At 59.7% G+C, this 51,605-nt stretch carries 70 protein-coding genes (1 of these 70 running past the window's edge); 34 read left to right on the forward strand and 36 right to left on the reverse strand.

The window, feature by feature from the left end:
* From OBACDRAFT_RS21355 to OBACDRAFT_RS21385, 7 genes are all read left to right on the forward strand, one after another.
* A partial coding sequence (locus OBACDRAFT_RS21355) for a DUF3418 domain-containing protein (RefSeq protein ID WP_043588944.1) occupies positions 1-422 on the forward strand: 422 nt, incomplete at its 5' end.
* 246 nt (positions 423-668) lie between these two features.
* Positions 669-3,590, forward strand: a complete 2,922-nt coding sequence (locus OBACDRAFT_RS21360; protein ID WP_081722253.1) for a tetratricopeptide repeat protein — start codon at positions 669-671, stop codon at positions 3,588-3,590.
* Between the two features lie 48 nt (positions 3,591-3,638).
* The gene (locus OBACDRAFT_RS21365; protein ID WP_052362352.1) at positions 3,639-4,499 is read left to right on the forward strand and encodes a tetratricopeptide repeat protein; all 861 of its coding nucleotides are present in this window, start codon (positions 3,639-3,641) and stop codon (positions 4,497-4,499) included.
* Between the two features lie 371 nt (positions 4,500-4,870).
* Positions 4,871-5,701, forward strand: a complete 831-nt coding sequence (locus OBACDRAFT_RS21370) for a MotA/TolQ/ExbB proton channel family protein (RefSeq protein WP_043588945.1) — start codon at positions 4,871-4,873, stop codon at positions 5,699-5,701.
* Between the two features lie 44 nt (positions 5,702-5,745).
* Positions 5,746-6,168: an ExbD/TolR family protein gene (locus tag OBACDRAFT_RS21375; protein WP_043588946.1), complete on the forward strand. Its 423-nt coding sequence runs from the start codon at positions 5,746-5,748 to the stop codon at positions 6,166-6,168.
* A 28-nt stretch (positions 6,169-6,196) separates the two neighbouring features.
* Positions 6,197-6,640: an ExbD/TolR family protein gene (locus OBACDRAFT_RS21380; RefSeq protein ID WP_043588947.1), complete on the forward strand. Its 444-nt coding sequence runs from the start codon at positions 6,197-6,199 to the stop codon at positions 6,638-6,640.
* Positions 6,641-6,649: 9 nt separating this feature from the next.
* The gene (locus OBACDRAFT_RS21385) at positions 6,650-8,128 is read left to right on the forward strand and encodes a hypothetical protein (protein WP_043588948.1); all 1,479 of its coding nucleotides are present in this window, start codon (positions 6,650-6,652) and stop codon (positions 8,126-8,128) included.
* Between the two features lie 488 nt (positions 8,129-8,616).
* Here the strand turns inward: OBACDRAFT_RS21385 and OBACDRAFT_RS21390 are convergent, their stop codons facing one another.
* The 14 genes from OBACDRAFT_RS21390 to OBACDRAFT_RS27070 form a co-directional block, all read right to left on the reverse strand.
* Positions 8,617-10,152 (reverse strand): phage portal protein family protein, encoded by a 1,536-nt coding sequence (locus OBACDRAFT_RS21390; RefSeq protein WP_043588949.1) that lies wholly within the window; start codon positions 10,150-10,152, stop codon positions 8,617-8,619.
* 18 nt (positions 10,153-10,170) lie between these two features.
* Positions 10,171-10,914 carry a hypothetical protein gene (locus OBACDRAFT_RS21395; RefSeq protein ID WP_043588950.1) on the reverse strand — a complete coding sequence of 248 codons (744 nt, stop codon included), beginning with the start codon at positions 10,912-10,914 and terminating at the stop codon, positions 10,171-10,173.
* Entirely contained in the window at positions 10,911-11,129 is a 219-nt protein-coding gene (locus OBACDRAFT_RS21400) for a hypothetical protein (protein ID WP_043588951.1), read from the reverse strand. The genes OBACDRAFT_RS21395 and OBACDRAFT_RS21400 overlap by 4 nt, the downstream gene beginning before the upstream one ends.
* Positions 11,126-12,058 carry a hypothetical protein gene (locus tag OBACDRAFT_RS21405; protein ID WP_157837235.1) on the reverse strand — a complete coding sequence of 311 codons (933 nt, stop codon included), beginning with the start codon at positions 12,056-12,058 and terminating at the stop codon, positions 11,126-11,128. Before OBACDRAFT_RS21405 ends, OBACDRAFT_RS21400 begins: the two co-directional genes overlap by 4 nt.
* Entirely contained in the window at positions 12,051-12,746 is a 696-nt protein-coding gene (locus tag OBACDRAFT_RS21410) for a hypothetical protein (protein ID WP_043588953.1), read from the reverse strand. Before OBACDRAFT_RS21410 ends, OBACDRAFT_RS21405 begins: the two co-directional genes overlap by 8 nt.
* Positions 12,743-13,018, reverse strand: a complete 276-nt coding sequence (locus OBACDRAFT_RS21415; protein WP_043588954.1) for a hypothetical protein — start codon at positions 13,016-13,018, stop codon at positions 12,743-12,745. Before OBACDRAFT_RS21415 ends, OBACDRAFT_RS21410 begins: the two co-directional genes overlap by 4 nt.
* 118 nt (positions 13,019-13,136) lie before the next feature.
* Complete coding sequence (locus OBACDRAFT_RS21420; protein WP_043585305.1) at positions 13,137-13,337, reverse strand: Pam3-gp28 family putative phage holin; 201 nt, start codon at positions 13,335-13,337, stop codon at positions 13,137-13,139.
* A 118-nt stretch (positions 13,338-13,455) separates the two neighbouring features.
* Complete coding sequence (locus tag OBACDRAFT_RS21425; RefSeq protein ID WP_043588955.1) at positions 13,456-13,725, reverse strand: hypothetical protein; 270 nt, start codon at positions 13,723-13,725, stop codon at positions 13,456-13,458.
* Positions 13,726-13,741: 16 nt separating this feature from the next.
* Positions 13,742-14,131: a hypothetical protein gene (locus tag OBACDRAFT_RS21430; RefSeq protein WP_043588956.1), complete on the reverse strand. Its 390-nt coding sequence runs from the start codon at positions 14,129-14,131 to the stop codon at positions 13,742-13,744.
* A 78-nt stretch (positions 14,132-14,209) separates the two neighbouring features.
* Entirely contained in the window at positions 14,210-15,118 is a 909-nt protein-coding gene (gene tcmP, locus OBACDRAFT_RS21435; RefSeq protein ID WP_052362353.1) for a three-Cys-motif partner protein TcmP, read from the reverse strand.
* Positions 15,115-15,957: a DUF5131 family protein gene (locus OBACDRAFT_RS21440; protein WP_043589040.1), complete on the reverse strand. Its 843-nt coding sequence runs from the start codon at positions 15,955-15,957 to the stop codon at positions 15,115-15,117. Before OBACDRAFT_RS21440 ends, tcmP begins: the two co-directional genes overlap by 4 nt.
* A 106-nt stretch (positions 15,958-16,063) precedes the next feature.
* Positions 16,064-16,825: a hypothetical protein gene (locus OBACDRAFT_RS21445; RefSeq protein WP_043588957.1), complete on the reverse strand. Its 762-nt coding sequence runs from the start codon at positions 16,823-16,825 to the stop codon at positions 16,064-16,066.
* Between the two features lie 50 nt (positions 16,826-16,875).
* The gene (locus OBACDRAFT_RS21450) at positions 16,876-17,142 is read right to left on the reverse strand and encodes a DUF4177 domain-containing protein (protein ID WP_043588958.1); all 267 of its coding nucleotides are present in this window, start codon (positions 17,140-17,142) and stop codon (positions 16,876-16,878) included.
* 32 nt (positions 17,143-17,174) lie between these two features.
* Positions 17,175-17,822, reverse strand: a complete 648-nt coding sequence (locus OBACDRAFT_RS27070) for a LexA family protein (RefSeq protein WP_081722254.1) — start codon at positions 17,820-17,822, stop codon at positions 17,175-17,177.
* Between the two features lie 291 nt (positions 17,823-18,113).
* Between OBACDRAFT_RS27070 and OBACDRAFT_RS21465 the strand changes: the two genes are divergently transcribed.
* From OBACDRAFT_RS21465 to OBACDRAFT_RS21540, 16 genes are all read left to right on the forward strand, one after another.
* Positions 18,114-18,335: a hypothetical protein gene (locus OBACDRAFT_RS21465; protein WP_198529964.1), complete on the forward strand. Its 222-nt coding sequence runs from the start codon at positions 18,114-18,116 to the stop codon at positions 18,333-18,335.
* Between the two features lie 2 nt (positions 18,336-18,337).
* On the forward strand, positions 18,338-18,676 hold the full coding sequence (locus OBACDRAFT_RS21470; protein ID WP_157837236.1) for a hypothetical protein: 339 nt from the start codon (positions 18,338-18,340) through the stop codon (positions 18,674-18,676).
* Between the two features lie 8 nt (positions 18,677-18,684).
* Positions 18,685-19,590: a ParB N-terminal domain-containing protein gene (locus tag OBACDRAFT_RS21475; protein WP_043588962.1), complete on the forward strand. Its 906-nt coding sequence runs from the start codon at positions 18,685-18,687 to the stop codon at positions 19,588-19,590.
* 32 nt (positions 19,591-19,622) lie between these two features.
* Complete coding sequence (locus OBACDRAFT_RS21480) at positions 19,623-21,590, forward strand: helix-turn-helix domain-containing protein (protein WP_043588963.1); 1,968 nt, start codon at positions 19,623-19,625, stop codon at positions 21,588-21,590.
* A 25-nt stretch (positions 21,591-21,615) separates the two neighbouring features.
* Positions 21,616-22,530: an AAA family ATPase gene (locus OBACDRAFT_RS21485; RefSeq protein ID WP_043588964.1), complete on the forward strand. Its 915-nt coding sequence runs from the start codon at positions 21,616-21,618 to the stop codon at positions 22,528-22,530.
* A gap of 2 nt (positions 22,531-22,532) precedes the next feature.
* Positions 22,533-23,051, forward strand: coding sequence for a hypothetical protein (locus OBACDRAFT_RS21490; RefSeq protein WP_043588965.1), 519 nt, complete (start codon positions 22,533-22,535; stop codon positions 23,049-23,051).
* Positions 22,936-23,214, forward strand: a complete 279-nt coding sequence (locus OBACDRAFT_RS28695) for a hypothetical protein (protein ID WP_157837237.1) — start codon at positions 22,936-22,938, stop codon at positions 23,212-23,214. The genes OBACDRAFT_RS21490 and OBACDRAFT_RS28695 overlap by 116 nt, the downstream gene beginning before the upstream one ends.
* A gap of 175 nt (positions 23,215-23,389) precedes the next feature.
* On the forward strand, positions 23,390-23,836 hold the full coding sequence (locus tag OBACDRAFT_RS21495) for a hypothetical protein (RefSeq protein WP_043588966.1): 447 nt from the start codon (positions 23,390-23,392) through the stop codon (positions 23,834-23,836).
* 78 nt (positions 23,837-23,914) lie between these two features.
* On the forward strand, positions 23,915-24,472 hold the full coding sequence (locus OBACDRAFT_RS21500) for a host-nuclease inhibitor Gam family protein (protein WP_043588967.1): 558 nt from the start codon (positions 23,915-23,917) through the stop codon (positions 24,470-24,472).
* 31 nt (positions 24,473-24,503) lie between these two features.
* Positions 24,504-25,046, forward strand: coding sequence for a hypothetical protein (locus tag OBACDRAFT_RS21505; protein ID WP_043588968.1), 543 nt, complete (start codon positions 24,504-24,506; stop codon positions 25,044-25,046).
* A gap of 87 nt (positions 25,047-25,133) precedes the next feature.
* A complete protein-coding gene (locus tag OBACDRAFT_RS21510; protein ID WP_043588969.1) occupies positions 25,134-25,487 on the forward strand; it encodes a hypothetical protein in 354 nt (117 codons plus the stop codon).
* A gap of 22 nt (positions 25,488-25,509) precedes the next feature.
* Complete coding sequence (locus OBACDRAFT_RS21515) at positions 25,510-25,965, forward strand: hypothetical protein (RefSeq protein ID WP_043588970.1); 456 nt, start codon at positions 25,510-25,512, stop codon at positions 25,963-25,965.
* A gap of 936 nt (positions 25,966-26,901) precedes the next feature.
* Positions 26,902-27,201, forward strand: coding sequence for a hypothetical protein (locus tag OBACDRAFT_RS21530; RefSeq protein ID WP_157837239.1), 300 nt, complete (start codon positions 26,902-26,904; stop codon positions 27,199-27,201).
* 14 nt (positions 27,202-27,215) lie between these two features.
* Positions 27,216-27,602 (forward strand): hypothetical protein, encoded by a 387-nt coding sequence (locus tag OBACDRAFT_RS28700; protein WP_157837240.1) that lies wholly within the window; start codon positions 27,216-27,218, stop codon positions 27,600-27,602.
* Between the two features lie 280 nt (positions 27,603-27,882).
* The gene (locus OBACDRAFT_RS21535) at positions 27,883-29,457 is read left to right on the forward strand and encodes a phage head morphogenesis protein (protein WP_043588973.1); all 1,575 of its coding nucleotides are present in this window, start codon (positions 27,883-27,885) and stop codon (positions 29,455-29,457) included.
* A 2-nt stretch (positions 29,458-29,459) separates the two neighbouring features.
* Complete coding sequence (locus tag OBACDRAFT_RS21540; protein WP_157837241.1) at positions 29,460-29,642, forward strand: UBA domain-containing protein; 183 nt, start codon at positions 29,460-29,462, stop codon at positions 29,640-29,642.
* Here OBACDRAFT_RS21540 and OBACDRAFT_RS28705 read toward each other — a convergent pair.
* Positions 29,614-30,321 (reverse strand): hypothetical protein, encoded by a 708-nt coding sequence (locus OBACDRAFT_RS28705; protein ID WP_157837242.1) that lies wholly within the window; start codon positions 30,319-30,321, stop codon positions 29,614-29,616. The genes OBACDRAFT_RS21540 and OBACDRAFT_RS28705 overlap by 29 nt on opposite strands.
* 126 nt (positions 30,322-30,447) lie before the next feature.
* Here OBACDRAFT_RS28705 and OBACDRAFT_RS21550 point away from each other — a divergent pair, with 126 nt between their 5' ends.
* The 9 genes from OBACDRAFT_RS21550 (at position 30,448) to OBACDRAFT_RS21590 (ending at position 36,263) form a co-directional block, all read left to right on the forward strand.
* Complete coding sequence (locus OBACDRAFT_RS21550) at positions 30,448-30,726, forward strand: hypothetical protein (RefSeq protein ID WP_043588976.1); 279 nt, start codon at positions 30,448-30,450, stop codon at positions 30,724-30,726.
* A gap of 6 nt (positions 30,727-30,732) precedes the next feature.
* Complete coding sequence (locus OBACDRAFT_RS25920) at positions 30,733-31,215, forward strand: phage virion morphogenesis family protein (protein ID WP_052362355.1); 483 nt, start codon at positions 30,733-30,735, stop codon at positions 31,213-31,215.
* Positions 31,216-31,275: 60 nt separating this feature from the next.
* Positions 31,276-32,535 (forward strand): phage protease, encoded by a 1,260-nt coding sequence (locus OBACDRAFT_RS21560; protein WP_081722256.1) that lies wholly within the window; start codon positions 31,276-31,278, stop codon positions 32,533-32,535.
* A gap of 109 nt (positions 32,536-32,644) precedes the next feature.
* Positions 32,645-33,055, forward strand: a complete 411-nt coding sequence (locus OBACDRAFT_RS21565) for a hypothetical protein (protein WP_043588978.1) — start codon at positions 32,645-32,647, stop codon at positions 33,053-33,055.
* 117 nt (positions 33,056-33,172) lie between these two features.
* Positions 33,173-34,075 (forward strand): Mu-like prophage major head subunit gpT family protein, encoded by a 903-nt coding sequence (locus OBACDRAFT_RS21570; RefSeq protein ID WP_043588979.1) that lies wholly within the window; start codon positions 33,173-33,175, stop codon positions 34,073-34,075.
* Between the two features lie 133 nt (positions 34,076-34,208).
* Entirely contained in the window at positions 34,209-34,637 is a 429-nt protein-coding gene (locus OBACDRAFT_RS21575) for a phage protein Gp36 family protein (protein ID WP_157837243.1), read from the forward strand.
* A gap of 40 nt (positions 34,638-34,677) precedes the next feature.
* Positions 34,678-35,190, forward strand: coding sequence for a hypothetical protein (locus OBACDRAFT_RS21580; RefSeq protein WP_043588981.1), 513 nt, complete (start codon positions 34,678-34,680; stop codon positions 35,188-35,190).
* Between the two features lie 114 nt (positions 35,191-35,304).
* A complete protein-coding gene (locus OBACDRAFT_RS21585) occupies positions 35,305-35,661 on the forward strand; it encodes a hypothetical protein (RefSeq protein ID WP_043588982.1) in 357 nt (118 codons plus the stop codon).
* 5 nt (positions 35,662-35,666) lie between these two features.
* Positions 35,667-36,263, forward strand: coding sequence for a hypothetical protein (locus OBACDRAFT_RS21590; RefSeq protein WP_043588983.1), 597 nt, complete (start codon positions 35,667-35,669; stop codon positions 36,261-36,263).
* 181 nt (positions 36,264-36,444) lie between these two features.
* Here the strand turns inward: OBACDRAFT_RS21590 and OBACDRAFT_RS27075 are convergent.
* From OBACDRAFT_RS27075 to OBACDRAFT_RS21625, 7 genes are all read right to left on the reverse strand, one after another.
* A protein-coding gene (locus OBACDRAFT_RS27075) for an IS5 family transposase (RefSeq protein ID WP_088179262.1) occupies positions 36,445-37,208 on the reverse strand; the annotation gives its coding sequence in 2 pieces (ribosomal slippage) (positions 36,445-36,836 and positions 36,836-37,208; 765 coding nt in all).
* 66 nt (positions 37,209-37,274) lie between these two features.
* On the reverse strand, positions 37,275-38,603 hold the full coding sequence (locus tag OBACDRAFT_RS21605; RefSeq protein ID WP_043588984.1) for an IS5-like element ISOpb2 family transposase: 1,329 nt from the start codon (positions 38,601-38,603) through the stop codon (positions 37,275-37,277).
* A gap of 368 nt (positions 38,604-38,971) precedes the next feature.
* A complete protein-coding gene (gene thrS, locus OBACDRAFT_RS21610) occupies positions 38,972-40,912 on the reverse strand; it encodes a threonine--tRNA ligase (protein ID WP_043588985.1) in 1,941 nt (646 codons plus the stop codon).
* Positions 40,913-40,999: 87 nt separating this feature from the next.
* Positions 41,000-42,418 carry a cysteine--tRNA ligase gene (gene cysS, locus OBACDRAFT_RS21615; protein WP_043589044.1) on the reverse strand — a complete coding sequence of 473 codons (1,419 nt, stop codon included), beginning with the start codon at positions 42,416-42,418 and terminating at the stop codon, positions 41,000-41,002.
* 388 nt (positions 42,419-42,806) lie between these two features.
* A complete protein-coding gene (locus OBACDRAFT_RS27085) occupies positions 42,807-43,211 on the reverse strand; it encodes a hypothetical protein (protein WP_081722258.1) in 405 nt (134 codons plus the stop codon).
* A gap of 1 nt (position 43,212) precedes the next feature.
* Positions 43,213-43,491: a hypothetical protein gene (locus tag OBACDRAFT_RS21620; protein ID WP_043588986.1), complete on the reverse strand. Its 279-nt coding sequence runs from the start codon at positions 43,489-43,491 to the stop codon at positions 43,213-43,215.
* Between the two features lie 115 nt (positions 43,492-43,606).
* On the reverse strand, positions 43,607-44,098 hold the full coding sequence (locus tag OBACDRAFT_RS21625) for a hypothetical protein (RefSeq protein WP_043588987.1): 492 nt from the start codon (positions 44,096-44,098) through the stop codon (positions 43,607-43,609).
* Between the two features lie 70 nt (positions 44,099-44,168).
* On the opposite strand from OBACDRAFT_RS21625, the gene OBACDRAFT_RS21630 reads away from it, so the two are divergent.
* Positions 44,169-44,654: a hypothetical protein gene (locus OBACDRAFT_RS21630; RefSeq protein WP_157837244.1), complete on the forward strand. Its 486-nt coding sequence runs from the start codon at positions 44,169-44,171 to the stop codon at positions 44,652-44,654.
* A gap of 16 nt (positions 44,655-44,670) precedes the next feature.
* Entirely contained in the window at positions 44,671-45,030 is a 360-nt protein-coding gene (locus OBACDRAFT_RS21635) for a hypothetical protein (protein WP_043588989.1), read from the forward strand.
* A gap of 211 nt (positions 45,031-45,241) precedes the next feature.
* Here OBACDRAFT_RS21635 and OBACDRAFT_RS21640 read toward each other — a convergent pair whose 3' ends face one another.
* From OBACDRAFT_RS21640 to OBACDRAFT_RS21700, 14 genes are all read right to left on the reverse strand, one after another.
* Entirely contained in the window at positions 45,242-45,586 is a 345-nt protein-coding gene (locus OBACDRAFT_RS21640; RefSeq protein ID WP_043588990.1) for a type II toxin-antitoxin system PemK/MazF family toxin, read from the reverse strand.
* A complete protein-coding gene (locus OBACDRAFT_RS30935; RefSeq protein ID WP_269799091.1) occupies positions 45,583-45,708 on the reverse strand; it encodes a hypothetical protein in 126 nt (41 codons plus the stop codon). Before OBACDRAFT_RS30935 ends, OBACDRAFT_RS21640 begins: the two co-directional genes overlap by 4 nt.
* Positions 45,709-45,854: 146 nt before the next feature.
* Positions 45,855-46,091, reverse strand: coding sequence for a hypothetical protein (locus OBACDRAFT_RS21645; RefSeq protein ID WP_125113632.1), 237 nt, complete (start codon positions 46,089-46,091; stop codon positions 45,855-45,857).
* 76 nt (positions 46,092-46,167) lie between these two features.
* Positions 46,168-46,362, reverse strand: coding sequence for a hypothetical protein (locus tag OBACDRAFT_RS21650; RefSeq protein WP_043582311.1), 195 nt, complete (start codon positions 46,360-46,362; stop codon positions 46,168-46,170).
* Complete coding sequence (locus tag OBACDRAFT_RS21655; protein WP_043588992.1) at positions 46,310-46,555, reverse strand: hypothetical protein; 246 nt, start codon at positions 46,553-46,555, stop codon at positions 46,310-46,312. Before OBACDRAFT_RS21655 ends, OBACDRAFT_RS21650 begins: the two co-directional genes overlap by 53 nt.
* Before the next feature lie 2 nt (positions 46,556-46,557).
* Positions 46,558-46,971, reverse strand: a complete 414-nt coding sequence (locus tag OBACDRAFT_RS21660) for a hypothetical protein (RefSeq protein WP_043588993.1) — start codon at positions 46,969-46,971, stop codon at positions 46,558-46,560.
* Positions 46,972-46,995: 24 nt separating this feature from the next.
* Positions 46,996-48,120 carry a hypothetical protein gene (locus OBACDRAFT_RS21665; RefSeq protein ID WP_043588994.1) on the reverse strand — a complete coding sequence of 375 codons (1,125 nt, stop codon included), beginning with the start codon at positions 48,118-48,120 and terminating at the stop codon, positions 46,996-46,998.
* Positions 48,117-48,755, reverse strand: a complete 639-nt coding sequence (locus tag OBACDRAFT_RS21670; protein WP_043588995.1) for a hypothetical protein — start codon at positions 48,753-48,755, stop codon at positions 48,117-48,119. The genes OBACDRAFT_RS21665 and OBACDRAFT_RS21670 overlap by 4 nt, the downstream gene beginning before the upstream one ends.
* 4 nt (positions 48,756-48,759) lie before the next feature.
* A complete protein-coding gene (locus OBACDRAFT_RS21675; protein WP_043588996.1) occupies positions 48,760-49,119 on the reverse strand; it encodes a hypothetical protein in 360 nt (119 codons plus the stop codon).
* Positions 49,120-49,125: 6 nt separating this feature from the next.
* Positions 49,126-49,614, reverse strand: a complete 489-nt coding sequence (locus OBACDRAFT_RS25925; protein ID WP_052362356.1) for a DUF1353 domain-containing protein — start codon at positions 49,612-49,614, stop codon at positions 49,126-49,128.
* Positions 49,611-50,081, reverse strand: a complete 471-nt coding sequence (locus OBACDRAFT_RS21685) for a hypothetical protein (RefSeq protein WP_043588997.1) — start codon at positions 50,079-50,081, stop codon at positions 49,611-49,613. The genes OBACDRAFT_RS25925 and OBACDRAFT_RS21685 overlap by 4 nt, the downstream gene beginning before the upstream one ends.
* A gap of 69 nt (positions 50,082-50,150) precedes the next feature.
* On the reverse strand, positions 50,151-50,852 hold the full coding sequence (locus OBACDRAFT_RS21690; RefSeq protein WP_043588998.1) for a hypothetical protein: 702 nt from the start codon (positions 50,850-50,852) through the stop codon (positions 50,151-50,153).
* Between the two features lie 61 nt (positions 50,853-50,913).
* Positions 50,914-51,492, reverse strand: a complete 579-nt coding sequence (locus OBACDRAFT_RS21695) for a hypothetical protein (protein ID WP_052362357.1) — start codon at positions 51,490-51,492, stop codon at positions 50,914-50,916.
* A protein-coding gene (locus OBACDRAFT_RS21700; RefSeq protein WP_043588999.1) for a hypothetical protein crosses the window boundary here: on the reverse strand, positions 51,489-51,605 show its end. 264 nt of this gene lie beyond the right edge of the window; only the last 117 of its 381 coding nucleotides appear in the window; the start codon falls outside the window, past its right edge; its stop codon occupies positions 51,489-51,491. The genes OBACDRAFT_RS21695 and OBACDRAFT_RS21700 overlap by 4 nt, the downstream gene beginning before the upstream one ends.

Here is a 51,605-nt window from a genome sequence, read left to right on the forward strand (position 1 = left end):
CACTCCCCCGCTACCTGCGGGCAATGAAACTACGCGCCGACCGCTGGCGCCAAAACCAGGCAAAGGACGCCGACCGCGCCCGCAACCTCGCCCCCTACGAAGCCCAGCTCACCCGCGACCCATCCCCCCTCCCTCCCGCCGCGCGCGACACCCTGCGCTGGCTCGTCGAAGAACTGCGAGTGAGCCTGTTCGCGCAAGAACTCGGCACCACCGAACCCATTTCTCCCGTAAAACTCGACCGGCTGATTGCCGCATGGCGGCGCGGCGGTGCGAACGGCGCGGGCGATGCGGGCGGCAGGGCAGGGGAGCCGGCCCCCATCGTGGCCTCCCCGATCACGAAACCGGAGGAAAAAAAAGCGCCGCCGCTCAAAAGCTTTGGGGCGCTGGACGGCCTGTTCGGCGGTGTGCGAAAGGCGCGCTGATACCAAAGATTCATTATTAGATGCTCCAACGCCCCATTTGTAGCTCCCCGAACTCCATCCGGAACTCCCAAAACTCCATTGGGGGCCCCCAATACGCCGTTTGGGCGTCCCAACACGGCATCAAGTTCTGCTTCAGATGGTTTCAGGAAACCATCTGAAGCAGAAAAAAAACATTCTGCTGCAATTTTTTGCCGCTCCGGCATTGACGTGCCCAGTTAAAATCCAACGCTCCCCAACTCCCCCCTCATGCTTGCCTGTCCCCGCTTCAACAACACCCACCGGCCCGCCCGCACCCGTCGCGTAGCTGTCGCGCTTACGACCACGCTCCTCCTGCTCGCCCCCGCCTTCCTACTTGCCCCCCCCTCCACCTTCGCCCAAGCCAAACCCGCCGCCCCCGTCATCCCCCAAATCCCCTTCCCCCAGATTCTCGCCGAAGCCGAGAACAACATCACCCAACGCCGCCCCGCCGACGCTGCCGCGCTCCTTGACCGCGTCCTCAGCCGCGTGGCCGAAGGCGAAAAACTCCCCCAAGGCGCCGACATCAACCGCATCCGCCTCACCGCCGCCACCACCCACTTCCAATCGCAAAACTTCCCCCGCGCCATCGCCATCGCCCAACAACTCGCCGACCCCAAAAACCGCGACGCCACCGACTCCCAACGCGCCGAGGCCCGCATGATCCACGGCCTCAGCCTCGCCCTCCAACAAAAATACGCCGACGCCATCCCCATCTTCCGCGCCGCCGAGCAATCCATTGCCCACCGCGACAAAGCCCTCCTCTACGGAGCCATGTCCGCCCAGCAAGCCAGCCAGCTCGAGACCGCCGCCGCCACCTACACCCGCCTCCTCACCACCGCTGCGCACGACCGCGACTGGGCCGACGCCGCCCTCTCCCTCATCTCCATCCGCATCCAGCAGAAAAAACTCCCCGACGCCCGCAACGGCCTCGACCTCCTTCGCAAAGACCTCCCCCTCGTCGATAACCTCGCCGGCCTCAACATCCTCAGCCTCCAACTCGGCGACGCCCTCCTCGCTGCCGGCGACCCCGCCGGAGCGCTCACCGCCTACCGCACCGTCCTCGACAAAGCCGAACTCCTCCGCCAGCAGTCCCACCGCACCCGCCGCCTCGAAACCGGCATCGAACGCGCCAAACTCCTCACCACCGCCGACGCCTCCACCCTCGACGCCCTCCGCCGCGCCCAAGCCCGCCTCGACCAAATCAAGACTGCAGCCGCCGAAATCGAAAAACTCAAAAACTACGACGCCACCCTCCTCTTCCGCCTCGGCACCGCCTTCCAGCAACGCGGCGGCGCTTGGGAAGCAGCCATCGTTTTTGAAGAAATCATTACCCGCCACCCCACTGCCCCCGAACGCGAAAACGCCTACTACGGCCTCGTCCGCGCCTACTCCGACGCCGGACGCTTCGACAAAACCTCCGCCGCCGCCGGACGCTTCATCAACGCCTACCCCAACAGCCAGTTCGCCCCCCAGGCCCTCTACCTCGCCGCCATGGCCGCCGGGCAACGCAAACTCCTCGCCACCCAACTCGAATTCCTCGGCATCGCCACCAAACGCTTCTCCCAATCCGAACTCGCCGAGCCCATGACCATGATGAAGGCCAACGCCCTCTTCAGCTCCGGCCTTTACGCCGAGGCCGGTCAAACCTGCCGCGAATACCTCGCCACCTACACCGGCTCCCAAGCCAAATTCCGCGAAGACGCCACCTACCTCGGCGCCATGGCCACTCTCGCCGAAGGCCGCATCACCGACGCCGCCGGCCAGATCGAAACCTACCTCAAAACCTACCCCGCCGGACGCTTTGCCTCCGACGCCGCCTACCGCCTCGCCGCCACCGACTACGCCCGCCAGAACAACGACGCCGCCCTCAAACGCACCCAAGACTGGCTCGCCACCGCCGAACCCGGCAACCCCCAGCGCGGCGAAGTCGCCTCCCTCCAAGGCGACATCCTTGCCACCCTCGGACGCACCCCCGAAGCCATCACCGCCTACCGCACCGCCCTCGAATACTCCCTCTCCGACGACCAACTCGGCTACATCCTCGACGAACTCACCCGCCTCTACCAAAGCACCCGCGACTTTGAATCCGCCATTGCCCTCTGGGAAAACTTCGCCCGCGAGCACCCCGACCACCCCCTCACCATCAACGCCGCCTACTGGATCGCCCGCCTCAACACCCGCCTTGGCCGCACCGACGCCGCCCTCACCCGCGTCTCCGAAATCGCCGCCCGCTACATCACCGAACCCGACCGCGACTCCGTTGAACGCCTCCTCGTCGAACTCTCCGCCCTCATCGCCCGCCCCCCCCGCGCCATCCGCGGCCAGCCCAAACCCACCGTCCCCACGCTCGACCAACTCTTTGCCCGCGTTGACAAAGAACTCCTCGTCAACGGCTCCGTCCGTCAAAACCCCACCGCGCAGGCCCGCGCCCTCTTCGTCCAGTCCGAGATTGCCAACTTCCGCAAAAACCCCGCCCGCTCCGCTGAAATCCTCGACCGCCTTGCCGCCCTCTATCCCATCGACACCCTCCCCCCCGGCATCCTCGGCAAACTCGGCGACCACATGCTCGCCAAAACCCCGCCCGCCCCCGACCTCGCCCGCGCCTGTTACACCCGCATCGTCACCGCCTACCCCAAGTCCATATTTGCCGACTTCGGCTACGCCGGCCTCGGCCAGCTTGCCCTCCGCGACGGCAACGGCGAAGACGCCCTCCAGCAATTCAACAACGCCATCGACCTCGCCGGAGCCCGCTTCAAACTCCTTGACGCCACCCTTGGCCGCGCCCGCGCCCTCCTCCTTCTCAACCGCCTCGACGACGCCAAAGACCTCTACGAACAAGTCGCCGGCAACCGCACTTGGCGCGGCGAAGCCACCGCCGAGAGCGTCTATTCCCTCGGCCAGATATTCCTCAAACGAGGCACCCCCGAAGACCTCGCCCAAGCGCAGGCCCGCTTCCAGCGCGTTTACATCTCCTACAAAAAATGGACTCCCTGGGTCGCCAAATCCTACCTCGGCAGTGCCGACGCCTTTGAAAAACTCGGCCAAAAGCAGGAAGCCATCAACACCCTCCGCGAAATGCTCCGGCAGGAACGCCTTGCCTCCCTCCCCGAAACCGCCACCGCCCGCCAACGCCTCGCCGTCCTCGAATAAAAAAAAGCTGAAAAGCTAAAAAGCTAAAATAAGGCGACCCAAAGCACCATGAAACACCTTCGCTCCGCTCTCCCCCCCCCCCGCTCCTTTTTCAGCTTTTTAGTTTTTAGCTTTTCAGCTTTTTTTATTCACGCCCAAACCTACATCCTCGACAACGGAGCCGCCGTCCCCGCCGCTGCGGTCAAAGTTTCCGGCGCCGACCTCGTGCAAGCCCTTGCTGACGGCGCAGCCGAACGCCGATTCCCCATCGCCAACATCGCCCGGCTCGATTTTCCCGAACCACCCGAACTCGCTGAAACCGCCGCTCTCATCACCAGCGGACAATCCGCACAAGCCCTCTACAAAATAGAACCCGTTTACCGCCAGTTTGCCCCCTTCTCCAAACTCCCCGGCTCCTATTGGAGCGAAGCAGCCATCCTGCGCCTCCGCGCCCTCCTCCTCCCCCCCAACACCAAAGCCGATCCCAAGGCCGCCGAGGAAGCCCCTGCGCGCATCCGTGCCGCCGCCCGCGAAATAATGAGCACCTCCACCGACCCGGAAGCCATTGGAGAAGCCAGACTCGCCCTTGCCGAACTCGACATCCGCTCCGGACGTCCCGAGATGGCCGTCGCCATGCTCAACGAAATCGTTCGTGACGCCCCCGGCACTGTCAAAGCCCGCGCCTGGCTCCTTCGCGGCGACCTCGCCATGAAACGCAATGCCTACGAAGAAGCCCTCGACGCCTACCTGCGCATCCCTGCCCTCTTTGGCACGCTCGACGATCTCATGCCCGCCGCCCTCCTTGGCAGTGCCCGCGCCTACAAAGGCTACGGCGACAAAGACCGCGCCGAACGCGCCTACCTCGACCTCCTCGACAACTACAAAACCACCCCGCAAGCCACCGCCGCCAAAGCCGAATCCGGACTATAAAAAATTAATAATTAAAAATTACAGACCTACGCATATGTCCTCCTCAACCAATTCCAATGGCCCCCCCCCCCCCTGTTCCCCAGCAACAATCAACACCGTCACTCCCCGTCCGCTTCAGGGAACTTCTAAAAATTACACAGAGGACACAGAGGAGGCACAGAGTTTGGGGAGGCCTGTCCGGTGGAAGGACATTTTCCTCGCGAATGAATGTCTCTGTAATTCATTTATTATAAATAAAATAATATTTCTTACGGAAAAAAGAGCAAAGTCGTTTTGTCCTCCCTAAACTCTGTGCCTTCTCTGTGATCTCTGTGTAATTTCTGATTTTTAGAACCACCCTTAATTATTAATTCTTAATTCTTAATTTCATCATGAACCTCCCCCGCCACATCGCCACCGCCCTCGCGGCGCTGGCCCCGATTACCGCCCTCGCGCAACAAACCGCCAACGGCGCCGCTGCCGAGACGACCGTCAAGACCAAGTCCCTCCTCGCCGAACTCAGCGCCCCCTCCATCATCCCGCTCTGGTTCTGCTCCGCGGTCATCGTTTACCTCGTGATCGACCTCTATCTCAAGACGGCGCACAAACAATGCATCCGCCCCGCCGCCGTTGCCACCCTTCGGCAGCAATTCCGCGACGGAGCCTACCAGGACGCCTTCACCTGGACTGAACAACACCCCTCGCCCCTCGCCAACGTCATCCACGCCGGCCTCCGCCACTCGCCCAACGGCAAACAAGCCGCCGAGGACGCCATGGCCATTGCCATCGTCGGCGAAAACACCAGTTACCAAAACCGCATCGCCTACCTCTCCGTCATCGGCGTCATCGCCCCTATGATCGGACTCACCGGCACGGTGATCGGCATGATCTCGGCCTTCGCCTCCATGAGCCAGGCCGGAGCCGCCGACCCCTCCAAACTCTCCGGGGCCATCGGACACGTGCTTCACGCCACGGCCTCCGGACTGGCGGTGGCGATTCCCGCCTTCGTATTCTATTATCTGATACGCAACCGCGTCACGCGCGTCATCCACGAACTCTCCATCGCCGCGACCGACCTTTTTAGAAAATTCCCCTACGAGCACCTCGAACACGTCGAGTTTACCGGCGGCGAAACCTACGCCGGCCTCCCCAACTGGCTCCGTCCCCAAACCGAACAGCGCGAGCAACCCGCCGCCGAAGCCGCCCCCGACACCGCCAGCTAATCCTCCTCCGAACCCTGAACACCCAACCCTAACCCACTACCACCATGGCCAGCAGTGCAGGCGGCGAAGGCGAGCCCGAATTCCAGATCGCCCCCATGCTCGACGTCATGCTCGTGCTGCTCATCTTCTTCATGAGCATCACGGCGACGGCGGTGAGTCGATACGACCCTGCGATTCAGGTTCCCGTTGCGCCCGACGCCAACAAGAAGGAGGACTCCCAAAGCGAACTCGTATTCAACATCGCGTGGAAGCCTGACGCGCACGCCGCGCAAATCACCTACGAAGAAGAGCCGGTTAATTTCGAGGCGGTCATTCCCCGCCTTGCCCGGCACCTCAAGGCCGATCCCAAGGTCCGCGTCCTCATCCGAGCCGACAACGAAACCCCCGTCAGTTACATCAACCAAGTCATCGAAGCCGCCGCCAAAGCCGGCATCGTGGACATCACTTTCGCCACCATGAACCGATGAAAAAAAGCTAAACAGCTTTTTCCCTTCCATGCGCCTTCCCGCCCACACCGCCAATCCCGACGTTGGCTTCCAGATCGCCCCCATGCTCGACGTGATGCTCGTGCTGCTTATCTTCTTTATGGCGCTGGCCGCGCAAATCCGCATCGAACACATCCTCCAGACCAAACTCCCCGGCGTGGCCGTGGCGAGCGGAACCGCCGAGTTTGTTGACGAGCAAATCCTCATCATAGACGAAGCCGGCGAAGTCACCCTCAACGACGAAACCTACGACAACGCAGCCAGCCACGAAATGCCCCAACTCACCGGCACCCTCATGCGCCTCAAAGAATCGAGCGACGCCGCCAAGAGCAAAGTCGTCGTCACCCTCGTCAGCCACCCCGAGTCCCCCTACTACCGCACCATCGACGTCCTCAACGCCCTCGCCGTCGCCGGCATCACCAACGTCACCTTCACCGCCGACGCGGAACTGTAACCAAATCCCATGAGCGTCCCCCCTCGTGCCAAAAAAACACTCATCGAACGCGTCACCAGCAGCGTCCCCCTGCTTGTTACCGTCATCATCCACGTCATCCTGATCCTTATCGCGGGCGCATTTGTCGTGCAGGAGCAAATCCTCAAGCCGAAGAAAAAATTCGAGGCCGCCGCCGCCACCGAGTCCACCGCGCAAAAACAAATCGAACACCGCCTTCAGGTCGCCCGCAAAAGCAGCGCCACCGCCAGCAGCAGCACTCCCATCTCGGCCAACCGCATCTATTCCAGTGCCGAAGGCGCGCTCCAACTCCCCGAGATGCCCGACCTGCCCAGCATGGGCGCGGGCGGTTTTGGGGGCTTCGGCTCCGGTGTGGACATCGGTGCCGGCACGGGTGGCGGCATGGGCGGCGTCGGCAACACCAGCCTCGGCGGACGCGGCTTCATGTCCCTCTCCTTCCTCGGCATGACCAGCCAGAACGTCAGCAAAATCGTCTTCGTTCTCGATATTGGCACCGAGCTCATGGACATCCGCAAAGGCGGCTTCCCTGCATTCCAAATCATCCGCGAGCAGATCATGCAACTCGTCAACAGCCTCCCCCCCTCCGCCGAGTTTGGCGTCGTCCTCTTCGAGACCGGCGCCTACGGCAGTCGCGGACGCGTGGCCGCCTATCGCGGCGAACTCATGGCCGCCAACGTTGCCAACAAAGAAGACTTTTTCCGCTGGCTGACCCCCATCAACACTGACGCCAAACGCACCGGCATCCAATCCGTCCCCCGCAGTTCCTTCTTCAAACCCAAGCCCCTCCCCCCCAACGCCGGCATCGACCCCCTCTTCAAAGCTCCCGACTGGGCCTACGCCCTGCACATGGCCCTCGAAATGCAGCCTGACACCGTTTACATCATCACCGGCAGCCAAGGCACCACATGGCGACGCGCCACCGACGCCGAACTCGCCAAGCGCAAACGCGCCTACGACGAAAAAGTGGACGACCTCAGAAAACGCGGCATCCCCGACATCAAAGCCGCCATGGAGGCCCGCCGCGCCGCCTACGCCAAAGCCCGCCGCGAACTCGATGCCATCAACGAAAAACTTAAGGCCCAAGGCAAACAACCCCTTGTGGCCCGCGTCCCCGAACGCATCTTCCAAAAAGACTTCCAGGCCGAACTCACCAAACTCGGTTACAGCATCAAACTCGACGGCACTGGCTGGACCGACAAAGACGGCAAAACCATTGGCTGGGTCGGTTACGTTGAGCACGCCAACGAACCTTTTTCGGAGAACTACAATTACATTTCCCGACTCCAGGCCGCGCTTGTGCCCAAGCGGGCCACCATCAACGTATTTCTCTTTGTCGGACCCAACGAGCAACCCAAGGAACCGATGGAGAACCTCGGCAAAGTAGCGAGCCGCAACAACGGTCGTTTCGAACTCCTTACGACCAAGCGCCTCGAAGAACTCAAGCGCCGCGCCGCCGAAGCCAACAAATAGAGCAGGGGGGGCACGCTTTCTTCATTGGACGCCTCACTGGGTGAGTTCGAGTATTTTGGGTTCAATCTGTCGCAAAATTCAAATCTCACGCGGAGTCGCGGAGTCGCGGGGGCGCGGAGGGATCGGATTTAGAGCGTTTTCAGTTGAGTTGTAGCCATCGTCTTCCCGGTAGGGAGGCCTCTCCGAGGCCTCCGAAACCACGCTCCAAGCACCTACGAGTTTCGCATTCTCGGCGGAGGCCTCGGAGAGGCCTCCCTACCAGGTATTGAATGGCTATAGTTTAAATGAAACGGCTCTAAATTACATAATTACAATTATATGAATAAATTATGGATTTGTTCAACAGCACCGAGCAGAATGTTTGAAATAGTGCGATCTGGCCTGATTTGGTGCGATTTGCCCGCTGGGAGACGGCTCCAAAAGCGAGCGGGGCGGTGAATGTTTGAAACACCAGCCCCGCGTGACGTGTGCGAAATGTTTGAAACGGGTCAGCGTGCCCGACTGGCGACGCCGTTGGCGGTGATCGCCATCATCGCCTCTTCCATCACGCGAGCCGAACGCGATGGATCGAACTTCGCCGCACAGAACGCTTGCACGCCATCGATGGCCTCGGCAGGCGTCCGGGCGTTCATGATGATGTCGCGGATGGGTGCCAGGTCTCCCCGGAGTGTTTTTGCCCACTCGGGCGCCGCAGTCTGGGCGATCGCATTGGTTGGGTCGATCAGAGGCGCTCCTGGCGACGCGAAGGCAACGAAGGGACCAGGGGCGGGGGCAGACGGCATGCGCTCGATCGGGAGGCCGATGCGTTCACTGATGGTTTCCAAGCCGGAATCCGCGATCCGAAGCCCGCCGGCGGCAAGCGAACTGATAAGCGAGCCCGTGGCCTCGGTTTCATCCGCCTCCAGCGATCCCCATACGGCCAGTGGCGCCCGGCCTCGGTAGCCATTGATGCGGAGGTATTGCGTGAAGAGTTGATGTCGCAGGGTGGCGGCCAGACGGCGGGCGTCGGACTGGCGCTTGTCCTGGCGTTTGCTGGCCTGGGCATCGGAGGTGCCGGAGTTCATGCCGGTGGCCTGCGCATCGGAACTGAGGGTTTCACCCAGGATCAGCTTTGATTTCTCGCGGTTGCACAGTTCGAGGAATGTCTGGTAGGCGGCGCCACTGTCGTTGGCGGCGGCCTGCTTGATTTCGACCTCGGTTTCCTTGCTAATGACGAGACCACCCATTTTCTGAGAAAACTGAAACGCCGACAACAGCACTGCGCGGGAATCATCATCGGCCTGGTCATACTTGCCGACGAGGAAAGGGCCGCCGTAGCGATCAAGAAAGCGCGCCCACCAGTCACGATCCATCATGGAAAGCAACCACCAGAACACGATCGAACGCATGGGACCGCCCCAGTTGTCGGGTAGTGAAAGTAGATGTCCCCGATGGATGATGTAGCGGCCTTCCTCGGGCTTTTGTCCTCCGGGGCCGACTGGCCAGCCTTCTGTGTTGGTGGGCAAAATCTCCAACTCCCCCGACGTGTAGGAAAGCAACTGGTAAGGAACGGACGTGAGTTCGGCCAACTCGTAACGCAGGCCCGGCTTCGAACTGAGGCGGAAGGTTTTTTCCAGAAGCGAAACCGGCCAGAGCACGGAATCCAACAAATGGGCGCAGGCGTTCTCCCATTTTGGATAATCGGCGATCATTGCTTCGATGACGGCGGCGGCGATGACATCATCGGGATTCTTTTTATCCCACGGCTGGATGCTGAGGGTGTCGCTGGTGACGGCCTCTTTGCGATCGGCGAAGCGGCCCTGGAGGTGAGAATCGGATGCGATGATTTCCTGATAGAGCTGAAACAGCCGCGTCACGTCACCGCCCTCGGCGGCCCGGAAGGTGTCATGCACATCGTCCACGGTCAGCGTGGACGCGATTGAAGTGGGGATGGCGCGGTTGTTGAACAGCGTCACCCGGCGGAGAGGGAGCAGCGAAGCGAGGTAACGGCTAATGGCCTGAGCGCGTTCTTTGAGTGTAAGCATGATGTGTGTGTCCTCTGGTTAGATGGGACGGATGATGCCGCCCCGTTTTTGAAATTTTTTCGCCCATGGATTGCGGACGCCGGCGCGCACCGCGCCGCGGTTGACGCCGAGGGTGCCGGTTGGAGCGCCATGCGCATCCGCCCGGCCGGATTTCGACATGAGGGCATGCAGGGCGAGTTTGCCGCCGTCCCACACGTCGCCGTGTCCGCCGTCCTCCGCGATTGCCGCCACGAAACTGCCGCGATCCCGCGACACGAGGCGGATGTCAGTCTTGATCCATTCGCATGGCGGGAGCGCAAGGTATCCGTCCTCGATTGTATTGGTAAATAAATTACCAAGATAGGACTTCATCGTCATGCTCTCGCCCATGTGCTCGATCGTCTCGCTGGCGACGACAAGTTCCACCGGGACGAGTCCGGCAAACTCACGTCGCAGTTGCGCGGCGAAGAAGCGTTCGCTGGTCGCGTCGATGCAGAGCCGCCTTGCCCGCAGGCCATGCGGGAGTCCGGTCAAAATCGTGCGAAGGATTGCCTTGGTGACGGCGGGATCAGCCGTTTTCCACCGCAACACGAGCCGCATGTAGTAGCTCAGCGCCACTTGCTGGCAGACGGACAACGAACTGGGGTTGCTCTTGTCCTTGGTCGTGGTGGCGATGTCCAAGCCCAGACCGATGCGCGGATGTTCCGGCGAAAAACAGCTCTGCCAATCCACCGGAAGAATGTCGGCGACGTTGACGGTTTTAACTCGGCGGGACGGCTTCATGCGAGGGGCGGACGATGGGGGTTGGCTTTGTTGACCCAGGCTTTGCGGCAACGCATCCGGCGATAGCGTTGGCGTTTGAACAGTAGGTTGAGCACGTCGAAACGGGCACGATCCAGCTTGTCCATCCACGCCACCCAGCCGTGATCTTCGTCGGGAGGTGCGGACTTGAGCAGGTGGCAGTAACGGACAACTGCGCGATCGAGTTTCGTGATCATTCCACTACTGCCTCCGTGATGTTGGCTCCGACGCAGGTGCCCTTGCCGAGCGCCATGGCGCGACCAATGGCCATTAGGCTGACGGCGGCCGTGCCACCCGCGATGAACTTCAGGCCGTAGTTGCGATCCCAGGCCGTCTTGTCGAAGGCCAGCGCCCGGTGTTGTTCAGGCGTGATCTTCTCGCCCGTGTCGGGATGGTGCATTAACACACCAGCAAGCGCGGCATCCCAAGCATCCACCCGGTGGATCATCAGACCGTAGTCTGATTTGTAAAAATTGCCCGCCGCGTTGGGAGTGAACTCCGTGCCCTCCGGCGGCAAAAGCATCTCGTAGGAATAGTGCTTGTCGTCGGGCGGCGGCGTGGTGGCGAGGCGGAGACGGAATTGCGGGTTCGACTCCATGAACGGCTCGATCGCTTCGAGGACTTCCTGACAATTCGGCCACCGTCCAAACTCGTCGCCGATGATGTGTCCTGTCCAGCCGACCGCCGTGTTTGGATTCGGCGCGATCACACGCGTGCGACTGCACGTCGTGCGATCATGCCACAACTTCGCCTCCAGTTTGGAATGCTCGAACAGATCGCAGAAACCGTCGAAGTCGATGTCGTCGGCGTTGGTCTCCAGCTTCAGTGCATTCGCTGCCGCTACCGCCTTGAGCTTCGCCAGATGATCGCGCCACGACTGCGCCTCCTTCACGATAATTTCCGTGCCCAGTGCAATGGCCGCCGAAATGATCGACGTGAGCACACCCGGCGTCTCCATCATCCAATCCAGCGCCTCGTTGCTCAACAAATAGCTCTTCCCTCCCTGCCTTCGCCACACGTAACCGAGACGGCGCAGTGGATGTCGAAACCCAGCCCTCTGGTACGCACGAAACGGCACCACACCAGTCTGGGGGGGAGAGGGGGGGCTTGTTTTAGCCTTACCCATTACTTGCCTCCTCCACCGGACCAAACATGTGCAAGCGCAATTGTTCCACCTTCACCGCCGGCTTCGCCTTGCCTTCGGCGATTTCCGCCGCCTTCCGGTCGGAATAAAATTTCAAAAACATCTCCGCCGTCGCCCGCTGCACCTTGATTTCCTCCAATGCCAGCTTGCGATCATTCTGCGCCAGTCGCCGCTCATTTTGCTCGATTGTCCGCTCCGACATCCGCGCCTTCTTTGCGTCCGCCTGACTCTTTTGCAGCCGGGCGAGCGCATCCACAAGGCCGAGGTAGGTGCCCGGTTTTTTCGACAACAGTTTTTTCTGTGCCTCCACATCCAAGCTTTCGAAAATCATGAGGAGTTGGCCGCCGGCGATGGCCGTGGCGCCCTCCGTAGTGCTTCCGCCGCTACGCTCCGCGAGGGCCAGCGAGTAGTCCGCGAGCCCCTTGGTGCGGTCGAGTTGTTCGCGTCGCTCGCGCCATTCCTTGTAGCCGCCTTGCCGCCACTCGCTGAGATTTTGTGCGGAGATGGGTTCCTCGCCAAAATACTCGTCCAACACCGACAATACCTCCGGCAGCGTGTGCAGCCAGGCGATGATGCGCGGGCCTGGCTCGCCATCGTCCAGACGACGATTGACCTCGTTGCGGATAACGAGGGGCAGACGGGCGATCTTACCGGTGCGGGCGGTGGTCATTGTTTGTTGCGTTCTTCCGCCAAGGCGGCGGCGAGTGCCCAAACTTCGCGCTCGCGCGCGGCGTAGCGCTCGCCCGAGTGCCAGAGTTCATCCACTTGCGGTGTGTATAGACCTTCCGCTGTCTGGATTGGCCTTCCGGCGCGGAGATGCAAGATGGGCGGCTGATAGAGCGTCCGCTGCGACGCGGCGCTTGACGAGCAGCCGCTCATGCAGGCGATCGGCACGCTCGTGATCAGCAGCAGCAGTGCTGCGGCGTAGAGTTGTGATTTCATTTTCGAGGGCTTCGCATTCTCTCTCGATGCGGTCAGGGTAGCGCAGCGCATAGATATAAAGCGCGGCCGCAGCCGCGCGAAAAAACCATTCGAGCGCACCCCACATCGTTGCCGGTGGTTAGTTGTCGGTGGTGGTGTCGCTGACTTTTTCGCCGCTCTTTTTGCGAGCGACGATAACCCAGATGACACCGACGAGAGTGGCGGCCGCGCCGGCGCCCGTGACGATTTCCGTGCTGGTAGCCAGCCCGGAGCTGGTGAGAAAGCCGCCCCCGAAAGTGAGGACTTGCTGAATGAGTTTGATGATCGTGTCTTTGCTCATGGTATTGTATTTTTACTTACGTTGGGAACCGCCGGGGACGCACCGTTCCCCGGCGGGTTATGTTTTCTGACGATCCCGCGTGGCACTGCGGTGCGCACGGCGTCACGCGGAAGAGGAGTCATGGGCAGGCCGCCACGCCGGCGGCCGTGGCCTGGTAGTGGAGGACGCCGGTCACCGGATCGGGGATGGAGGTGATGAGGCCGCGGCGGAAAAGAGCGTCGATTTCCTTGTTGGCATCCTCCGCACTTGGTTCGAAATCCAAAACCTTGCTGCGGATCACGCGGCGCGTCAGTGCCTCGGCGGGGAGTGCCACCGTGCGGGCGGCGGTCAGTTCGGAGAGGAGCGCGGTGCGCAGATCGTTGCGCTGGCTGGTGGTGATCAGGCTCATGGTTCGGGTGGGTGGGTCAGGTGCGTTGGTTGCGTTCGATGGCGCCCTCAATGCGGCCCAAGGCGCGCTCCATCGTCTGGAAGTTGCGGTTGAAGGAGGACTGCACGGCTTCGATCCGTTTATACACGCCGTTGATCAGGTCGTCGGTCTGCTTGCGTTGCTCCGCCGCCTCCCTGTCCTGTTTTTCCACCAGTGCGGCGTGCTGTTCTTTCAGCGCCTTCAAGTCGGCTTCGATCCGGCTCAGGTCGGCATCCACCGGCGGACGCCGGCGGAAATATGCCCAGACGGACAAGGCCAGCGCCGCGATCGACAGCGACGAGATGAGCCCCGTTTGAAACTCAGATGTGAGCGGCGTGGGCTGGCTGGAGGCAAACAGGGCAAGGCTGGAAAAGTCGGCGGGCGGCATGCCCGCGCATTCTGCCCAAAACAAAGCCCCACGGCTAAAGGCCGTGGGGCCGGTGGGGAGGATGACGCGGGAGAATGTCTAAGTCCAAACGGGGTCTTGAGACGGAAAAGAAAGAGCAAGTGTTTTCACCCAATCGCATTCCTCCTGTGTCACCAATGTCCCCAACGCTTCGGTTCCATTGTAAGCGCGACTCATGAGTTGTGGGGCTGCATCATGGTCCGTCCCATGGATCATGTAGAACATCACCTTGGAACTCTTTGCATCTTCGTAGATGGGATAATAATTGGCATGTTTGTAGCCTAGTTCCTGTTTGAATCGTTCAACCAACATCCACGGACGATCTTTGCGCTTTGCCTGCACAAAAGGACGCCAATCTTCCAACCCCGTCCACCTCTTCAGAACAACATCAGGATTCTTTAGATTTTTGGTGCAACGTTCAAACCACCATGATGGGAGAAAGTAAAAAATCTCAACTTTGTGACCAGCTTGTTTATGCTGGGCAACCGCCTGCACCGTCGCCCAGTCGCATTCCGTAGTGCGTTGATCGAGAAGGCAGAACGTTGCCATTTTTTCCTTGGTCGGATTTGCCGCCAAATAACGCGGCAGTTCCGTGTTGCTGTCACCAGCGACAATATCAACAGGACGGTTGTCGCCTTTCGCCTCTGCCTCTTTTAGCTCACGGAGACAGGCAAGTCCTTTTTGGCCAATCTCACAGAGGGTGAATTTTCGGAACCATTTTGGTGTCATTTCCAGCACTTGCTTGGCAGCCCACGATGATTCCCTATTCTCATTTTGGGGGCCGGCAAATGCATCAATGTAGTATCCGTGATGTGTGATCATCACGAATAGCTTCAGGTAACGCTGAATCAACTGCGCCTTGCTTGCCGTCCAAACTCGCCTTTGCAGTGTGCTTACCCAGACGGGAAGAGGGCGAGTCGGGTATTTGTTAATATCAAAGAGGCACCCATCTGCATCTGGATCGGTCATGCCATGGCAGGAAGCCCATCATAGACCTCACCGTCAAGCAAACGACCAGCATCTTTCTTCCCTAACGGTGCCATGGGTATGGCGGTTCCGTCATGAGATTTCACGGCAACCACCCCCTTGATGCTCTCTTCGATAATTTCAATTGGTGCCCAGTGCCCCCACTGTTTGAAATGGAAAGCTATATCGTATTCCTCAGCGGCATCACGCAGCCCCCGTGCCCAATCAGGGTGCATGGGACGTGATTTGGCCCCACTTTCTCCACCAGCAATGATCCAAGAAATAGGAGAGGATTTATTTCCCTTTACCCACTTGGAAATGTCAACCGGACCCAAAAGAGGCTCACAGCTAAGAAAGCGCACTTTGGCTGGGTTTTCCAAAAGATGAGGGATGCGCAAGTCAGCGTAGCGTTGATTTTCTACGGTTGTTCCAAGCCAGACATTGTCTGGCCAGAGATCGCCCCACGGGGCGAGACGCTTAACAAGCTGGGGACGTTTGGTGAGAAGAAGCCAGTCGAGCATTGGGGTCTCAGCTATGAGTCCCCACAGTCGCTCACGACTGCTATCTAGATCCCGGCGATTTTCAAAAACGTCGGCCATTGATGCACAAAACACCCGCGCCCGCTCATTGGCAACAACGGCATCCGCATGCCACCGTAACGGTTCCTTCCAGTGGTTGTCGGAGAAAAAGCGGCGGGCCGCCTTGGCCCCCCAAACATCCTCGCCCACTCGCTTCGCCCATGACTCGGCATAGCAATGATCGCATGCGGGAGACACCTTGGCGCATCCCCACCAAGGGTTAAATGTATGATGAGTCCACTCGATCTGTGAGTTCTTGCCCATGATCAAAACAATATCGTGCGCATCCAACCCAAGGCGCAATCACGTTAGTTGAAATCCTGCGCGCAAAAAGCTTCACTGTAGGACGCATGACGCAGTCTGTGTCGAGTTATCTCCCGGAATCGCTGGTCCTTGCCGCCCTCAACCGCAACACCGCCTTCTGCTCGCTCGTCGTGTAGCGGGGGATCGTCATCCCGGCGCCAAGCGTGTTGGTGTAGGAATAGATGCCATCGGGCCACAGCAACTTATTGACGGATTGCCCGTCCACGAGACCGGATGTGTCGCACTCAACAAAAATACGGTCAACCCAACGGCTCTCTCGCATTGTTTCGGTTTCGGTCCATGTGTAGGTAACCATTTTGTGAGAATCCAACCCAATGCCCTTACCCTTGGCGGACTGTATCGCCTGCGTTGTCTTGGGTGGACCATAATAAACAACCCCCTTGGCCAGAATGCCGCCCGGCACCACCTGCAACACCTCAAGCGTTCCGGCATGGGCAAGCTTTCGGCATTCCTCTAAATCCGCCTTGGCTTGTTCCTTTTCTCGGGAAGCTCGGACCCTCGCCTGCGTTTCCTTCTCATGTGTTTTTGCTACCTCCGGATCGTAGCCGTATTGCTTTTGGAGAGCGTCGGGCATCAGGTGCCACTCCACCGTGGTCACCCCTCCCTCGTGTTTCACCACGGCGGCGGCAGGCGTGCTCGTGATGATCCGGGCGGACTTGAGCACACGACCATCCAAGAGGGTGATGTCGGGGCGCTCACTGGCGGCGGGGACGACAGCCGGGGTGGCGGGGGAGGGTTCGGTAGCGATGGCTACGCCGACAGTGGCAACGCATGCCATGCCGAGAGTCAGGAGGCGAAGAGAGTTCATGACGATTAGCTGGAGAGGGAATGGCTTCTGGTAGAAAAAAGCGGGCTGGATCAGGCGGCAGGCTCCTGACCGCTGATGCGCACGAGCTGACGCAGTAGCTCCAACTGCTGTTCTGCATGGGTATCCGTGTCGCGTTCAAAAATCATGTAGTGCACCTCCCGGCGAAAGAGGAGCATCGAGCGGCGCGTTTCGTGGATGGTGCGGGCTAGTTTGAACCCCGCTTTAGCGGCGTCATCCAGCTTTCGCTGGAGCTTGCTCTGACTAAGGTTACCGGTGAAAAAACCGGTCGTGAGTTCTGAAACGGCGTATTCTTTCATGGTGGTAGTGGGTTGAAGGAAATGACTAGGGATTAGCGCCAGTGCAGCCGTTGCGAGGAATGCACCGGCCAAATCCAGTGAAAATCTTCCGGTGTGTAGGTGAGAGGCTGATACACGGGATTGATCGAGGTCAGGACGATGGTTCGTTTTTCCGGCCCGGAAGCGTTGAGGATTTTGAGAACCACACCGTCATTTTTCAGCTTGGCGACCACCGGACAATGATTGCGCGGTTCCACCTCCGGCATGACCACCACCACGTCGCCAGGACGAAAGTCCGGCAGCATCGAATCGCCTTCGACGGTGATGGCGAAAGCGTGAGGAGTGGCGCAGGAGGTGTAGATGGTGTTCTGCCAGTCCCGCGGGATTTCCTCGTAAGATACGGCCTCGCCAGCGTGTGCCCAAGAAATGACAGGAATCTCGCGCGGGGCGAGGTCTCGTAAGGGGTGCCCCACCCCATAGGGTGCGGGGTTTTCTCGTAACTCACCTCTGTTTGTGAACTCTAGTTCTCTTTTTAGAGTCTCCAATTTCAGATGAATGTTCGCTGAAATGGGGCGATCATTGGACTCCAGTTTTCCGATCCATTCACGAGTGTAGCCAAGTCTCTGCCCAAGCTCCTCTTGGGTAAGCCCTGCTGACTCACGCCATTCCTTGAGTTGTTTGCCTGAAATGGGGGAGTTCACGCGAAAAAGTGAAGTTTTGTTCTCATTGGATCTTGACGCGAACTTTTATTCGCTTCTCTATTGACGGACGTAAACCAAAGTTCACACGCCGCCCCCGCTCAATGCAAGCCTCAACTCGTCATGATCCGGTCGTTCTGAAGATCGCTCTTCTGAAAGCGCGAGACCGCTTTCCGACTGTGGCGGCACTTGCCCGCTACATCAATCGTCCACGTCCGACGGTCAGCGCGGCTATCAATCGCGGTCAGCATCCTCGGGTGCTCAGTCAGATCAGGGAGGTGTTGCGTGGATAACATGGATACCATGGCCCTGCGCCGCGTTGCCCGCATTGCGTGGGAAAATCGTGAGCGGCTGGAACTCAATCCAAACGACACCGAACAAGTGCTGATCGCTTGGATGGCCGTCGGCACGAACGACGAAGCGGAAGCCGCTTCTGCCCTGCTTGCCGCTATCCGCGAGGCCGACCGCAAGCAGGCCACTTTCGACCGTCTCCTTCAACGCACCCCCGCCGCCTGATCATGGATACGACGACACCTGCAACCACGTATCGCCCGATGCCGATGCCGGCGGATTTTTGCACGGAGGCCGAAATAGCCCTGCACCGGGAGTGGATGGCCCTGCCCGGAACGACCCGCATGGAAGCCGAGCTGGTCGAACTGAAACGCCAACTCCGGGCCAAACACGCGGAGATTCGCAAGGCCAAGGCGGCCACATCCCGCGCCGCGGATCGTTTCATCGCCACGCCGGGCGGAGCCCGGTGGTGGAAAGCCTGGTTGGCTGCCAGCCGCGAGAACTGCCTCTGCCGCACCGCCCATGCGGGCGAGACGCCCGCGCCACGCCAACCCGCCGCCGCCTAACCTTTCCCATGTCCGAACACACCTCCACACACACCACCACGCTCACGCCCGACGAAGTGTTCTTCGCCGATCCCGCCACGCTCGCCGTGCATCCGCTCCTAGCCGTCATGCCGCCAGTCACCCGCGAGGATGCCGAGACCGAGGGGTTTATTGAAACCGTCCGCCAGTCCGGCCGTATCGATATCGCCATTATTCTGGATGAGGAAGGCCGCATCATGGACGGCCGCCGCCGTCGCCTTGCCGCTGCCACGCTCGGCCTTCCTCTCCCCGCCGTTCGCCGTCCGTCCTCCGAGGCCGCCACCATCGTCCTCAACGCCCTCGCCGGACGCCGCAACCTCACCAAAGGCGCTCTCGCCTACCTCTCCCTCCCGCTCCTCCAGCCAGCGATTGAGGAAGCCCGCCGCCGCTGGGTCGCAGCTCTTCAAACCGGGACAGCAGGGACCAAATCCAACTCAGTTGGATTTGGTCAGAAGACCCTCGCCCAGATCGCCGCCGACCTCGGTTTCAGTGACGAGCTTTTGCGACAGGCGACCAAAGTCCGCGACCTGCTCAACGATCCCACTGTTTACACATGGGGCGAGGCCGCGCAGGAGGCCACGCGCCGGGGCTGGTTCGAGCCCAAGCTCTTCGCCGGCGAGATCGGCCTCGGCGGCATCATCCAAGCCATCGCCGGCAAGACCGCCACTGACGGACAAGCCCGCGTTGTGCCCCCCGTCGCCGAGCTTTTCCAACGCGATTTCAGCAGTGTCGGCAAACGCTTCACCGCCAAATGGGAAACCCTCTCGCCCGAAGAGCGCCGCCCCGTCGTCAAGGCCGTCGCCGACGAAGTCACCACCTGGCCCGAGGACGTGCAACGAGCCCTCCTCACCAGCCTCAAGTCCGCCCTCAAGGCCGGACCCGAACCCAAGTTCTAACCCACTGATTTCAGCTTTCAGCTTTTTCCAAAATGCCCACCGATTTTCAGGTCAACGAGGAAGCCCGCCGCATCGAAGCCGTGAAGACGATTCTCGTGTTCACGGGGCAGGGTTTTTCGCAGAACGCCGCCGCCGCGCAGGCCGGGCTTTCCCCGGCCAAGGCGTCGCGCCTCATGAGCCTGTATCAGATCGGTGGATTCGCCGCCCTGCGCCCCCGCACCACCAACAGCGGACGACGCCCCCTCGTCACCCTCAGCGAGGTGGAGAAAGCCGCCATCCAGCGCCTCACTCTCATGAGCGATCCCCACGACCCCCAAAAAACTCGCACCGTCGGCGTCTCCTTCGCCCTGCGCACCTACGCCCGTTCCGAAACCTGCCGCCCCGAACTCGCCGACGTGATCCTCAAACCACGCACCAGCAAACACACCCTCACCCGCACCCTCAAACGCCTCGCCCGCCCCACCCAGTCCAGCCGCCTCCTCAACGCCGGCCCCGACACCTTCAATCTCCACGGCATCTGCACCCCACGCGATCTCACCTACATCGACTTCGACGGGCAGGAAAAACCCATTCACCCCGGCCTCGTCTTCGAGGCCGACGACATGACCAGCAACGAACCCTGCTGCGTCGAATGGGACGACCCCGCCGACCCCTGCGCCGCCCGCTACGGCGTGCGCCTCGTGCGCCCCCAAGTCCTCTTCTGGCTCGATGTCGGCACCGGCCGCTACGTCGGCTACTCCACCATCCTCCGTTACAACGACGCCTACCGCGCCAAAGATATATTGTGGTCCCTCTCCCACATCTTCCACTCCGTCGGTGCCCCCCGCTTCCTCCGCTTCGAATACGGCACATGGGACGCCCACCTCATCAACGCCATCCAAAGCGTCCACCACATCTGCCAAATCCAGCGCGCCACGTCCGCAAAAACCAAATACATCGAAAACCGCTTCAACATGCTCCAAAAATTCCTCGCGCTCGGCGGGGTGAGCATGGGCCGCCACCGCGGCGTCAAAGAACGTGAAACCAAAGACTGGATCGCCTGCCGCGCCGGCTCCCGCGACCCCCGCCCCCTCTTCCCCACGCTCGCCCAGTGGACCGCCCGCGTGGACGCCGCCCTCGTCGCCTTCAACGCCGAACCCGTCGAAGGCGAAATCTACGGCCCCGCCAACGCCCGCCGCTTCCACAACCGCCGCGCCTGGATACCCGACGAAATCTGGCACCAGCACATGGAGACCGCGCCCATGAGGAAGCCGACGCTGGAAGAAAGCTACCGCTTCCTCCCCGAACAAGCCCCCGTCACCATTCGCGGTGCCCACGTCCGCATCAAAAGCGCCGAGCACGACGCCACCTTCTACTTCTACTCCGATCACTTCGCCCGCCTCGGCGACGGCTATCAAGTCACCGTCTGCTGTGACCCCTCCCAGCCCCACCTCGGCGCCGCCATTTTGAACCGCGAGACCGGCGCCCGCGCCGCCATCGACCCCGCCTCCCCCGTCGGTCTGGCCAGGCCCTACCGCGAAGCCCAGCTCATCTGCATCGCGGAGGCCGTCGATCGCGTCCCCCAATTCTCCGCCACCAGCCAGTGGGACGACCGCGCCAGCTTCGAGCGCCGCCGCCGCTACCGCGAACAATGCCGCCTCCAATACCGCGCCATCATGCCCTTCGGACGCGGCCCCCAGTCCGCCGCCACCGAACACCGCGACGGCCGCGGCAACGTCGCCACCCTCGCTGTCAACGCCCACCGCCTCTCCGATCCCACCACTTCGACGTTGGATGTTGAACGTTCGACGTTGGACGTTCGGCGCGAAGCGCCGCGTCCCCTCTCGCCCGCCATCGCCGAGCGCGCCCGCGGGCAGGACACCCGCGCCCTCGTCCGCGAAGCCGCCGGCCGCCTCACACCGGCCGACCTCACCGCCGCCACGGAGGATGACGACATCATCACCGAAGCCCCGCCCGCCGCCTTTTCCGCCGACGAAATCGCCAGCCTTCTCAGCCAGTAACCACCACCCGACAACCCACGCCGCCATGATCGCCATCAACATCCAACGCCCAACATCCAACACCCAACGTCCAATAAAAAAAGTATCCTCCCCTTCGGAGTTGGATGTTGGACGTTCGACGTTGGACGTTCGGCGCGAAGCGCCGCGCACGGCCTCCGGCCGCGCCTCCGCCGCCCGCGAAACCTTTGTCGAGACGCCCGCCACCCGCCTCATCTGGGCCGGCCTCGATTACGCCGTGCGCAACAACTCCATCGCCCTCATCGAAGGCGACACCGGCCACGGCAAAACCCTCGCCACCGAAGCCTGGAGCCTCGCCCGCCCCCACCTCGCCGTCATCCTCATCGAAGCCCCCTCCATTGGCGGCGTCAGGCTGTTCCTCTCCGAAATCTGCCGCGCCATCGGCGAGACCGGCAACCTCTCGCTGGCCGAAATGCGCCGCGTCATCCGCGACTGGTTCGCCGAATCCGACAACCGGATACTCATCATCGACCAGGCCCACGACCTCCTCCCCCGCAGCCGCGGAGCCAAGGCCGACAAAATCGACTTCCTGCGCGAACTCCACGATTTTGCCGAGTGCCCCATCGGCCTGCTCTGCACCGTCAAACTTGTGCGGGAAATGTCCCGCAGCGCCTACAACTTCGAGCAAATCATGGGCCGCGTCGGGATGCCCGTAAAACTCCCCGCCGAACTCGGCGAGGAGCACTACCGCCCCCTCATCGTCCCCTGGTTCCCGCGCCCCGGCCCCAAGCTCCTCGCCGCCTGCGGCCAGGTGGCCAACGATAAACTGCCCCGCCAGAAAGGCCGCCTCCGCCTCCTCTCGCAAATCTGCCGCCTGGCCAACCGCGTGGCCGCGAAAAAAGGCGAAACCCTCGCCGAGCACCACTTCTTCAAAGCCCTCGCCCTGCGCGACCAGATGATGGGCAACCCCGCGCACGTCTGATCATGCCCACCGCCGCCGACATCACCAACCTTGCCGCCCTCGTGCGCGAACTCTCCGTGCACCAGCAAGCCCTTGCCCTCAGCGACGCCGCCCTCGTGCGCCGATACCCCGATCTTGGCAGCCCCCGCACCTGGCGCGGACGCCTCATGGCCCAGGCATGGGGCGAACTGGATGTGGATGCCTGGATCGTGCGCCTGCGCTCCATCACCGACGCCATCGACACCGAACCCGCCACTCCCGTTCACCGACCGCAAGACCCCTGCTGGCTCGTCAAACGCCACCTCGCCGAGTCCGAACGCGGCCTCGCCGAACGCCACTACGACGTAGCCCTCGCCCACCTCGCCGCCGCCCGCCGCGAAACCGACGCACTCCTCGCCGAGCACGAACATCCCGCCTCCACCATCAATGAAAAAGACAAAAAAACTGAACCTCGCACCGGCCCAAATCGCCGAACTGCGCGCCCGCCTCTGCGCCCACCTGTCCTACCTCGGACGCTTCACCGACCAGCTCACCATCATTGAGCAAATCCAGCATTGCCCAGGCAAACACGATGCCGCCGCCAGCGACATCGAAACGGCGATCCTCACCCTGCACCGCGAAGCCATCGACCTCGCCGTCGAAGCCGACGAACTCGCCGAAGTCATCGGCCAACTCACCGACAAAATCGAAGCCCCCCGCGCATGAACACCCCGCGCCTCACCTTCTGGCTCGTCGTCGCCAACGCCTTCGCCGCCGGCTTCTGCGCCGCGACCCTCACCGTCCTCCTCATCACAACCTGATCTCACGCGGAGACGCAGAGGCGCAGAGAAAACCATTCTGAAAATTCTGTTAATTCCGTCCAAAAACAAAACCACCCGCCATGTCCAAAATCGAAATATCCACCGTCGCGAAAATCATCACGACGATCATCCCGGAACCGGCCATCACCAAGCCGATCCTTGAGGCCATCAACGAAGCCGCCGCCGCCAAAGCCGATAACGAGGAAACGCCGCCGCCGGTCAAAAAACAATGGTGCATCCTCATCTCCGATCCCGAGGGCACGCTCCCCGAAAACGATCTCGTTGGTTGGGTTCTGCAAATCCCGGAAAACGAGAGCGTCCTCACCACGCAGGAGCGCATTCACCGCGCCGCCTACGAGTTCAACACCACCAAAAAAGGCCGCATGTTGCCCGCCGAGAAGATGGGCGACGCCATCGAAAACATCCCGGCCAAGCACTTCAAAGAACAGCAAGTCTGGATCAAGTCTAAGACCCCCGTGCTCATGCTCCGCACCGACAACAAAATCCCGATGGAGAAAAAGGAATAATTCACGCGGAGCCGCGGAGAGCGCAGAGAAAAACCATTCTGAAAATTCTAAAAAATCTGTCCAAACCCACCACCCACCATGCCAACAATCGCACAATCCCCCACTCCCCTCGAATTGATCGACGTTCACGCCAAAGCCTACGCCGAGGCCCGCCGCGTGCTCGCCGAGCGCACCGCCGCCCTGGAAGATGAAGTCCGCGACGCGCACCGTCGCAAGCGCCCCGGCATCAAGACTGCTCTCGCCATCGCGCAGGATACCCAGGCCAACCTCTCCGCCGCCATCCAGTCCCACCCGGAGCTTTTTGAGAGACCGCGCACCATGACGCTCCACGGCGTCAAAATCGGCTTCCAGAAAGGCAAGGGAAAGCTCACTTGGGACGATGAGGAATCCGTCGTCGTCCGCATTGAAAAAATGTTCGGGCTCGATGCCGACGCCTACCTTGTCATCAAGAAAAAACCCTCCGCCACCGCGTTGGGAAACCTCGAAACCCGCGAACTCGCCAAGCTCGGCGTCACCGTCGAAACCACCGGCGACCAAGTCTTCATCAAGACCAGTGACAGCGCCGTCGATAAGCTCGTCAAAAAGCTTCTCAAGGAAGGAGCGGTTGAGGAAGCGGAAGAGTCCGGCAGCTCATAGCTCCAAGCTCACAGCTCCAAGCTCTACTCACATGCAATACTTCACCAACGATCAAAAAGCCCAGGTCGCCATGCTCGCCAAACGCGCCTACGACGCCTGGGAGATGCGCGAAGCCCACGAGTGCATCAACGATCACCTCAGCCGCACCGCCTGCTTTGAACAATGGCGTCACCAGGAAACAGGCAAAGTCACCGGTGGCATCACCTCGCTGCGCCGGTGTGTCAGCGAACTCCACTTCCTCCCCCTCATTGCCCACTTCAACAACCTGCTTGGCGAAGGCGGCATGGCCCTGCGCACCCTCCTCCGCCATGCCGAGGCCGGCCGCATCACGGTGTTTTACAAACTCCAGCAAGCCCTCGCCGAACGCGGCCTCAGCGAAGGTTACGCTGCCGCCATCTGCCGCCGTCAGTATAAATGCGACCTCGGCGACGCCGAGGAAAAGCAACTCTGGCACCTGTTTTTCACCATCAAAAACCGCCGCAAGGCCGTCGCAAAACCCGCGCGCAAGGCCCCGCGTTACGTCCGGGAAAACCTCGGCACACTCACCACGACCGACGACGGCAACCCGTTTTGAACCACTAATACACACTGATGAACACTAATAAAATCCGGTCCGAATTAGTGACCATTAGTGATCATTAGTGGTTAAAAAATCCGAAACATGAATACACGAAAAACCAGAAAACCCCGCCCGGCGAAACCCGCGCCCCTCGGCTATATCATCCTCACTGCTGCCGGACTGCCGGCAGACAGCACCATCACCAACGTCCCCAATGGCAGCATCCGCATGTTCCCCTCCCGCCGCGCCGCCGCCAGTCTGGCCGCCAAGACGCAATGGGTGATCGGGGAAATGCAAGGCAGTCTTCTGGAAGCGTGGGGCGCGCCAAAGCTCGCCATGATCCCCTTCCGCGTCGTCCCCGTGTTCGGCAAAAAACGCCGCCCACCCGTCACCCGTCGTCCCAACACCACGCTCCCCCCCCCCTCCTCCCACACACACACCATTCTTAATTTTTAATTCTTAATTCTTAATTTCCATCATGTCCGCGCCCTCGCTGCCCATCCAACTGCCCGTTTCGCCCGCCCTCTCGGTGCCCGCCCTGCGCCCCCTGGAACGCGTGCAGGTGGCGCCGGGCCATTTTGTGGACATGCACCCGTCCGAGGAAAACCCGCCCCGCCACACCCTCACCGAACTCATCCCCGTCGGCGGCGGACTCTACCGGCAAGTCACCCGTCTGATGCCCGCCTGGCTCCCCTTCAACGAAGAAACCCTGCGCAAAGTCGGCATCAGCATTTCCAAAAGCACCCTGCACCGCCTCGGGCGCGCCAACCTCATCCGCGTCCGCCAGACCAGCCCCTCGTGTTACGAATTTCACTACGACTCCTGGCTCCAGCACTGCGCCGCAGTCGAGGCCGACCCCGAATTTTGGGAAAAGGAAGTCGAAACCACCGCCGGCAAACGCACCCGATTCCAACTCTACCGCGAAGCACTCTGACCGCGCCATGCGCGAAAATCCCAATGGAGAAAATGACCATTCCAACACCAGACACTCTCCTTTGCTCCGCCTTGCCAAATAACCCCCTTTGCCGACTTTTGCCGAGGGGTTTTTCCAAGTGATGAAACCTACCGGGCAACTTTTATCAGACGATCACGAAAACGAAGCTCGTGGAGAAGGTATCTGCGACTTTTGTGGCGAACACGCACCTGCTCTCTGGGTCTTTAATTGCGGCCCTGTCGCCGGAGCCTGTTATTGCCGAAAATGTGCCCCCTTGTCCGAAACGGATGCGAACACCGAGCGCACTGACGCCGGAGGCGTTCAGTGACGCGGCTGGTTAGCCTGTATCCAATTATGAAATACGCAAAATCACAAAACGGCCTCATCCACCTAACCAACGAGTGCAATTCCGAATATACGCTCTGTGGAGATGCGTGGAATATCGATTCTGAAGAGGACGGCGTCGAAGAAGGGTTGGCTTGGGTCGATTGGCCAAGAGGCCCTGTCACATGCCCGAATTGTGCGGGTGTCATCCTGTCTTGTCGCCGCGTTCGAGTAGCTGTGGCTAACACCGAGACGAGGGAACGCCGATGAACAACGACACGACATCATCAACGGGAACGTCATCGGCGTTCCCTCGGGCGACTGGTTCGGCAGCGGCCGCAAAAATGCGGACACTCCGCCAATGCCTCGGCTTCACTCAGGCCGCGTTCGCGGCTCGCGCTGGAGTCAGTCGCGAATCCGTCGCCGCCTACGAATGCGGAAATCTCGCATGGCCGGCCTCGGCGATCTCACTCTTGGCTGCGGATAGTGACCTTCGCGCCCGACTCGCGGCGAAACTCGGCGAGCTAGCAGAGATCGCACGGGGTTTCGAGCTGCCGAACCCGAAAGCGCCCGATCCGAAGGATTCGGGCAGGTGAATTGTTAGCCTTTATCATGAAATTAGAACTACCAAAAATAACTCTTGAGCAGCGAGAGATGAGCCCGCTGCTCAACATCCTAGGCGAAGCATTCCGCACCGATAATGCTGATGGAGCCGTAACCGGCCCCGGCGAGCCGGGGCCTGCAAGGGCAGTCCGCGACGGAGCGGTGTTTCGGCATTACGAAGCCTTGTGTGGAGATTTGCGTGCCCGCGTCGAAGCCATCGCGCAAGAGGCTTTTGTCGCAGGGGCAAATTACGCCAAGGCTAACACCACCGGCCCGGTGGGCGAAGCCTCACCGGAGACACATGGTTAGACCGTCTTTATTTTATGAATACAAAAAAACTATCAACGCCCATAAGGAAATGCCTCTTCATTCGTGAGAACGGGTTCTACATGCTGGAAATCCCCGAAGGAACAATCGCGGACAATGCCGAGGCCAACCCCGGCACTCTGCGCGTAGAGGATGCGATAACAGGCGAGGTGCTTTGGTCTAACGTCCGAGATGAGCCATGCGAGATGGCGAGTAACGAAAATCAAAAATGCTTTACGAATACCTGCGTAGCAACAATCGCATTGGCTCTGGCGTCTTGTTCGGTGGTTTGTTTTTCTTTTCTTATTACCAGCGACTTTCGCTTGCCGATTTGCTTCTTTTTCAGGCTGACGGTTTTTTGCGGTGCCTCTCAGTTTTTTCAGGCTGACGGTTTTAGTTTTTAATATATCGCCTCCCCCCCCCCCTCTTACCGAACGTCAAAGATGAGCCGCGTGGCTGCAAACAAAAAAGGGGAATCGCTTTCTCAAAAATATCACGAACAACGTGGCGCCAGCCACGTTGGCTCCAGCGCCTTGTTCGGCAGTTTGTCTTCTTTTCTTTTTCAGGCTGACGGGGAGGGGAGGGATAATAATATACTACAACTCCGCCACCTGATCTTCTTTTCCGTGCCTCTCAGCTTTGCCGAACACGTAATTCTCCGAACCCGCCTTCGTATATCCACCCATGCCCAGCATCCTTCTCAAACCCGTTCCGCACACCGAGGCCGTTGCTTGGCTCAAGGGCAAACCTTCGATTGCCTCCAGTGTCTTTGGGAAACTCATCCCGGAGATCAGGGCGCGGGTGTTTGCCGTGTCGGGCATTGAGTCGGCAAAAGTGCTGCAATCGCTCCGTGACCGCATCGCCGATCTCCCGCTCGGCGGAGATTGGGACGCGATCAAACGCGACCTCGTCAACGACATCTCCCCGTTCGTCGCGGAGGGTGACGACGCCGAGGCCGCCGCGGAGCGAAAGGCGGAGCTGCTGTTGCGCACGCACGGCTACCAATCCTACGCCGCCGCCCAGTATCAGGTCATGGACCGCCAGCGCGACGTGTTCCCCTACTGGCGCTACAACTCCGCGCAGGATGCCCACGTCCGCGACAGCCACCGCGCCCTCGACGGCGTCGTGTTGCCCCACGACGATCCCTTTTGGACCACCCATTGGCCTCCTTGGGATTATGGGTGCCGCTGCACCACTGTCGGCCTCAGCCGCTCCGACGTGGAAGACATTGCCGCCGAAGATCAGAAAAAACCGGCGGATCAACGCTCCATCCTCTCCCCCGACCAGCGCCGCATCATGTCCACCAGTGGATACCTGGTGCGCGGCCCCACGACTAATATAGATGTGCGCAGCCCGCGGGATCGCGGACGCCCCGACGCTTACTCCTGGCAACCCGGCGAACTCCGCCTCCCCGTAGCCGACCTGCGCAAACGCTACGAAGCCCCCGTCTGGTCCGCCTTCGAATCCTTCGCCCGCAAGCAATCGCTGGATGACGGCCGCACGCTCTGGGGCTGGCTCGAAGGCGACGACACGGGATCGACAACAAAACCCGCCACGCCCTCGCCGACGCCCGCATTGCCGGAGGAGAAGCCGCTCCGTCTCACCCTGCCCGAGCCGGAGCCCGCGCCGGCGAAGCCACGACAAGCGCCGGTCAGCCAGGCGTTGCAGGTAAAGGCCCGCGGCCCCGTCCGCAAAGCCGTGAAGCGCGCCCTCGAACTGGTGGACAAAGCGCACGATGACGGCGCGCTGCCGCCGCTCCCGGTCACGGGCAGCGCCGGCCATCCCGGTGCCTACGGCGCCTATCGCCATGCCATGGGCGGCGCGCCGGTTAACATCGGTGTATCCGAAAAGTCTCCGCACAAGCTCAACACCATGACACACGAGCTGGGGCATTTTCTGGACCATCAGGCACTCGGCGAGGCCGGTCGCTTCGCCTCGCAGGAAAGCCCGCTGCTGGAAGGCTGGCGGCGTGTAGTAGCCGACAGCGGCCCGATCCGGCGCATCCAGGAAAAGATGGAGACGATCACCCACTCGGGCGTGCGGCAGCACCTGGATTATCTGCTGCGCGGACGGGAAATCTGGGCGCGGGCCTATGCCCAGTACGTGGCCACGCGCACCGGGGATGCCGAAATGCTGGCGGAGCTGGACTCCATGCGCAGCAAACCCGGTTACGGCGAATATGTGACCTGGACCGCAGAGGAGTTTGCACCGATCGCCGAAGAGATTGATGATGTATTCCGCCAGAAAGGATGGATCTGATCATGGAAACCACACCTCCCGAAAGCCCGACACCCGACGAAACTGCCGCCGAACGCGAGGAGACCATCCTCGCCCTCATGTCGGAACTGGGCTGCTCCCGCGAATCGGCGGAGGCGCTGGCGGGGATGCACGGCGATGTGGTGGAAGCAGATGAGGTCAGATCACATCTGAACGAGGACAGCTAGAACACCGGGGTTCCTGATTCCGGGTTATTTCGCGGATTTTGATCTGGTCCGCCAAGGGGGCGTTCGGGTTAGAATTATCCCAGTGGATTTCGAAAACTTGAGGAGGGTCTGATGCATAACCCTCGGCTTGAGCTTGGAGTGTATACCGCAAGCAATCGCCAGGTTTTACTCTGCCACAGAAATTACGATCGAGCTTGTGAACACACGGAGAAATTTCCTCTCGGTGTCGCCGGCTTCTTCCGGTTGGATCATCATAATATACCGCCATCTCGAAAAACTCTTCGTATGGAACATCTATTACATTGTTGGAATTTACCCATTTGAACCGCAATGGAAATGGGAGCGACAGTCTTCTAAAATCTCCTTCTCTGGTATGCTTGGCGATCTCAACCAAGACCACTCGGCAGTTTTTTGGTGTTCTCCATTTGGTCAAATTCTGAACCTTTGCATGTATCCAATAGTCTTCTGTGTCATAGTCATTTTCAGCGATGCGGCCGGGGGGATGAATGAATGTTCCGATAGGATTATTCAGTTCGATTCGCAGTTTGATCGGTAACAACCTTGCTCGCAGCCAATCACCGAACAATGCGACTATGACAGCGAAGAAGGTTCCCAATGCTGCTGCCAAAGTGCCGACCGTGTTCCCAACTTCCAGAATAGATGTAGATTTGGTGCCCATAGGTATGGTGGTTCCTTTATATCGCGGTGTTCTCCACTCGCCCAGTCAATCAAGTAACCGCGCCATCCTCCCCACACCCCCCCGCCCGGCTTCGCCGCCGACGGGGGTTTTTTGTTTAATCGCGGCATGGACCGCGCTCTCGAATGCCATCGCCGCAACCAGAAAAATCACTTTCGCCGCAGCGCCCTCCGCCGGATCGGGCTGACCGTCACCGCCGGCGATTACCTGCGGATCGCGATGCGGATCAGGGAAAACAAGTCGGGCGTCGTTTTCCTCGGCCACGGCCGGCCCGGCTCCACGCTCTGGCGGGTGAAGTGGCGCGGCGCTTACCTCACCGTCGTCTGGGGTCACCGCACCGATCGCCCCGTCACCACCTGGCGCTTCCGCGGGAAGCGCCGCCGGTAACCGGCTATGCAAATCCGCGACACCATTTCCCCCTCCCTGGCCAAGCTCGCCGCCGGCATTGAGAATAAAAAGCCCATCCTCGAAGCGATGGGGACGCAACTGGCATCCCTCACCCAACGCGCCTTCAACGAACCCGACCTGCGCCCCGCTCCCTGGCCGGCGAAGCGCGACGGCTCCCCCGCCACCCTCCGCAAAAACCAGGTCCTCGTCCGCTCCATCCGCATCACCGACCTCACCAACGATTCCGTCACCGTCAGCACCGACCGCCTCTATGCCGCCATTCACCAGTTCGGCGGCGAAATCCGCGCCAAAGGCAAAGCCCTCCGATTCCAGCTTGGAGGCAAGACGATCTTCGCCAAAAAAGTCAAAATCCCCCCCCGCCCCTTTTTCCCGATCATCAACGGACAATTCACCGATCAAGCCCGCGACAAAATCCGCCGCGTCGGTGAAGAGAAAATCGCCGCCCTCACCAAGCCCCCCGGTTCCTGATCGCCCGAAGTGGCGCGGGCTTTTGTTGCCAATCCCAATCGCCCGCTGTAGGGGCGTCGCTTGCGACGCCCGCAATCCGATGTAGCGCAGGCGTCCCGCCTGCAATCCAGCCTGCCGCGCGAAGCGCCGCACTCCATAAAAGTCACCGCGCTTCGCGCTATAGACAAGATGGCAGGCGGGACGCCTGCGCTACGTCAGAATGCGGGCGGGACGCCCGCCCGTTGGATGTTCAGCGTTGGATGTTCGACGTTGGATGTTCGCACCGCAACGCGGTGCGCGTCACCTTCCCCACACGCGCCACCCGCCTTAGTCATCCCTCCCCACATCGGGCACACTGACGGCGTGATTATCGCCTTCCGCTCACCCGTTCCGCTGCCCGCCGGCAACCCACCTCCGGCGCGCCTCTGCGTTCTCCCCTGGGGCCGCAACGAAGGTGTGCAGGCGTCACCCATCTGTAACGAAACCACGGCCGCGCTCCTGCCGCAAAACCAGCGTATCGCCAACTTCGATACCGCTATTCTCGACTTCAACCACAACACCCTCCCCGGCACCGAAGCCTACAAGTCCGACAAGGAACCCCGCAAGATCGCCGCCAAGGGCAAAGTCGAACTGATCCCCGGCGAAGGACTGTATTTCTCCGCCCTCGACTGGACCCCCGAAGGCAAGGACGCCTGGACCGGCGGCCACTTCCCCGACCTCTCCCCCGCCGTCAAAATGAACGACGCCGGCGAAGTCATCTTCATCCACAGCGCCGGCCTCTGCCAGCAAGGCAGCATCACCGGGCTGCACGCATTTTCCGTCGGCGGCCTGCCGGCGATGAAAGCCAGCACCGCCACACCACCAACCACACCACCCATGGACTACAAAAAACTCCTCTGCATCACCTACGGTCTCGACCCGGAAAAAGCCACCGACGCCGAAATCGAAGCCGCCGCCGCCGCGTTCGCCAAAAAGAACGCCGAGACGCCCGCCAAGCCGGAAACACCGTCGGCCGATCCCGCCGCCACCGCCGCCATCACGGCCCTCACCGCCAGCGTCAAAGCCATCAATGACCGCATGGAAACGCAGGACCGCCAGATCATCATCAACCAGGCGCTCGCCCAGGGAAAAGTCATCCCCAACGGCGTTGAAAAACTCCCCCTTGAGCAGTTCAAGACTGTCGTGGACGCCCTCCCCGCCGACCAGGTGCCGATGGACAAACGCACACCCGAAGGCGTCAAAGCATTCACCTCGCCCGGTCTCGGCAACGACGCCGAACAAGCCGCCATCAACCGCCAGCTCGGCCTCTCCCCCGAGACCTTCGCCAAGCACAACAAGTAAAACCGGCTGACGCCGGAAATCCTAAACAACGGAAAAATCCTAAATCCCAAACAGTCACCGCGGCTCCGCCGCCCTGTATCCAATTCTCAACTCTTAATTCGTAATCAAAATGCCAGCCGCCACCTCTGCCATCAACACTGACTTCCGCCTCGGCGACGAGTTCGCCTATCCGGTTGCCGCCGCCACCAAGATCTGGCTCGGCACCCTCGTCGCTCTCGACGCCACCGGCCGCGCCGTTCCCGCCGCCAACACCGCCGCCCTCAAAGTCGCCGGCGTCTCCCAGCAGGACATCGACAACTCCGACGGCGCCGCCGGCGACCAGCTCGTCAACCTCCGCCGTGGCGTCCACAAATTCGCCAACAGCGCCACGGCTCCGCTCACCGTCGCCGACCTCCTCACCGTCGCCCTGGTGGAGGACGACTGCACCGTCACGAAGACGGCCACCAACAACATCAAGGCCGGCCGCGTGCTGGCGATCGACGCCGACGGCGGCATCTGGATCGACACCCGCGACACCTGAAAAAACTGAAAGCTAAAAACTAAAAGCTAAAATAAAACCAACCCGTATCCAAACATCAACGACAGCCGAAATCTGATTTTAGCTTTTTAGCGTTTCAGCTTTCAGCCTTTTCCAAAAATGATCATCACCTCTGCCACTCTCGCCAAAATCAACAAAGGCTTCCGTTCTCTCTATCTGGAAGCCTTTCAGGGCGGCGCTCCCCGCGTCGCCAGCTACGCCATGCGCGCCACCTCGCAATCCGCCGAGGAAGTTTACGGCTGGCTCGGCTCCGTGCCCGGTATGCGCGAACTCATCGGCGAAGTCGTCATCCGCAACCTCATCGAGCACGCCTACAGCATCCCGAACAAGGAATTTGAAAGCACCATCGCCGTGAAGCGTTCCGCCATCGAGCGCGACAAACTCGGCGTTTACACTCCCCTCTTCCAGGCCATGGGCACCGCCGCCCGCCAGCACCCTGACGAACTCCTGGCCAACACCATCCTCGGCGGCTTCGAAAAACCCTGCTACACTGGCAAACCCTTCTTCGCCGCCAATCACGAGCCCCAGAAAGGCAAAACCAAGTTCAGCAACGTCGGCACCAAAAAGCTCTCCGCTGTCAACTTCCGCACCGCCCGCGAGAACATCAAAAGTCGTCTCAATGCCGACGGCCGTCCCATGAACCTCGGCCTCGACCTCGTGCTCGTCGTCTCCCCGAAAAACGAAGCCCTCGGCCGCGAAATCCTCGTCGCTGAGCTGGTGGGTGGCGGCAACACCAACGTCGATAAAGGCACGGCCCGCCTCGAAGTCTGGCCTCAACTCGCCGGCACGCCCGATGCCTGGTTCCTCTTCGAAGTCGGCTACCCGGTAAAACCCTTCATCCACCAGGTGGAAGTGGAGACCGAGTTCCAGAGCTTGGACAACCCGGCCGACTCCCACGTCCTCCTGAAGAAGGAATACCTGCACCAGTCCTACGGCCGCTATAACACCGGCTACGGCCTGCCCGAACTCGTCTACGGCTCCGACGGCTCTGCCGCCGCTTAACCCGGCTTCGCCGGGAAATCCTAAAAAACGGAAAATCCAAACCACAAACACACAAACCAGCCCGCATTTTTCTCACTCCTTTTGGGATTTGTCCCCTTTTGAAGTTTGGGATTTGCGGGCAAAGCCCGCCGCCATGCCCGACTACATCACCCGCGCCGCCCTCTCCGCCATCGTCCCCCCGCAATTCATCCTCGAAGCACTCGATGATAACAAAGATGGCATTGAAGACCCCGGCCTGTATCAAGACCTCCTGACCGTCGCCCAGAAAGAAGTGGACGGCATCCTCGGCAAACGCTTCCGCGTCCCCTTCGCCAACCCCATCCCCGACATCGTCTCCACGGCCACGCTCAAGATCATGGGCGAGCTTCTGTATAAGCGTCGCGGATACAGCGGAGAACAAAACCCCCACGAAGCCGCCGCCAACAAAGAACGCGCCGCCCTCGAAAAAATCGCCTCCGGCACCGATCCCCTCACCCCCGAAGTGCAGCGCAAAAACCCCTCTGCCTCCATCGTCACCGAAAAAGCCAAGACCACCAGCCGCTCCGGTCGCACCGCCGTCTAATTTCAGCGTTTCAGTTTTCAGCGTTTCAGCTTTTCCAAAAATGCCACAGGCCGAACCCTACACACCCGACGCTCTCCTGGCCGAACTCCACGCCGACCTTGAGCCCTGGCTGCGCGCCAACAAAGGCACCCTCTCCGTCGCCGCCGATCCCTACAACTTCCTCGAATTGCTCGCCGACTCCCCCTCGGCCTTCCGTGTCGTCCTCCACTGGGCCGGCGAACAAAACCCCTCCGACCAGGAGGGAGCCGGCGTCTTCGCCCCGCAAAAATTCGACCTCGGCGTCACCGCCAACCTCGGCCTCACCGCCACTCCTGAAATCGCCCTCTTTAAGCCAGGCCCCAACGCCACCCGCCCCCCCCTCCTGCAACTCGTCGCCGCCGTGCGCGATCGCGTCCGCGGCTACACCTGGCCCGCTGGCAATACCACCCGCTACATGCTCTACCGCGGCTGCGACCCCGTGACACTCCCCGACGCCATGCCCCTGCGCGCCTACCGCCTCCAGTTCCAACTCACCATCGGCCTGCCACCTGCCTACTACCGCAACCTCCTCTGAAAAAGCTGAAAGCTAACACGCTGAAAGCTAAAATAAAAACCACCGAACAACCAACCACTCAACGCGGCCCGAACTCTGTAGCTTTTCAGCTTTCAGTTTTCAGCTTTTCCAAAAATGGCAAACGTTCCCACCATTCGCGGTGACAACACCGTCCTCTTCGGCGCCGACGGCGTCTATTCCGGCAACGGCATCATCGTCAGCGGCTCCAAAAAGGGTAATTCCGAAAAACTCGAAGTCGGTGACGAGAACGGTTTCACCGTCGCCGTCATCTGGTTCAATAACAAGAAACAGTGCTCGTTCGAAATGATCGTGAAGACGGCCGCTCCCGAACTGGAGGAAGGCGACGAGATCGAACTTTGCGGCGTGGCGGCCTGTTACGTCGATGACGTGGAGGAAGTCTGGGCGCAGAAGGACGTGCGCCGCTTTCGCGTCAACGCCACCAAATACGCCGCCATCGTCTCCGGAGCCTGATCACCATGGGCAAAGCATCTTCACGCAAACGGGCCGTTCGCGCCGCCGCCGCTAATTCCGCCGCTTTTTTCAGCCAGGCTGAGGCGGACGCCGTCCGCCAAGTTACGCACGGGGAGGAGAGCCAGCGCACACCGTCGCAGGTGCTCAACGCCTTCTTCCCGCCCACGCTCCGGATCGGGGCATTCAGGCTGGAAGAGTTTACCCTGGCTACCTACATGCTGCTCGAACAACTCGGTTGCCGACTCATTACCAATCGCAAGGCAGCAGACAATTTTGACGCGGCCATGGCGGGCTTCGTGCTGACTCGTCCGATCGCGGACACCCGCGCCCTGGCCGAAGGAGAAACGCTCCCTGTTGTCGCCACCCGCTGCACCCCGCTCACCAACGCCATCTGGGCGCTCGCCACGAAGGTGCCAGCCGGCGAGATGACCGTGTTTGGCGCAACCATCGGCCGCCAGATCGCGGCCGGGTTTGCCACGGTCATCGGTGCTCACTCTCCCGCGTCCTCGGGCGAACCCGCCGGGGATGGCGACGCCTCAAAAAAAAAGACGCCGCCATCTCCGGTCTTCCCGAACGCACCAACGGCCTCGGCTGGGGGCTGACGCTGCTGGATACGCTCATGCACGAATACGGCTGGACCGTGGACTACACGATGCTCCGGCCCCTCGGTCAGTGTTTCGCCCTCTATGCCGCGATCGATGCCCGCTACGGCAACGACCCGAAAGGTCCCGCCTACGTCGAACAGGACATCATCTCCACTCTCGCAAACGCTAGAGCGTGTAGTCACGAGATTGAAGCCCAGAGGATGGCACACCTGAATTGGACGGCAGCGAGGAAAGAGGAGGCTCGTTTTGCGTATCGGGTTGCGATGCCGCGCCATTGCTTGAGTCGTAGGAATGCATTTTCTACCAGATGCCTGATCCGATAAAGATAAGGGTCATATTCGCGTTGTTCTATGCGATTGGTCTTTGGAGGAATCTGCGGGCAGATGCCTGCGGCCTGCGCCATTTCGATGATGGCGTTGGTGTCATATCCCTTGTCGGCGATCAGATGGTCTGCGGCAATGCCTTCAATCAACCTGCCAGCCTGTGTGCAATCAGCCGTGGAACCCGCTGTAACAATGACTCGCACCGGCATACCATGCGCATCCACGGCCAAATGTAGTTTGGTGTTTCGCCCCCTTTTGTCAGACCGATCGCCTCGTTTCCACCTCTGGCTCCCGCCGCATGCGGATGGATTTTGACATGACTGGCATCAATCATCAGCCACTCAAAATCGGGCTCGTTCATCAGTTCCGACAACAGGCGCTCCCAATGCCCCTTGTCTCTCCAGCGACAAAAACGCCTGTGCGTGTTGCTCCACCCTCCGTAATCCTCTGGAAGATCCCTCCAAGGCGCACCAGTGCGTAAAATCCACAGAACCGCGTTGAGGAACTTGCGGTTGTCCTCCGCCACCCCTCCCCACGCTCCTTTCCTTCCAGGTAGCAGCGGCTCCAGAACGCTCCAAACTCGGTCCGAAATGTCGTGACGGTGTTGATCTTTCGCCATGCTGACATTCTCCATCACAAAAAAACTCAGTCAATCTTATCTCGTCGGTGCTGAGGAAGGGCGGTATTAAGCGAGTTTGAAGCATGGCGAGGTGCGCAAGGCGGGAAAAAGCGCGAGCAGAAGGCGGGAAAAAAAGGCCAAAAGGAAAGCTAGGAGCTTTCCGAAGTTCATCGCGGCGGCGCTGAGGATGGCATTGACCTTGTCTCCGATCAATCCGCGTAACTTGTTGCGCTCCATACGATGTTCATTCTTGAGATGTCCGATTGTCGGCTCAATGGCGGCACGGCGTTTCATCCAGCGCCAGACTCGTTTGGGGATTTTCCCTCGCCTGCGTTTGTCCACGATCACCTCCACCGGCCCCTCATAATTGTGCCCTCGATAACCCATGTCCACGTGCGCCGTTTTCGGCCCCTGTTTTTCAATATAGAGCCGTTTTACCTGCTCCATTTGCGCTTCAAGCGTGTGCCCATCATACGGATTGTCTGGCATACATAACGCTCCCAACAGCCAACCTCCCTTGCTCGTCGATGCCACACTTACCTTCTGCCCAAATTCATATTTCTTTCCCGATTTCCCTTTCGATATGCATTCCACCTTTGGCTCATGCACACTATACACTTTGTTTTTGTCTGCTGTCTTTTGTTTGTAAATTTGCTTGCTCGTCTCCAGCAACCCTTGCAATGCCGCCACAGGCTTTTGTCTCTCTATCTCTCGTATCACACGGCCCAGATTCGTCCTCAGTTTCCTCACACATGCCTTCGCTCTCTTCATCTTTCGGCTATGCATATAGCGCCCGGCCATCATCAATAATCCCCTCCCTACCCGTTCATAACTCTGCTTCACTTTCAGCCCGGCTTTCCGCGCTTCCTTCACCAGCCTCTCCCTCGCCCGATCATACGATCTCGCATCGGTCGGATAACGTACCTCCTTGGTTTGCACCGTCGTGTCAACGTTGATATGCACCACCTGCACCGGCTTTAACCCCTTCATCCTCACCGCGCTCTCTATCGTCTGCTTGAGCATCTGTTCGGCTCCACTCTCCCCCAATCTCTTCCTCCACCTCGTCATGCTCGACGAGTCTATCGGCTTCTCATGCTCAAAATACTGCATCCCCGATAAATATTGCCAATATGGATTCTCCACCCAATGCTCCAGCACCTCTTCGTCGCTCAGATCATATTGATACTTCAAATAATGTAACGATACCATCAACCTCGTCCCCAACCCGGGCTGCCCCAACCTCTCATGATACGTCGGCCCCAAATGCTTGTCAAACTCGGCCCAGTTTATATTCCCGGCCAGCTTCACCATCGGATGGTTCATGTTCACCAACATTATTAACTCCATCTTGAACATTTCCCTCTGTCTCTCGTGCTTGTTTTCCTTTGGCTTCATCTTTTTCCCAGATTTTCCTTATAAATTGCCCTTTTCTGGGAAAATTTCACTCCAGTCTCAAGCGTTAAATTGCTCCTTGATAGGAAATTAAATGGTTCTTCAGCACCGACTATCTCGTGACTACACGCTCTAGACAGAATTTACAGAATTTTATGAATTAACAGAATGCTGTCTGGCCAATAATCCAGCAATACCTCCGCTCTGAATAGCACAACTTGGTTTTGGGACTGGGAGTATCTCTCCCCATTTATTTCGCCATGATGCATCTATAAATTCGCGCTGCTTAGAGGATAGTTCTGGCATGTTTTTTGGGCTAACAGTAGTAATGTTTCTGATCTGGAGATGTTTTTGATTGGGCGCTTCCCACGTCAGGCTTTCTGATCGGGTTGATCGGTTTTGGCGATTTTGACAGGCAGGGCGCGGGTGCGGATTTCTTCAAGGAGACGCGCCTTCCAGTCGGCAAACGGCATGACGCCTTCGTCGCCTTTGGCTCGGCTGCGGACACTGATCGCTTCGGCTTCGGCTTCCTTTTGCCCAGCAACGATCATGTAGGGGATTTTTGACAGTTCGGCGCGACGGAGCTTGGCGCCGATCTTGTCGCTGTCGCTGTCGAGGACGACGCGCACACCTGCTTCGCGCAACTCGTTGTAGAGTTTTTCTGAATACGCAGCGACCTTGTCGGAGATCGGGAGGATGCGGACTTGTTCGGGCGCGAGCCACACGGGGAAGTCGCCAGCAAAGTGTTCGATGAGCACACCGCAGAAGCGTTCCATCGAGCCAAAGGGGGCGCGGTGGATCATCACGGGGCGGTGGGGTTGGTTGTCCGCACCGATGTAGCTGAGGTCGAAACGGACGGGGAGGTTGTAGTCAACTTGCACGGTGCCGAGCTGCCATTCGCGTCCGATCACGTCTTTGATGACGAAATCGATCTTCGGACCATAGAAGGCGGCTTCGCCGGGTTCTTCGGTGAAGGGGACGCCGAGGGTTTGCGCAGCGGTGCGGCAGGCGTTTTCGGCTTTGTCCCAGTTTTCGGCGGCTCCGGTGTATTTGTTGGAGTCGGGGTCGCGGAGGCCGACGCGCACGCGATAGTCGGCCATGCCGAGGGTGGAGAGGACGGTCTTGACGAGCGAGAGGCAGCCTTGGATTTCCTGCGCGATTTGTTCTTCGGTGCAGAAGAGGTGGGCGTCGTCCTGCGTGAAGCCGCGGACGCGGGTCATGCCGTTGAGTTCGCCGGATTGCTCCCAGCGGTAAACGGTGCCAAATTCGGCGAGGCGCACGGGGAGGTCGCGGTAGGAGTGCGGTTGCGAGGCGAAGATTTTGATGTGGTGGGGGCAGTTCATCGGCTTGAGCAGGAAGCCGTCGAGAAGCGCGGTGGGATCGGGGTTGATGCGGTCGGCTCCGATCATGGCGGTTCCGGTGCGTTCGTTGAGTTGGGCGGCGAAGGCGGGGGATACGGCTTCGAGGCGGGCTGTCATGTCGGCGCAACTACAGCCGGCGGCGCTGATCTGGGCGAGTTGGTCGGGCTCGATGATGGCGGGGAATTGCGCGTCCTTGTAGTAGGGGAAGTGGCCGGAGGTTTTGTAGAGGGCGAGTTTGCCGATGTGGGGGGTGAAGACTTGCGAGTAGCCTTGTTTGCGGAGTTCTTCGCTGATGAAGTTTTGCAGTTCCTGTCGCACGACGGAACCGGCGGGGGTCCAGAGGATGAGGCCTTGGCCGACGTCTTCGTCGATGTGGAAGAGTTTGAGGTCGCGGCCGAGTTTGCGGTGGTCGCGGAGTTTAGCCTGTTCCTGGCGTTCGAGGAATTGGGCGAGTTCGTCTTTGCTGGCAAAGGCGGTGCCGTAGATGCGTTGGAGTTGTTTGTTTTTTTCGTCGCCGCGGTGATAGGCGCCGGCGATGGAGAGGAGTTTGAAGGCTTTGACTTGTTTGGTGTAGCGGACGTGGGTGCCGGCGCAGAGGTCGATGAATTCGCCGTTCTGGTAGAAGGAGATGGCTTCGCCTGCGGGGATGTCGGCGAGGCGGCCGAGTTTGTAGCGTTCCTGGCCGCGTTCGCGGATGATGCGTTCGGCTTCTTCGCGGGTGGTTTCGAAGCGGCGGAAGGGTTGGTTTTCGTCGATGACTTTTTTCATCTCGGCCTCGATGCGGGCGAGGTCTTCGAGGGTGAATTTGTGATCGAGGTCGATGTCGTAATAAAAGCCGCTGTCAGTGGGGGGGCCGATGTCGAGCTTGGCCTCGGGGAAGAGGCGGAGGATGGCCGTCGCAAGGATGTGCGAGCTGGAGTGGCGGATTTCTTCGAGCGGTGTCATGGACATGGTGAGTGTAAAATGGATTTTGGATCTTAAATTTCAGATTTCAGAAAGAGGGAATGGGCAAGGAAAGGGAATGGCGAAAGGTGGTGCTTATTTTTTCGCTGGTTCGAGAGAGTAGCCGTCCTTGCGGTCGATCATGGTCCAGCCGGTGGCAGCGATTTGGGCGCGGAGGGCGTCGGCGGCGGCATAGTTTTTTTGTTGTTTGGCGGTCCAGCGTTGCTCGGCAAGGGCGGCGGTTTCAGCCGGGATTTCCGCGGGGGGGGGGGGGGGGAGGGGAGTGAGGTCGAGTCCGAGGGCTTGCTGAATGACGCGATCGAAAGCGGCAAGGTCGCCGTGGTGCGCGGGGCGGTGGTCGTAGCTGTTGATTTCGCCAAAGAGCGCGCCGAGGGCGGCGGGGGTGTTGAGGTCTTCGCGCAGGGCGTTGAGGACGGCGTCGAAACGGGTGCTGGGCGCGTGGTCGGGTTTGAGTCCGCGCTTGACGAGCGAGTCTCGGAAGTGGCGGAGCGTGGCGAGGGCTTTTTCGGCGGCGTGGAGGGAGTCGAGCGTGAAGTTGAGTTGCTTGCGCGGGTGTCCGGCAAGGAGCGCGTAGCGAAGGGCGGCGGGGGTGTGGCCCATCTCGCGGAGTTGGTCGAGGGTGTAGAGGTTGTTGAGCGATTTGCTCATTTTTTTCCCGTCAACGAGGAGGTGTTCGCTGTGATACCAGTGGCGGGCGAAGAGGGTGCCGTTGCAGCACTGGCTTTGGGCGATCTCGTTTTCGTGATGGGGAAAAAGAAGGTCCACGCCGCCGGTGTGCAGGTCGATGGTGTCGCCGAGGTGTTTTTTGCTCATGGCACTGCACTCAATGTGCCAGCCGGGACGGCCTTGTCCCCAGGGGCTGGGCCAGAAAACGTCGCCATCCTCGGGTTTGCGGGCTTTCCAGAGGGCGAAGTCGGAGCCGTCTTCTTTTTCGTCGGAATCGTGCGCGGCGGCCGGGGCGGCATTGCCGGAGGCAAGGGCGGAGCCGGGTTTGAGTTCGCGTTCCTTGACGCGGGAAAGGGCTCCGTAGCCGGGAAAGGAGTTGACCTTGAAATACACGGAGCCGTCGGCGGCGCGGTAGGCGTGGCCTTTGCGCTCAAGGATGGCGATCATGTCGATTTGTTCCGCAATATGCGTGGTAGCCGCGGGTTCGACGTGGGGCGGCAGGCAGCCGAGAGCGGTGCAATCGGCGTGGAATTTTTCGGTCCACTGGAGGGTGACGTCGGCTAGCGGACGTTTCTCTTCGCGTGAGCGGCGGATGGTTTTGTCGTCCACGTCGGTGAGGTTGCGGACGTGGCGCACGCGGTCAGGGCCAAATTCGATTTCGAGGAGGCGGCGGATGAGGTCGTTGACGACAAAGGTGCGGAAATTGCCGATATGGGCCGGGGCGTAAACGGTGGGACCGCAATTATAGAAGCGAAAAAACCCGTCGGCGTGCGATGGAGCAAGTTCGCGGGCTTCGCGGGAAAGGGAGTCGTGGAGACGGATGGACATGGAGCGGATCGGTGTGCGTGAAAGGAAACCGTTAACAGGTTTCACAGCATGGCGTGAAGGGGATTTTATTAGACTTCTTACATCGCACAATAGGCATTCCGTAAGATAATAATAATTAGTATGTTGCGATACTGAATGCTCCCGATTGGTATTTTGTAACCCATTGAAAATCAACATGAGGACTGCCCCCCTTTCTTTCGTGGGTGGTACCGGCGAATTTCGGCCAGAACTTCCCACACTTTTTCAGGCGGAACACCCGCCAGTTCGTTTGCGAACGTAGAGACCAGCGCATTGCTGGACGAAAAACCTAGTATCCCGGCCATTGTATCCAAACGGACACGACATGAAGCCGTCAGAATGATTTTATATTGGTCCTTGACCTCTTCGCTCATGCGCTTCGCTCCCATTTCCATCCGAGGTATTCATCCAAAAATTCCCATGCCCAGCGCGTGCGGCGGGCACGGCCAATGCCACCGTTGGAACGGGCGGCGCGCTCGAAATTCCGCCAGCCACTCACCCGCAACATGGTTTCCAACGCGGCCACACTGCGCGGATGCAAAACGTGCTCACCCACGCGTAATTGAAGAATGGATACATTGCTTTTTGCCAATACTTCCAGCCGCGAAAAGAGGCGAGCGGACGAGCGGAAAACCTCTCGCCCCCTCGCCTCTGTTACCAGAACCACCGGCACAGGGAGCCGGAGAGTCAACGGCACGTCGTCACTGGCGACCGCAGCGCCCGGCGTGGGGGACGCCGAACGGTGAAAACGGGCGTATTGGCCGGGGGATGGCATGTCAGCTGATCCGAGTGAATTTGCCGTCACTCTTTTTGATCCAGAATATCAAATCTTCCGCCCGATATTGGTTGGAATTTCCGTGAAAACGGTAATCCCCAAAATCGTCAATCTGGCGGATTTTAAAGGCATAGGGTTTGTTGTCATCGCCCAAGCCTTGGCGGTAGTATTTGGACGATTTCTTGATCGTCGCAAACAGAGTGAAGGGACCACTGGTAAAGCCGACCGGCTTAAGGTTGGCTGTTTCATCAACGGGGGGGATTTCGGTTTGTGTGCTCATTGTCTTTTTGTCGGGTTGTTTTGTCGGTATTGTGAGTTTGGATACTAGCGGAGAACCGCCCTCGCGCCCGGCCAGCCCCGACAAAAGGACTGGTCGCGGGCGCGGAGCGGGGAAATCAGACCCCGGTGGCGGGTTGGGCCGTTTTCCCGTCATGGGCTGACGGGGCCACCGGGGAAATTGGGTAAAGTTCGGTCTCGACGGGGTGGAATCCGGCCTTTCTCAACCGGCGATGAATGCCGAGGATTCCGGCACGCAAATACTTGAGGGGGATGCGCTCTCCCGCCGTGACGGTAATGCGTAAATCGTATTCCGCGGTGGGACCTAACGCAGTCACGTTACGTAACCCGCGAATCTGCTTAAGCATGCAATGTACATGCGGGTGAATCCACTTTTCTATCTCACTCGGCTTGGCAACATAACGAGGACGCGCTTTGGCGCGTGTTCCGGTATCCTTGAGCTTAATCTGGGCATCCCAACCTTTGCGTAATCGGGCGTTGATCCTGTTTATCCGTTGAGTCAGCCCGGCTTTGGCTTTATCGCGGCTGGCGAGTTCGGACGCTTGCGGGCGTGTTTCGGTGCGGGGGGATGATTTGTGTTTTTGGCCCATGTATCACATGTAACGTTAAAAACGTTTTTAACGTCAATCATGTTTTAAGGGCAGGATGATAAAAGGCGTTATGAATCCATCACCTGAAAAGCTAGATTCCCGCCTCGAACTTCGCCTTTCAACAGACACGTTCGAGATCCTCAAAAAAATCCATGTGTTGCATAAGATTCCACCCCAAGAACTACTTCGAGGGCTGGCGGATGGTGTAGCTGATTTTTTTAAGCAGCACAAATTTTTCCAATTCCCCGCCGTGATCCAACCGGCGCATTTTCTAAATCAGGAAAGCAAAACAGATGCCCCGTCGATCATCACGCGTGCAGGATCGGAGATGCAGGATCCTTTCGTAACTACGGTCAGTGATGAAGATTCCGAGGGCCAACCAACGGATCATGTCCAATCTTACTCCCGAGGGCAGATACCAACCGCTGAATTTGAGAGTAAGCAGCGCCATGCTATTTTGAACAGACGGAATCAATCCAAAAAATCCCGCGATTTTAACAGGCATCAACAGATGCTTGCCGACAAAACAGCAGGGAAAATTCCTGCCAAAAAATAACCGAAGAACCCATCAAATGAGCGAACTGACCCCCGACGACGATCATACCGATGAAGAAATCGAGGATGCAAAATCCTTGGCGCTGTTACTGACCGAATTTGTTAGCCGAGGAAACCAGATGCCGTTTGCCTTTGATGAAAAATGGAAACGTGACGCGCTCATGCTGTCCGAAATGTCGGCAAAACTTTCCCATCCTGAACAACTTTCTGGGGATGAGCTTTATGATGTTGTTGATGCGTCGATGGCTCCCTTTGGCAGATGGGCAGAGCGATATCCATTACCCTTTTTGAGCAAGTTCGATTACCCTTACGAAACGTTCAGCTTTGATCCTTTTGACGGGCTAAATCTCCCCTTGGATTTCCCGGACAACTACTGATTGCCTCTATGACGCAGCCGGCGTGACAAGCCGGCGCCCGGTCACGATCGAGCGGTCACGATGCCGTTGCCGTGACTGACCAGGCACGCGACTCCCGCGGCAAGTCACGCGCAATATCCAGCCGCGTCATTTCCGGCGCACCTCGATACGGATCGACAAAAAAGCCCGCCGTGGCAGGCGGGCCGGGAGAGGGCAGGGGAGGGGAAGCGCGTCAAAGGCGGAATGCCGCGGTAATCTTGCGCCTGATGGCTTGTTGTCGGGCCAGTGCGACTCGCCCCGTTATGCTCGAAATTCTTGCGCGAGGGATGACATACATAAAGCTGCAACAGACGAGGGTAAGCCTGTCCAATCCGTCCGCGCCGTTCAGCAACACTTCATCTTCCTGCGCGGGGATTGCCGGGCGTTTGCTCGTGCAATAGAGAACGTTGAGGCGGTGGGCCTTGTCCGATTCGCTGTATTCTTTCGGTGAGATAATTACGGCATGATGCTCGTCTTTATCTTCCGAGTTAATACGCACTTTGACAATATCCCATTGGCGCAAGGTGGTGTTTGTCATTCCGGGAAAAACTCATCCGCACCGTTTATCATGCGCAAGCGTTCATCAGTGAGTTTGATCGCCCCCTCTGGCAAATGCTCAATGGGAACAATTTTGCGTGCGACCTTGGCGCGGCGCAGCACAGGGCGGCGTTTGGCTTTGGGTGCCGGGCGTGGAAGTGTAGCAGTGCTCATATTCGCAGACTGTGAGCGGGAACGGCGGGTTGTCCAGCCTGCGACTGCGACAACCCCAGCGAATCCGGCGAGGGCGGCTAACATGTGCGCAGGCTTCATTTTTTGCGTTTTATCAGAGCATAGACGGCTCCAATGGCAAACAGCGTGCCGCCTATGATACCATAGGCTTTTTTCCAATTTCCGAACAGCCTGTTCAGCGTCGGATTCACTGGCTGGCCGAGCCCGTCGTATTTAATCGCCTGCCCGCGCAACACAGTCGGCACGCCAACCACAGCGATTGCGGCGATAATTGCAGCCAGCCATGACATTGCGCCGCCGCTGATTTTCCGCATGACGATGGCAGGGAGGGCGATTGCCGCGAGAAATGCCCCAGCCCAAGCGGCAGCATAGGAGTTAAGGTAACGCATGTTACTTCCCTCTTTTGTGGCGGGAGACTTTGCGGCCTGCGAGGGTGTAAACGTTGCCGCGCTTGCGACGGGCGCGTTTCTTCGCGGTGGCGTAGCCGCCCGCGCGTCCAACAATGGCGGCGGCGCGTTTGCGCGTGGCCGGTTTAGCGAGGGGGATGCGGCGTTTCGTTCCCTTGGCTTTGGTGCGTTTTTTCATGGCGAGAAATTGGGAGAGAGGGGGAGGGGGGGGGCATGGCTTCGCGCCGCCATTTCCAGACCAGATAAGCGATGCCTAGCAATCCGCCGATGGCGGCGATGATGCCGTTGATGTGATCGAGTGTGAGGCTCGCCGTCGCGGGAACAGCGGCGGCGATGCAGTCGGCGAGTTTGGTGCGGAGGGCGGCAAACATGGTTACTTGGCTTTCTTTTTCGGTGTTGGTGCCGGTGTCGGTAGGTAAGGGCGAATCAGCACGAACACGTAAGCGACGATGGCTCCGCCGATCACCCAGCGAAGCCAGACGGGGATGCTGCCGAGAATGCCCTTCCCAACGGTGTCGATTGCGGTGTTGATGCGGACGGGGAGTTCCTCAACGGACTCAGCAATTGCGGAGGGGACGCGTTCCGCCATCGTGGACGTCAGCTTGGTTCCAGTCACAACGTTGCCGAAAATGGCATCTATGTTGGCGGCGGCCTCTGTCTCGGTGATCAGGCCGTCCTCTTGTTGCCGCTCCACGATTCCCGCCATTCGCGCTGCGTTATTTTCCTGCGCTTGGAGCGCGTCTGTGGTCCCTGTGGCCCAGCCGACTATCTTTGTCCACAATGTCATCGTTTTGGTCTCCTTTATTCGTAGTTAATTAATCAATACGCGTCCCCAAGAAATTTCAAAGTCGAGTGTCAGCGTGTGGTCACTGTCCTTGGTTTGGGGCTGGTCAAAGATGATACGGAAAATGGGGTAAAAGGTCTGGTAATCCCACCAGCCGAAACCGGCGCAACGGACGACAGCAATGTTGCCGTCGTTGATGGTGAATGTGGCGCGGTAGGTGTAGCGGCGACTTCCGCCGATGTAATTGGCGCGGATGGGTTCGACGGTTTTGACGGTGCCGGTGAGCGAGCCCGCGCCGGATTCGAGATGCGCGGCTTTGTGAATATCCGTGGAATCAGACACAAAAACCGGAATATAATAATTATACGCGTTGCAGGGGTGGAAGCGATGATTCCAGTTGAGATTTTCCAACTGCTGTTTGCCTCCGCCTGCGATCCATGCGGGAAAAGCGATGTTTTCGGGGGCCAGCGGTGAGACCGTGATGGCGAGTTCGAGAACGATCTTGAGTTGCTGGCCTGAAACCAGCGTGACACCCCCGGCAGCGAGCACGTCGCGGCCAAAGAGGTTGCCGCCCGCTCCGTTCCAGCGCGACCAGCCGACTTCCTGAATGGTGACCTGTTGCGAGACGGCGGCGAAAACAAAGGTGCGTTTTAAGACGATTTTGCCGTCCAGAAGGTTGACACTGTTGTCGTCTGCTCCGGTGCCGAGCGTGGAGGTGCGCATGTATTCTGCGGCAAGGCCGGTCTGGTTGACATACCAAACGGTGCCGGGGGTGGGGATGGCGGAGGTGCGGGCCGTGGCAACGGTGACAGTCGTGGTGTCGGTGTACGCCTCAATGGGCATTTCTTCGCCGGTATCCAGTTTTAGGAGACGTCCGGCATCCTGAGCGACGAAGAAACCGGCAGAGGCGGTGACGGTAGTGCCGTTTTGGGTGAAGGTGACTTCACCGCTGGCGCGTTTGGTGGGATCGGTGCCTTTTCCGGCAACAGCGTAATTGACGACTTCATCCCAGCGATAGGAGGCGATGTCTTCGAGGCCGCGGTTGAGGATGAGGTTGCGGCGCCACGGGCGGGAGTCGGCAAGGGTGCCGTCCGGGTTGATCACGTCGATTTGGTAGCGGATGGCCGCGCCTTGATGTGAATGGATTTTCATGCGTCTGCGTTTGCGGGTTGGGCTTGATATAAAAATGCGGTGACTGCGGTTTTTTGCGAAAGGGGGTGTGCGGCGGAGTAACGGCCAGCGGTCTGCATGGCCGCGCCTGCAAAGCCGGTGCGTTGCGCGGTGGCATCTGTGTGCGCATCGGTGGGCATGGGTTCGTAAGTCCACGCGGTTGCGCCGGTGCGTTGTGTTGTGGTGTCCGTGCGGGACAGAGGAGGGGAGGGGGTGTAAGCGCCCCATTTGATGCCGAGGGTGCGGGCGTCTTCCGTGATGAGAGGGCGTCCGTCCTCAGTGACGAGGATTACGGGCCGGATGCCGGTACGTTGCGTGGGGGGGACGGTGCAGGGCAGGGTAGGGGAGGGGGCGTAACCGCCCCATTTGATGCCGAGGGTGTGGCCGTTTTCCGTGATGAGAGGGCGTCCGTCTTCAGTGACAAGTATCACGGGCCGGATGCCGGTGCGTTGCGTGGGGGGGACGGTGCGCGAGGTGACGGCAGTCAACTCATAGAGCGTGCCGGTCAACGCGGTGCGTTGCGTGGTGGCGGGCCGGTGATAGGGAACGCCACGGCGCGGTCCCACCCACAGGAGGGGCGTCGGGATGCGTTGAGTCTGTGCCTGCTGAAAAATCATCCGTTTACGGCGTGGGAATGGCGCTTTCGGCGGCGGCTTTGACGGCGAGGGGAACAAGACCACCGATAACTTTCGTCATCTCAGCGAGGGACTGTGCTTGCGCGGCATTTGCGGCCCCTGCGCTGTCCATCACGGTTGATGCGTCGGTTTTGATGGAAGCGGCGCGCAAAACGTAATCTCCAGCGACAAGTTCCAGTTTCTCAGCGGCCATGTTTTTCGGAAGCACAAGCTCAACGCTTCGTCCCTCCGGTGTTGAGAAATGCAACCGTGTGGCGGCGTCGCTAGCGTTGGTTCTTTGAAAGGCCGCGCAGCCGGAAAGGACGGCGAGCGCGGCGAGTAGTGTGATAGTGAATACTATTTTCATTTTTGGTTATCGTTTAATGTGACGTTGACGGTAAAAATCGGGGAGACGGGCGGAGGGTTTTGATGGATAGGGCAGTCCGGTGCGTTTGCTGTAATTGTCGCGCCATGCCCCCCCCCCTCCCATGCGCACTGCGCGGTAAATGGTGCTCCGGGTCAGCCAGTTCACTCCGAGGGCTTCCATCGCTTCGAGGAAGATGGCGTCAGCTTCCGCACGCGTGAGGAGGATGTTGTCGGATTTGTTCTCTTCCGTTGATTGGTTGGCGTAGAGAAAATCATGGATGATTGCGGCGGCGGTGTATTTACCAGCGGGCGGAAACACGCGCCAAAAGAGGCGCGGGATGCTGGCAAGGTCGGTGAAAAATCCGGTGGGCAGGTCAATGCGCCCGTGCGTGTCCGAGATGAACGCAAAGGGCGCGGCGAGTAGCAGCGCACGGTCTTGACCGAGGATGGTCTTGGTCTTGAGGGATCGTGGAAATTTGACGAGTGCGGCAGTCATTTTTGTTCGGCGGCGAGGGCGCGAAAGAGGTCGATGCGGGCGGACTCGACGGCGGCGGAGCCGCGGCGTTTCTCACGTCCCTCGATCTGGCGCTGCCAGATGCCGAGAGGCGTGCCATTTGGGAGGTCGCCAATCGGGCGCGTGATCCCGGCATCCGTCATGAGTCGCGACACGTAGGCGCTGCGCGGGATGAGCGGATTGACAGGCGCATCGGGCAGACTGGCGGGTTTGACCTCCGGTTCGGGAGCGCGCACATCCTCGACCTTGACCGGGTCTTGCGCGGAGGCGGCGTCCACACATCGCGGGGCCGGTGTCACGGCGGGCTGTGCGGCGGGCGGTTTTTCGATACGCGCAACCATTGCGAGCCGTTCCAACATGGTCGGTTGTTTGGGCGCTGTCGGCGTGATGTCGGCGAGACAGAACAGGCCGGGCAACATGAGGAAAGGAACGAGCAACAGAGTGCGCATGGCGGCGAATATTTGGGTTGGTGTTGCATCGGAGCCGCCGTCGCGGCCCCGGTTGTAGTGGCGGATTGATTACGGCTGCGCTTTTTCCGAGACGGCGATGGAAGTCACGAGCTTTTGAAGCCATGCGTCACGAGCCGGACTAGCGTCTCGTTTGTCCACGGCGCGGGCCTCGGCTTTGAGCAAGGCAAGTTCCTGTGCAGGCGTTTTGGTCAGCAGGTATTTGCTGAACCATTGTGTATAACCCTTATCAATCGCCCCCTTGCCGATGGCTTTGATGTAGGCGTTTTCACGAATCGACGGATTTTCCAGACGCTTTGCAGCCTTGGAAAACGCATGAAGATTGCCAGTCGTCACCTCTGTGACGGCGATTTCTTCGGCGCTGGCGAAGTTGGAGATGTAGAGCGAGGGCGCATACTCACGCGCCAGATCCTGCACGGGGGGGATGCCGGGCAATGGCTGAATGGGATCGGTCTCGCGGGTCAGCGCGTTAGTGTAGTTGCGGATAATCAGACCGGCGATGTTTGGGGCGAGGGTTTTCACCTCGGCGATGACGGGCAGGCCAAGGGCGAACACGGTGGCATCATTGGTGGCGCGCCATGCCTTGTAATTGGCGGCGCGGTCGGCCTGAGTGGCACCCTTGGCATACTCGGTTTCACCCTGTTTTTGCAGGGCAACGGCCTGTTGCGCGGCAGACAAAACCGGCGCGGGAGCGGCGGCGAAAAGCGCGCCGGCAAAGCTGGCAACGCTGAGGAGGATCATGAATTTTTTCATGGTGTGTTATGTTGGTTTTGTATTTTATTTACGAATACCAGCGAACGTCGCCGGAAATGGATCAGGGGTTGGGGGCAACGAGCGCAAAGGTGGGCACGATGGGGTGCCAGATGTTTTCATAAGAGCCGCCGCTGATGCGCTGGTAACTCCAGATGAGGTTCGGGTTGTCTGGCCGGATCGTTACATCAACGGGGACAACCACGATGGCAGCGGCAATGGTCGCGCCGGTAGAACTGCGCATCGCGTAGATGCTTTCAGTGGTGGACTGTCTGCGCCAGCGGCGGCGGTCGGTCCAGCCCGAATCCGTGAAAAACACGGTGGGTTTCGGCCCGGTCTGGCCTGACACTGCCACGCGCGCGGGGTCTGGCGAATGATAATACAGATACAAATCCGTAAACGGCGAGTGCTCGCCGAAATTCGAAACCGTGGCCTTGAGTTCGAAATCGGTAAAATTGGCTCCGAGCGGAAGAGTGAAAATGGCGAACTTGGGCGCACGCGCCAAGCCGTTGACCGTTGTTCCCTCTGGCACGGTCAGCGTGCCAGAGATTTCAGTCTGCCCGGTCAGTTTCGCGTCTTTGATCGGTGTGGCGGCATACGCCGCGCCTGCCACAAAAAGGAAAATGAAGAGAATGCGTGTCATGGCAAAATGAGGCAAACGAGGATGTGCCCGGAGATGGATGGCGGGCCGGAGAGTTCGACGGTGAAGCCGTACATCGTGATCGACTCGGCAACTGGGTTTGCCCAAAGGTTATC

It is taken from the genome of Geminisphaera colitermitum TAV2 (genome assembly GCF_000171235.2).
In the GTDB taxonomy this organism is placed as follows: Bacteria; Verrucomicrobiota; Verrucomicrobiia; order Opitutales; family Opitutaceae; genus Geminisphaera; species Geminisphaera colitermitum.

Excerpts from the sequence above, each read along its gene's own strand:
- OBACDRAFT_RS21540 (WP_157837241.1), top strand. The coding sequence starts at position 29,460 with ATGGAAACCACACCTCCCGAAAGCCCGACACCCGACGAAACTGCCGCC.
- OBACDRAFT_RS28700 (WP_157837240.1), top strand. The coding sequence starts at position 27,216 with ATGAATACAAAAAAACTATCAACGCCCATAAGGAAATGCCTCTTCATT.
- OBACDRAFT_RS21395 (WP_043588950.1), bottom strand. The coding sequence starts at position 10,914 with ATGAAGCCGTCCCGCCGAGTTAAAACCGTCAACGTCGCCGACATTCTT.
- OBACDRAFT_RS21605 (WP_043588984.1), bottom strand. The coding sequence starts at position 38,603 with ATGAAGCCAAAGGAAAACAAGCACGAGAGACAGAGGGAAATGTTCAAG.
- OBACDRAFT_RS25920 (WP_052362355.1), top strand. The coding sequence starts at position 30,733 with ATGCAAATCCGCGACACCATTTCCCCCTCCCTGGCCAAGCTCGCCGCC.
- OBACDRAFT_RS21640 (WP_043588990.1), bottom strand. The coding sequence starts at position 45,586 with ATGACAAACACCACCTTGCGCCAATGGGATATTGTCAAAGTGCGTATT.
- OBACDRAFT_RS21365 (WP_052362352.1), top strand. The coding sequence starts at position 3,639 with ATGAAACACCTTCGCTCCGCTCTCCCCCCCCCCCGCTCCTTTTTCAGC.
- OBACDRAFT_RS21580 (WP_043588981.1), top strand. The coding sequence starts at position 34,678 with ATGCCACAGGCCGAACCCTACACACCCGACGCTCTCCTGGCCGAACTC.
- OBACDRAFT_RS21490 (WP_043588965.1), top strand. The coding sequence starts at position 22,533 with ATGCCCACCGCCGCCGACATCACCAACCTTGCCGCCCTCGTGCGCGAA.
- OBACDRAFT_RS21565 (WP_043588978.1), top strand. The coding sequence starts at position 32,645 with ATGCCAGCCGCCACCTCTGCCATCAACACTGACTTCCGCCTCGGCGAC.
- OBACDRAFT_RS27085 (WP_081722258.1), bottom strand. The coding sequence starts at position 43,211 with ATGCCATCCCCCGGCCAATACGCCCGTTTTCACCGTTCGGCGTCCCCC.
- OBACDRAFT_RS21515 (WP_043588970.1), top strand. The coding sequence starts at position 25,510 with ATGTCCGCGCCCTCGCTGCCCATCCAACTGCCCGTTTCGCCCGCCCTC.
- OBACDRAFT_RS21585 (WP_043588982.1), top strand. The coding sequence starts at position 35,305 with ATGGCAAACGTTCCCACCATTCGCGGTGACAACACCGTCCTCTTCGGC.
- cysS (WP_043589044.1), bottom strand. The coding sequence starts at position 42,418 with ATGTCCATCCGTCTCCACGACTCCCTTTCCCGCGAAGCCCGCGAACTT.
- OBACDRAFT_RS21440 (WP_043589040.1), bottom strand. The coding sequence starts at position 15,957 with ATGGGCAAGAACTCACAGATCGAGTGGACTCATCATACATTTAACCCT.
- OBACDRAFT_RS21415 (WP_043588954.1), bottom strand. The coding sequence starts at position 13,018 with ATGAAATCACAACTCTACGCCGCAGCACTGCTGCTGCTGATCACGAGC.
- OBACDRAFT_RS21485 (WP_043588964.1), top strand. The coding sequence starts at position 21,616 with ATGATCGCCATCAACATCCAACGCCCAACATCCAACACCCAACGTCCA.
- OBACDRAFT_RS21675 (WP_043588996.1), bottom strand. The coding sequence starts at position 49,119 with ATGAAAATAGTATTCACTATCACACTACTCGCCGCGCTCGCCGTCCTT.
- OBACDRAFT_RS21385 (WP_043588948.1), top strand. The coding sequence starts at position 6,650 with ATGAGCGTCCCCCCTCGTGCCAAAAAAACACTCATCGAACGCGTCACC.
- OBACDRAFT_RS21360 (WP_081722253.1), top strand. The coding sequence starts at position 669 with ATGCTTGCCTGTCCCCGCTTCAACAACACCCACCGGCCCGCCCGCACC.
- OBACDRAFT_RS21530 (WP_157837239.1), top strand. The coding sequence starts at position 26,902 with ATGAAATTAGAACTACCAAAAATAACTCTTGAGCAGCGAGAGATGAGC.
- OBACDRAFT_RS21400 (WP_043588951.1), bottom strand. The coding sequence starts at position 11,129 with ATGATCACGAAACTCGATCGCGCAGTTGTCCGTTACTGCCACCTGCTC.
- OBACDRAFT_RS21430 (WP_043588956.1), bottom strand. The coding sequence starts at position 14,131 with ATGCCGCCCGCCGACTTTTCCAGCCTTGCCCTGTTTGCCTCCAGCCAG.
- OBACDRAFT_RS21445 (WP_043588957.1), bottom strand. The coding sequence starts at position 16,825 with ATGAACTCTCTTCGCCTCCTGACTCTCGGCATGGCATGCGTTGCCACT.
- OBACDRAFT_RS21635 (WP_043588989.1), top strand. The coding sequence starts at position 44,671 with ATGAGCGAACTGACCCCCGACGACGATCATACCGATGAAGAAATCGAG.
- OBACDRAFT_RS21625 (WP_043588987.1), bottom strand. The coding sequence starts at position 44,098 with ATGGGCCAAAAACACAAATCATCCCCCCGCACCGAAACACGCCCGCAA.
- OBACDRAFT_RS21405 (WP_157837235.1), bottom strand. The coding sequence starts at position 12,058 with ATGGGTAAGGCTAAAACAAGCCCCCCCTCTCCCCCCCAGACTGGTGTG.
- OBACDRAFT_RS21550 (WP_043588976.1), top strand. The coding sequence starts at position 30,448 with ATGGACCGCGCTCTCGAATGCCATCGCCGCAACCAGAAAAATCACTTT.
- OBACDRAFT_RS21535 (WP_043588973.1), top strand. The coding sequence starts at position 27,883 with ATGCCCAGCATCCTTCTCAAACCCGTTCCGCACACCGAGGCCGTTGCT.
- OBACDRAFT_RS21475 (WP_043588962.1), top strand. The coding sequence starts at position 18,685 with ATGTCCGAACACACCTCCACACACACCACCACGCTCACGCCCGACGAA.
- OBACDRAFT_RS21575 (WP_157837243.1), top strand. The coding sequence starts at position 34,209 with ATGCCCGACTACATCACCCGCGCCGCCCTCTCCGCCATCGTCCCCCCG.
- tcmP (WP_052362353.1), bottom strand. The coding sequence starts at position 15,118 with ATGACCGATCCAGATGCAGATGGGTGCCTCTTTGATATTAACAAATAC.
- OBACDRAFT_RS21390 (WP_043588949.1), bottom strand. The coding sequence starts at position 10,152 with ATGCTTACACTCAAAGAACGCGCTCAGGCCATTAGCCGTTACCTCGCT.
- OBACDRAFT_RS21660 (WP_043588993.1), bottom strand. The coding sequence starts at position 46,971 with ATGACATTGTGGACAAAGATAGTCGGCTGGGCCACAGGGACCACAGAC.
- OBACDRAFT_RS21665 (WP_043588994.1), bottom strand. The coding sequence starts at position 48,120 with ATGAAAATCCATTCACATCAAGGCGCGGCCATCCGCTACCAAATCGAC.
- thrS (WP_043588985.1), bottom strand. The coding sequence starts at position 40,912 with ATGTCCATGACACCGCTCGAAGAAATCCGCCACTCCAGCTCGCACATC.
- OBACDRAFT_RS21570 (WP_043588979.1), top strand. The coding sequence starts at position 33,173 with ATGATCATCACCTCTGCCACTCTCGCCAAAATCAACAAAGGCTTCCGT.
- OBACDRAFT_RS21685 (WP_043588997.1), bottom strand. The coding sequence starts at position 50,081 with ATGCGCACTCTGTTGCTCGTTCCTTTCCTCATGTTGCCCGGCCTGTTC.
- OBACDRAFT_RS21510 (WP_043588969.1), top strand. The coding sequence starts at position 25,134 with ATGAATACACGAAAAACCAGAAAACCCCGCCCGGCGAAACCCGCGCCC.
- OBACDRAFT_RS21500 (WP_043588967.1), top strand. The coding sequence starts at position 23,915 with ATGCCAACAATCGCACAATCCCCCACTCCCCTCGAATTGATCGACGTT.
- OBACDRAFT_RS21590 (WP_043588983.1), top strand. The coding sequence starts at position 35,667 with ATGGGCAAAGCATCTTCACGCAAACGGGCCGTTCGCGCCGCCGCCGCT.
- OBACDRAFT_RS21695 (WP_052362357.1), bottom strand. The coding sequence starts at position 51,492 with ATGACACGCATTCTCTTCATTTTCCTTTTTGTGGCAGGCGCGGCGTAT.
- OBACDRAFT_RS21420 (WP_043585305.1), bottom strand. The coding sequence starts at position 13,337 with ATGAGCAAAGACACGATCATCAAACTCATTCAGCAAGTCCTCACTTTC.
- OBACDRAFT_RS25925 (WP_052362356.1), bottom strand. The coding sequence starts at position 49,614 with ATGACTGCCGCACTCGTCAAATTTCCACGATCCCTCAAGACCAAGACC.
- OBACDRAFT_RS28695 (WP_157837237.1), top strand. The coding sequence starts at position 22,936 with ATGAAAAAGACAAAAAAACTGAACCTCGCACCGGCCCAAATCGCCGAA.
- OBACDRAFT_RS21645 (WP_125113632.1), bottom strand. The coding sequence starts at position 46,091 with ATGCGGAAAATCAGCGGCGGCGCAATGTCATGGCTGGCTGCAATTATC.
- OBACDRAFT_RS21380 (WP_043588947.1), top strand. The coding sequence starts at position 6,197 with ATGCGCCTTCCCGCCCACACCGCCAATCCCGACGTTGGCTTCCAGATC.
- OBACDRAFT_RS21690 (WP_043588998.1), bottom strand. The coding sequence starts at position 50,852 with ATGAAAAAATTCATGATCCTCCTCAGCGTTGCCAGCTTTGCCGGCGCG.
- OBACDRAFT_RS21370 (WP_043588945.1), top strand. The coding sequence starts at position 4,871 with ATGAACCTCCCCCGCCACATCGCCACCGCCCTCGCGGCGCTGGCCCCG.
- OBACDRAFT_RS21410 (WP_043588953.1), bottom strand. The coding sequence starts at position 12,746 with ATGACCACCGCCCGCACCGGTAAGATCGCCCGTCTGCCCCTCGTTATC.
- OBACDRAFT_RS21480 (WP_043588963.1), top strand. The coding sequence starts at position 19,623 with ATGCCCACCGATTTTCAGGTCAACGAGGAAGCCCGCCGCATCGAAGCC.
- OBACDRAFT_RS21470 (WP_157837236.1), top strand. The coding sequence starts at position 18,338 with ATGGATACGACGACACCTGCAACCACGTATCGCCCGATGCCGATGCCG.
- OBACDRAFT_RS21670 (WP_043588995.1), bottom strand. The coding sequence starts at position 48,755 with ATGATTTTTCAGCAGGCACAGACTCAACGCATCCCGACGCCCCTCCTG.
- OBACDRAFT_RS21450 (WP_043588958.1), bottom strand. The coding sequence starts at position 17,142 with ATGAAAGAATACGCCGTTTCAGAACTCACGACCGGTTTTTTCACCGGT.
- OBACDRAFT_RS21620 (WP_043588986.1), bottom strand. The coding sequence starts at position 43,491 with ATGAGCACACAAACCGAAATCCCCCCCGTTGATGAAACAGCCAACCTT.
- OBACDRAFT_RS21630 (WP_157837244.1), top strand. The coding sequence starts at position 44,169 with ATGAATCCATCACCTGAAAAGCTAGATTCCCGCCTCGAACTTCGCCTT.
- OBACDRAFT_RS21655 (WP_043588992.1), bottom strand. The coding sequence starts at position 46,555 with ATGTTTGCCGCCCTCCGCACCAAACTCGCCGACTGCATCGCCGCCGCT.
- OBACDRAFT_RS21495 (WP_043588966.1), top strand. The coding sequence starts at position 23,390 with ATGTCCAAAATCGAAATATCCACCGTCGCGAAAATCATCACGACGATC.
- OBACDRAFT_RS21465 (WP_198529964.1), top strand. The coding sequence starts at position 18,114 with ATGGATACCATGGCCCTGCGCCGCGTTGCCCGCATTGCGTGGGAAAAT.
- OBACDRAFT_RS28705 (WP_157837242.1), bottom strand. The coding sequence starts at position 30,321 with ATGGGCACCAAATCTACATCTATTCTGGAAGTTGGGAACACGGTCGGC.
- OBACDRAFT_RS21375 (WP_043588946.1), top strand. The coding sequence starts at position 5,746 with ATGGCCAGCAGTGCAGGCGGCGAAGGCGAGCCCGAATTCCAGATCGCC.
- OBACDRAFT_RS21425 (WP_043588955.1), bottom strand. The coding sequence starts at position 13,725 with ATGAGCCTGATCACCACCAGCCAGCGCAACGATCTGCGCACCGCGCTC.
- OBACDRAFT_RS21505 (WP_043588968.1), top strand. The coding sequence starts at position 24,504 with ATGCAATACTTCACCAACGATCAAAAAGCCCAGGTCGCCATGCTCGCC.
- OBACDRAFT_RS21650 (WP_043582311.1), bottom strand. The coding sequence starts at position 46,362 with ATGAAAAAACGCACCAAAGCCAAGGGAACGAAACGCCGCATCCCCCTC.